Origin of the sequence: Mycobacterium palustre, assembly GCF_002101785.1 — a bacterium.
Taxonomy (GTDB): domain Bacteria; phylum Actinomycetota; class Actinomycetes; order Mycobacteriales; family Mycobacteriaceae; genus Mycobacterium; species Mycobacterium palustre.
This window is the reverse complement of the sequence record NZ_LQPJ01000121.1, coordinates 1-53,752: the sequence shown is the minus strand read 5'-3', so window position 1 is coordinate 53,752 and position 53,752 is coordinate 1. Positions and strand designations below refer to the sequence as shown.

Genomic DNA, 53,752 nt, shown 5'->3' with positions numbered 1-53,752 from the left:
GGCGACAGCACGTTCGTGTTGGCCCCCGGCGAGCCGTTTGCCACCGACATCCGGGTCCCCGGCTTACCGTGCCCCCACCCGTGCGGCATCGACACCACGCCGGGCTTGATCGCGTCGGTGACCTCGACGGGCACCTTGATCTCACCGGCCGCCGATTTCACCGTGACGACGTCGTCGTCGGCGACGCCGCAGCGCGCCGCGTCGTCGGGGTGCATCAGCAGCGTGCAGCGGTCCTTGCCCTTCATCAGCGCGGGCACGTTGTGCAGCCAGGTGTTGTTGGAGCGCAGGTGCCGGCGGCTCACCAACACCAGCGGCTCGGCCGGGCGGTCCAGGCGTGCGGCCAGCCGGGGCAGGTCGTCGAGGAGGTATTGCGGGGCCAGGCGGATCTTCTTGTCCGCGGTGCCGAGGACCTCGGGCAGCCGCGGCACCATCGGGCCGAAGTCGATGCCGTTGGGGTTGGCCTTGAGCATGTCCAGGGTGAGCCCGCCGGGGTTTTCCCCGTAGCGGTCGCCGAAGGGTCCGGTGCGCAGCGTCAGGTCCAGGATCCGCTCCGGGCCGCCCGTGACACCCACGGCGTCGTAGAGCTTGCGGATCTGCGCGCCGTCGAGCCCCTGGGTGAAGGCCAGGTAGTCGAAGAAGCCGTCGTCGATCGCGGCGACGTCGACGTCCTCGGCGGGCGTGCCGGTGCACAGGCCGGTCAGCCGGATCAGGATCTCCCACTCGTGCGGGCGATCGCCCGGGTCGAACACCGGCGCCGAGTAGTTGGCGACGCTGTGGATCGCGAACTGCAGGATCAGGTCGTCGTGGTGGGGCTGCTCGAGCGGGGACAGCCCGGGCAGGATGACATCGGCGTGGCGGGTCGTCTCGTTGAGCCAAAGGTCAACGGAGATCATCGCTTCCAGCATCGGCAGCGCCTCGTCGAGCTTGTCGCCACCGGGTGTGGACAGCACGGGGTTGCCGGCGATGGTGATCAGCGCCTTGAGCTGCCCCTCGCCCGGCGTGGCGATCTCCTCGGCCATGCACGACACCGGCACCTGACCGAGAACCTCCTTGGCGCCGCGCACCCGGGTTCGCCAGCGGCCGAACTCGGGTGCGCCGTCCTCGAGGCCCGGCAGCGGCTGGGTGGTGATCGACCAGGCCGCCGGTTTGGGGAACATCGCGCCGCCCGGCGTGTCGAAGTGGCCGGTCAAGATGTTGATCACGTCGACCAGCCAGCTGGCCAGGCTGCCAAACTCCTGGTTGCACAGGCCAATTCGGCCGTACACGACCGACCTCTCGGTGCCGGCGAGCTCGCGGGCCAGCCCGCGGATGCGGTCCTCGTCGACGCCCGTGACCGCGCTCACCCGGCTCGGCGGCCAGTCCGCGGCGACCCGGCGCATTGCGTCGACCCCATCGACGTGCGGGCCGACATTGACCAGGCCCTCGGCGAACAGCGTGTGGGCCACGGCCAGCAGCAGCGCCGCGTCGGTGCCCGGGACGATGGGGAGCCACTCGTCGGCGTGGGCGGCGGTCTGGGTCCGGACCGGGTCGATCACGATCACCTTGCCGCGGCGGCGAACCCCGTCGATCAGGCCCATCACGTTGGGCGCCGCCAGCAGCGAACCCTGCGACGCGGCCGGATTGGCGCCCATGATCACCAGCAGGTCGGTGCGTTCGATGTCGGGCACCGGGAAGGTCCACCAGCCCCCATACATCAGGTGCGACGACAAATTCTTCGGCCACTGGTCGACCGTGCCGGGCGAATAGGTGATCGGCATCCCCGACATGCCCAGCAGCACACCGGAATAGCGGGCCAGCGAGAACGAGTGCGCCAACGGGTTGCCGGTGTAGGCGGTGACCGCGCCGATCCCGTACTTTTCGATCACCGGGCTCAGCAGCTCGGTGCAGCGGCGAAACGCCGCATCCCAGCTGACCTCCTGCCAGCGCCCGTCGACCTTGACCATGGGGCGGCGGATGCGGTCGGGGTCGTCGTGCAGCGCGCCCAGGGAGACGCCCTTGGGGCAGAGGTGCCCGCGGCTCCACACGTCGTCGCGGTTGCCGCGGATGCCGGCGACGCGCCCGCCCGCCACGCGAATCTCCAAGCCGCACATCGCCTCACACAGGGGGCAGGTGCGCACGTACCTGCCGTCGTCGCCGGTCGCCACCCACCCACTGTATTCCGCTACCGCCGGTAGCGGAAGTGGAATCTTGGACCGGGCGACGCTGGGCCGGGAGGGCGTCGCCGCGCCCGTTCCCTGATAACTCCCTGGCCTTCAGCCCTGAGAGGCATTTGAATCTGGGCAGCGCGCTGTACAACTTCGACCCGCCGGTCATAGCGTCGAAGCGCAAGCACACGAACGCGTTTGGAAGGAACCATCGGGGTCGAGCCATGACCGACCATCAGCAGCCGGCGGACCTCGAGTACCTGCGCTGCGAGGTACTCGACAGGATCGAGGCACAACCGTTCGACGAGTGGTCCCCCGCCCTGTTGCGGGCGCTGATCGCCGTCTTCGACCTCAACGGCGTGACGCCGGCGGTCCCGCACGGTTTCCGGCCCTATCTGGTCAGGTAGGGGCGGAAAGTCCCAGCGCCGCAGCGCTTCCGGCGAGGGGTCGGCGGTGGCGCTCGCCCGAACTAGGCTACGAGAGGTGGAGATGTGGGAGCTGGTCGCCCGCGAGCGGATCCGCGACACCCTGGCCCGCTACAACTGGTCGGGCGACGCCGGCCGGCTCGAGGACCTGGCCGAGACGTTCTGCACGGACGGCGTTCTCGAAATCCGCGACATGGAGCCGCTACTCGGGCGATCCGCGATCGCGAGTTTTCTCGGTGGCATCACGGGCCGCGTCGCTCGCGCCGCCGACGTCAAGCCCATCGTCCGGCACAACGTCGCCAACGTGTGGTTCACCGGGCTGACCCGCGACCGGGCGCAGGTCTCGTCGTACTTCACCGTCATCACCCACATCGGGCTCGACCACGTCGGGCGCTATCGTGACACCCTGGTGCCCGACGGCGACTCGTGGCTGATCAAGCACCGCAAGGTGTCCACCGACTGGGCGGCGCCCGATTCGTCGATGGCCCGGCGGCCGCCCAACGGCTGACCCGCTCTGAAAGAGAGTCGTTCCGTGGTGTTTTCGCGAGTCCGGGAGAGGACGATCATGCGTGCACACGCCCACGAAACCGACCGGGCCGTCGCGTACCTGCTCCTGCGCCTGACCATCGGGGCCAGCCTGTTCGGACACGGCCTGGTCCGGCTACCGAAGCTGGGCGCTTTTCACGCGCAGCTGATGGGCGAGTTCAAGGCGTCGATGCTACCCGCCTTCTTGGTCTCGCCGTGCGGCTACGCTTTGCCGTTCGCGGAGCTGATCACCGGCGCGCTGCTGCTGGCCGGGGCGCTGACCCGGGCGGCCGCCGTGGCCGCCGGCGTGGTGATGATCGTCCTGGTGCTGGGCGCGACGTCGATCGAGCACTTCAACGTGATCGGCGAGCAGCTGCTGCACGCCCTCCTGCTCGCCGCCGTGATCGCGTTCCGAAACGACAACGCCTATTCCGTGGACGGCCTGCTCACCCGCTCGGCGGCGCGCCGATCGTCACGACGCTGAGCCGGCATGGCAGGGTGACAGGCGTGGCAGACACTCACCAACTCGCCGAACAGGACCTGCGTGAAATCGAAACCCCGAAGGGGGCTTTGCGGTACTACGACTGCGGCCCCGACTCCGCCCCGGTGGTGCTGTTCCTGCACGGCTCCGGCCCCGGGGTCAGCGGCTGGCGCAATTTCCGCGGGGTGCTACCCGCGTTCGCCCGAACCTACCGCTGCCTGGTGCTCGAATTCCCCGGCTTCGGTGTCAGCCCCGACTTCGGCGGCCACCCCATGATCGACGCCCACGGGGCGGTGGTGCCGTTCCTGGACGCCCTCGGGGTGGACAAGGTCCACATCGTCGGCAACTCGATGGGCGGCGGTGTGGGCATCAACTTCGCCATCCGCGAGCCGGATCGCATCGGCCGGCTCGTGACGATCGGCGGCATCGGCACCAACATTTTCAGCCCCAGCCCCAGCGAGGGCATTCGGCTGCTGCAGGAGTTCGTCGAGGACCCGACGCGCCAGCGGCTGGTCGACTGGCTCAAATCCATGGTCTACGACCAGGCGATGGTGACCGAGGAGCTGATCGAGGAACGCTGGCGGCTGGCGACCGACCCCGAGGCCCTCGGGGCCGCGCGCCGCATGTACGGGAAGGCGGCGTTCGCCGCGATGACGGCCGCGATGGCCGCCTCCGACCGGCCGATGCCGTGGGCGGTCATGCATAAGGTGGCGGCACCGACGCTGCTCACGTGGGGCCGCGACGACCGCGTGAGCCCGCCCGACATGGCTTTGATCCCGATGCGCACCATCCCGAACGCGGAACTTCACATCTTCCCCAACTCCGGGCACTGGGCCATGATCGAGGCCAAGGAGGCGTTCGAAAGCACGGTCTTGGCGTTCCTGTCCCGCAACTAGCTGACGCACGTAAGGACCACGTAAGGACATCGACATGGGCGAGCGGGTTATCGACCGGGTCTTCATGATGGCCGACCAGCTGCGCGCCCAGGCCGCCGACGCCGAGCGGATCGGCCGGCTCACCGACGACACCGTGAAGCTGATGAAGGGCGCCGGGCTGATCCGGCTGCTGCAGACCAAGCAGTACCGCGGTTTCGAGGCCCACCCCCGCGAGTTTGCCGAGACGGTAATGGCCACGGCGGCACTGGATCCCGCGGCCGGCTGGATCGTCGGCGTGGTCGGCGTGCACCCCTATCAGCTGGCCTATGCCGATCCGAAGGTGCCCGCCGAGATCTGGGCCGACGACGTCGACACCTGGATGGCCTCGCCCTATGCCCCGCAGGGTGTCGCCAAACCCGTCGACGGCGGGTACATCTTCAACGGCCGCTGGCAGTTCAGCTCGGGGACCGACCATTGCGACTGGATCATCCTGGGCGCGATGCTCGGTGACGGCGAGGGCAGACCGCTGATGCCCCCGCAGATGCTGCACATGATCCTGCCGCGCAAGGATTACGAGATCGTCGAGGACTCGTGGAACGTGGTGGGGCTGCGCGGGACCGGCTCCAAGGACGTCATCGTCAAAGACGCGTTCGTCCCGGCCTACCGCACGATGGACGCGGCCAAGGTGATGGATGGCACCGCCCAGCGCGAGGCCGGCATGACCGAGCCGCTGTATCTGATGCCGTGGTCGACGATGTTCCCGCTGGGCATCTCCGCGGCGACCATCGGCATCGCCGAGGGCGCGCTCGCCGCGCACCTGGACTACCAACGCGAGCGCGTCGGCGCCACCGGGACCGCGATCAGGGACGACCCCTACGTCATGCACGCCATCGGCGAGGCGGCCGCCGACATCAACGCCGCCCGCCAGGAATTGTTGGCCAACGCCGACCGCATCTACGACATGGTCGCGGCCGGCAAGGAGGTGTCGTTCGCCGACCGCGCCGCCGGTCGCCGCACCCAGATCCGCGCGGTGTGGCGCGCGGTGGCGGCGGTCGACGAGATCTTCGCCCGCTCGGGCGGCAACGCGGCGCGGATGGACAAGCCGCTGCAGCGGTACTGGCGTGACGTGCACGTCGGCCACCTTCATGCCATCCACGTCCCCGGCACCACGTATCACGCGTCGGCGCTGAGTTCGCTGGGGATCGATCCGCCCGAGGGTCCGCTGCGGGCCCTGATCTAGCGGCGAACTAGGAGCCCCTCGATGAGCGACCTGAAAAGCCTTGGCTACATCACCATTTCGACCGCGGAAATCGAACGCTGGCGGCGATTCGCGTTCGGCGTCCTGGGTTTTGCGGAGGGCAAAGGCCCCGACCCGTCGGCGCTGTACCTGCGGATGGACGAGCGCCCCGCCCGGATCGTCGTCGTCCCCGGCGACGCCGACCGGGTGCTCACCATCGGCTGGGAGGTGCGCGACCGCGCGGCGCTGCAGCGCGTCAAGGCCACCCTCGACGGCGCCGGCGTCGCGTTCAAGCAACTGTCGGCCGGCGAGGCCGAGGAACGCCGCGTCGAAGAGGTGATCGCCTTTGAGGATCCCGCGGGCCACCCGCTCGAGGTGTTTCACGGTCCGGTGCTCGACCACAGCCCGGTGGTCACCCCGTTCGGCGCCAGGTTCGTCACCGGCGACCAGGGGCTCGGCCACGTCGTGGTGCCCGCGATGGACCCCAACGGGCTGTTTGACTTCTACACCGAAGTGCTGGGTTTTCGTTCCCGCGGCGCGTTCCGGGTGCCGCTGCCGAAAGAGTTCGGCCCGGTTCGGGTTCGCTTCCTCGGCATCAACGAGCGACACCACAGCATGGCGATCGTGCCCGCCATGCATCAGCGCGATCCGCGCCTGGTGCACATCATGGTGGAGGTCGACACCCTCGACGCCGTGGGTCAGGCGCTGGATCGCGTGAACGCCGAGGGTTTCCAGCTGTCGTCCACCCTGGGTCGCCACACCAACGACAAGATGGTCTCGTTCTACGTTCGCGCGCCCGGTGACTGGGACATCGAGTTCGGCACCGACGGCATGCGCGTCGACGAAAGGTACTACACCGCTGAGGAAATCACCGCCGACAGCTACTGGGGCCACCAGTGGGTCGGCGAGATGCCCGCGGCGATGCGAATGTGAGTTCCGGGGGCCGCTAGGGACCGTCCCGGACGGCTTCGTCGACGATGCTCAGCTCGCCCTGCCGCACCGCATCCAAGATCGACTCGGTTAGCGACGAGCACGCCTGAAACACCCCGCGTCCCGCCTGGAGCGGCATCTCGCCGGCCTCGGCACGCTCGGCGCACCGGGCCGTCGCGTCGGCGTTCCACTGCACGCTGGTCTGGTTCCAGCTGCTCTTGCGGGCCAGCACCCGCGCGCCGCAGGTCCGGCACGTCACCGGCCGCATCGGCACCTCGTCGAGGCGGTTGTCGGTGCGGACCGAGGGATCGGCGGTCATCACACCGAGCCCGAAACCGCCTCGCGCGCAGCCATGTTCGCCTCGACCTCCCGCATCCACGCCTCGTAGGGCCGGGTGGTGTCCAGCTCGAACTCGAAACGGTCCACCATGTCCGGCTGCACGTCGGCGACGTCGACGTAGAACTGCTGATACCAGCGGCGCAGCTGGTACACGGGGCCGTCCTCCTCGACCAGGAGCGGGTTGTCGATGCGCGCCTTGTGCCGCCAGATCTGCACGTCCTGTTCGAAACCCAACTTGACGAAGTCGCCGAGGGTGATCGCGGTCCGCATGGCCTGATCCTCAGGTTCGGTTTCCGACTTCTTGACGATGATCCCGTATTGCAGCACAAAGGAATTCGCGTCGATCGGATAGTGGCAGTTGATGAGGATGGTTTTGGCGTCGCCCTCGGTGTAGTGGTAGGTCAGGTCGTCGATCATGAAAGACGGGCCGTAGTAGGAAGCCACCGAGGTGGTGCCAAGCATTTGGGAGCCCACCGGGGCGGCGAGGTCGGGGCGGCCCGAACCGTTCATGTACTGCGTCGCCACGTGCCCTTCGAAGATGTTCTTGAAATAGGTGGGCAGCGAGCCGTGGATGTAGAAGAAGTGCGCCATATCCACGACGTTGTCGATGATTTCGCGGCAGTTGCTGTGCACGACGGTGGTGTACCAGTGCCAGTCGGTCCACTCGTCGCTGGTGGCGCCCTCGATGCGCGGGATGGTGATCTCCGGCGGCGGGGGGTTGCGCTCGGGGTCGTTCCAGACGAACAACATTCCGTCCTGCTGCAGCGTCGGCCACGCGTGGGTGCGCGCCGGTTTCGGGGTGCGCCGGCTGTACGGCACCTGCTTGCACCGCCCGTCGCCGCCCCAGCGCCAGTCATGGAAGGGGCAGGCGATCTCGTTGCCCTTGACCTCGCCGTGCGACAGGTCCCCGCCCATGTGGCGGCAGTAGGCGTCGAGCACGTTGACGCTGCCGTCGGCTGAGCGGAACACGACCAGTTTCTGACCGAAGGCGTTGATCGCGTGCGGCTTGCCGTCACCGAAATCCCGGATCAGGCCGAGGCAGTGCCAGCCGCGGGCGAACCGCGTGGGGACGGCCTGTGCTTCGATGAGCCGAACCTCGTCGGCCCCGGACTGCGACGTCATAGGCACCATTGAACCCCCGCGACCCGGTTTTGGGGATAGCCGATTCGGGTGCGTCGGGGACCGCCCGGCCGCGCTCGAGGCCGCAGGCGTTCGACCTGCAGCCAGCTAGGGGCCGGCTCCCCCAGCTGGGCGTCACCGGATCTGAAACCCGCGCCGGCGCGCCCACAGCAGGGCGGCGATCGTCCCGACGATCCAGACCCCGGCGGCGGTCGCCAGGTGGACCAGGCTTTTGGTGTCGCGCCCGAACACCGGCCAGATCAGTTTGGGCAGCTGGGTCCACAGAACGCGGTGCTCCACCCCGTCCATCGGGTCGGCGATGTAGTAGAGCGCGTACGGCAGCGTGAGGGCCAGCACCCACCCGCCGGTGCGGCGGTGATCGGCGCGCTGGCGCCACCGTCGGATCAGCGGCTCGACGCTGACCGGATGCAGCACCGAGATAAGGTTGCCCACGCCCAGCCAGGACACGATCGGCACCGCGACCGTGGGAATCGTGACGGCGAGGCGCCCCGGCGTTTGGAACCACAGCGTCAGGGCCATCGCGGCCACCAGGGTGGGCAGGCCCACGATCGCGAGGAGGGCCAGGTTTTTGATGAGCATCACCCGCCACAAGGGGACGCCGTCGGACAAGGCCTGACGGACGCGGTAGTGATCGGCGCCGAGCAGGTTGGTGGTGGTGACGTCGGCGAGGACCCACGACGAGAAATAGGTACCGACCAAAACGGCCCAGTCGTGGTGGTGGCGTCCGGGTGTCAGCGGCTGCACGAGCAACCACCCCGCGGCGAAGATGACGTTGACCACCACCCCCATCAGCCAGGTGCGCGGCGGGGTGAACGCCCAGCGGATCTCGGCCCCCAGCGCGGGAAACAGGCCACGCTGAAAGTCCTTGGCGGCGCGCTTGGCCGAGGCCGGACGCGGCGCCGAGGCGCGCGCGGCGGCCCGCAGCGCGGCGGCCACGTGCGGGCGCATCGTCGCCGGTAACTGCACCATCTATTTCCCCACCAGAGCGGTCCACCTGTTGCGATGCCTCCTCGTCCGGCGCCGGGGCGCCGGGCGAACGGGGCTAATGCTACTGATGCGGGCGGCGTCGCATCGAAAATCGGGTCGGTGGTGTGCCGCCCGCGGCCGCCCTCCGGCGGCCCGTCCACAACCGCGGGCACAAGGTCGGGCCTAATCACCTGTGCGCGTGAATGTTTCGGTGAAATCGGCGCTCCCGGAGCAGGTGGGATTGCCCGACTGCTCCAGGCGGTCCCGCCCGCTCAGCAGCGTGATCGGATCGTGCGGTGGCTGCGGCAGCGGGTACTGGCCGGTGACCTTGACGAAGACCGGCCCGCCGCACTGGGGCCCGGGCTCGTCGTGTTCGACGTCCAAGGCCCAGGCGCCGCCGCCGAACACCAGCGGTGTGTCAAGGGTTTTGGAGTGAAAGTAGCTCATGCACCGGTCGCCGGTGCGCAGGCAGTCGGTGACGACGGACTGGTCCGCCTGCTGCTGTTGTCCCCGGCCGAACTTCCGCGTGACGTGGTAGCGGCCGTGGAGCGCCTCGGCCGGGGACACCACCCGCGGCGGCAGGGTGCTCGGGTCGGGCAGGCTGTCGATGTCGACATCGCCGGTGCGGGTGAACGTCACGGTTCGTTTCTGGTCGCAGGCGTTGGCCGCGGCCCCGCGGTAATCGCCGGTGAAGGTGCCGTCGGGCCTGCGCTGCAAGGTGAACACCTGCCAAATCTCGGCCGGGGCGTCGCGGCACCTGTCGGAGCCGATGGTCACGGCCACCCAGCGCCCGTCAACCTCGTCGAACACCGTGGTGGAGGCGAGCCGCATCTCGCCGCTGAGCCGCGACGCGGTCGCCCGGCATCCGCCGGGCCCGCACACCGAGCGGACCGCGTAGGTGTCCGTCAGCGCCCCGGCGCCCGAAGCGGGCACGTCGTCGAGGTTGGTGCCCTGGCCGAAGTGCGCGCGATAGACGCCGGTGAAGGGGCCGGAGTTGGGCGCCGCGGCCGCGGGAGTGGCCGGCGCGGCGGTGGAGGTGCGCCCGCCGGTGCGGTCCTCCCGATCGGAAAGGAGCCGGGCCCCCGCGACGACGGCACCCGCGACGACGAGCACCGCGGCGGCCGCCAGGGCGGCGATCCGCCCGCGGGAGCGGCGCCGCGGTGGCGCGAGGGCGGGCATCGTCGCTTGCACCGCGGGATCGGTGTCGGGGAACGGGATCACATCGGCGCGGGTGGACCATGGCCGCAGCTGCTGGGCCAGCCGGTCGGCGAACGCCCGGCAATCGCCGAACCGGTCGGACGGCTCCTTGGCCATGGCGGTGGCAAAGACCGGATCCAGGGCGGCCAGGTCCGCGCGGTGGGCGCCGATCGAGGGCGGCGCGGCGCTGATGTGCTGGCTGATCACCACGGCGGCGTTGGAATCGGCGTACGGCGGCGCCCCGGCCAGCAGGTGAAATGCCGTGCAGGCCAACGCGTATTGGTCGGCGCGGCCGTCGACCCGCTCGCCCTTCAACTGCTCGGGCGCCACGTAGGCCACCGTGCCGACCGTCATGTTGGTGGCGGTCAGCCCGGTCGCGTCGTCGATGTGGCGCGCGAGGCCGAAATCGGCGAGATAGACCCGCCGGGTCTGGTCCTCGGGTTCGGTCAGCAGAATGTTGGCCGGCTTGACGTCGCGGTGCAGCAACCCGCGGTGATGCGCGTAATCCAGCGCCGACGCGACCGCGTTGACGATCGGTACCACCAACTCGGGCGGCATGCCGCCCGGGTAGCTTTCGCGCAGCAGCCGCCCAGCGTCGGTGCCGGCGACGTAGTCCATCGAGATCCAGAACCGGCCGTCCGCTTCGCCGCGGTCGTGGATGGCCACGATGTGCGGATGGGACAGGGTCGCCGCCAGCTCCGCCTCGCGCATGAACCGCGCCCGGAACTCCGGATCGCCGGTCAGGTTTCCCGGCAGGACCTTCAGCGCGTCCTCGCGGGGCAGCCGCGGATGGGCAGCCACGTACACCTGCCCCATCCCGCCCGCGCCCAGCACCCGCAGGATCCGGTAGCCGGCAAACAGCTGACCAACCTCGAGCGGCATGGCCAAATGGTAGATCCACAAGGGGCGGCTGCGACTAGCATTCGCTCCGAATACGCGGGCGACCGTGCCGGCAAAAGCGTCACGGCGGGGCTAGTCGCCCGTGCGGACGATCGTCTGGTCGAAATCCGCGTTGACGGCGCACGGTTCGGACTGCTCCTGGTGACCGCGCCCGATGAGCCGCACGATGGGGTCCTGCGGCGGCGACGGCAGCGGAATTTGGCCGGTGGATCTCATGTGCGCGGTGTCCGTCGACCTCCCGCACGTGATGTTGACGTCGATGTTCCAGGTCCAACTCCCGCCGCCGAAGACCAGGGGCAGGTCGCCCGACGGCTCGTGAAAGTAGCTCATGCAGCGGTCGCCGGAGCGCAGGCATTCGGTGGTCACGGCGGTGTTCAACTGCTGCGGTGGGAGCCCGTTGGCGAAGGTGCGGCCGATGCGGTAGTGACCGCGGAGGGCCTGGGCGGGCGACCCCACCCGCGGCGGCTGGCCGGACGGGTCGGGAACCCGGTCGGCGTCCACGTCGCCGGTGCGGGTGAGGGTCACGGTTCGCTTGTCGGCGCAGCCATTGCCGGCGGTGACGGCGAATTCGCCCGCCAGGGCGCCGTCGGGTCGGCGTCGCAGCGAGAACACCTGCCAGAATTCGGCGTCGGCGTCGCGGCAGCTGTCGGTCCCCAGGGCCACCGCGACCCAGCCGCCGCCGATCTCGTCGAACACCAGGGCCGGCTGCCCGACCGTCGCCCCGCCCAGCCGCGACGCCGTCATCACGCAACCGCTGGGGCGACACGCCGAGCGCAGGCCATAGGTGCTCGTGAGCGGCGGCGTCCCACCGGGTTCCGCGACGTCGTCGAGCCCGATGATCGGGCCGAAGTCGGCACGGTAGGTGCCCCCGAACGGGCCCGCGGCCGGGGCCTGATCGTGCCGGCCCGTGAGCCGCAGCGCGGCAACCACCCCGGCGGCGATCAGCAGCGCGACGCCGAGCAGGGCGCCGGTGAGAATGGCTGCGCGCCGGCCCGGGCGCTTGCGGGCGGATAGCGCCGGCCCCGGCAACGCGGCAACCGTCAGGCCCTGAGGGGACGACGGGGTGCCCAGATGCCGGCTCAATTGCCGGGCGAATTCCCCGCAGCTGCCGTACCGGCCGGACGGCTCCTTGGCCATCGCCATCGCGAACACCGGGTCCAGCCCGGCCAGCTCGGGCCGGCGAGCCCCGATCGAGGGCGGCGCGGCGCTGACGTGTTGGCCGATCACCACCGCCGGGTTGGAACCGCCGTACGGCGGCGCCCCGGCGAGCAGGTGAAAAGCCGTGCAGGCCAACGCGTATTGGTCGGCGCGGCCGTCGACAGCGGCGGCCATCAGCTGCTCGGGCGCGGCGTAGGCCACCGTGCCCACCGCCATCTTGGTCGTGGTGGGGCCCGTCACGTCGTCGACGCGGCGCGCGATCCCGAAATCGGCCAGGTACACGCGCGGCCCCTGCCCGTCGGAATCGGCGACCAGGATGTTGGCCGGCTTGACGTCTCGGTGCAACACCCCGCGGCGATGCGCGTAGTCCAGCGCCGAGGCCACCGCGGTGACGATCGCCATCGCCTCGTCGGCGGGCATCCCGGCCGGAAACCGCTCCCGCAGCAGCCTGGCCACATCCGTGCCGGCCACGTAATCCATCGAGATCCAGAACTGGCCCTCGTGTTCACCGCGGTCGTGAATCGCCACGATGTGCGGATGCGACAACGCCGCCGCCAGCTCGGCCTCGCGGTCGAACCGCTCCCGATACCGCGGGTCGGCGGTCACCTCCGTCGGCAGCACCTTCAGCGCGTCGCGGCGCGGCAACCGGGGGTGGGCCGCCAGGTAGACCCGTCCCATGCCGCCCGAGCCGAGCTCGCAGAGGATCGTGTACCCGGCGAACACCTGACCGGCCTCGAGCGACATGGCCGAATCGTAAGTCCTGGCGGTCCGATTCAGCCGCAATTGAGCAGCAGCATCAGCCCGTAGTCCATGTGGATCTGCTGATGGCAGTGCAGCAGCGACAGCCCGGGCTGGTCGGCGACGAAGTCGACGTCCATGCTTTGGTACCCGCCCAGCATCGCGACATCCTTGCGCACGCCGGCGGTGGGTGTGCCTGCGATATGGGTGATTTCGAAGGTGTGCCGGTGCAGGTGCATCGGGTGCAGGTCGTCGCTGGCGTTGCGGAAGCGCAGCCGGTAGCGCTTGCCGCGCTGGACATCGAGCACGGGCTGGTTGGCGTCCATGGAAAACGGTGTGCCGTTGAAGGTCCACACGTTGAAGCCGTTGTCGGCGGCGTTGCGCTTTTCGATCAGCAGGTCGATGATGCGGTCCGGCGGGGGTACGGGCGCGGGCCGCGCGAACAGCCGGTAGTCCCATTTGAACGGCGGGGGCGGCGCCCATTGTGGGTCGCCGCCGCGCCCCGCGTATTCCACGACGCTGCCCATTCCGTGATCGCGGTCGTCGTCGACGGTATCGCCCAGCACCCAGACGCCGGGATTGGTCATGGCAACGAGCGCCGAAATGCGTTCGCCCGCACCGAGCCACAGCACCGGCACCGGCGCGGGGTTGGGCACCGGGTTGCCGTCGAGCGCGAGGACCGTGAAGGTGTGACCGGGCAGGGCCAGGCTTCGCGTTTCGGTGGCGCTGCCGTTGAGGACGTGCAGCAGCACCCGTTGACCCGTCCGCACGCGGATGGGATCGCCGTGCCCGAGCATGCGCCCGTTGACGGCGAACGCCCCGTAGCTGACTTCGTTGCCGCGCGGGTCGCCGCGGCCAAGTGAGGCCGCCGTCTCCGATTCGCCTTTGTCTTTCAGGTCGGGCTGCTCGTCGCCGGCCAGGAAGTCGGCGGCCATGTCGCCACCGTGGGTGAAGCTGGGCTCGAACTCCTTGAGCGTCAAGAAGATTTCTTGGTCGTAGGCGCCGGGGTTCTGTCTGGGTTCGATGTAGACCGGGCCGACCAGGCCGCTGTACTGGCCGCGGGACAGGTCGGCGCGCGGCACGACATGGCTGTGATAGAAGCGGAAGCCGGCCGGGCCCGGGAGGAACGAGATGCGCCGCATGCCGTGCGCGGGGATGCCGGGCGTGCCCTCCTCGGCCGAGCCGTCGACGTCGACACCCAGGTGCTGGCCGTGCCAGTGCAGCTGCTCGGGGGAATCGGTGTCGTTGAAGACGTCCAACCACGCCCGCTGACCCTCCTTGAAACGCACCAGGGGACCGGGAAATTGGCCGTTGTAGGTGAGCGTCGAGACCACCCGGCCGGGCGCCAACTCCACCCGGCCCGTGCCGATCCGCAAGGTGTAGTCCGGCTTGCCGTGGGGCGGGCCGGGCGGCGCCTCGCGCGAGCAGGCGATGGTCCCGGCACCTGCGGTCGCGGCGATCAGCGCCGCCTTCAGAAGCTCCCGCCGTCCGACCGCCACGGTCATCGCGCTCCGCGCCCGGGGCGCCGCGCGAGGACCGGCAGCAAGAAGTCGATGCGGGCATCCAATTCGCCTGCCACGCGCCGGAATTCGAGATAATTGGCGGCGGCCGACGGGTCGGGCACGCTCCAGTGCGTCGTCGTGGGCACCCCGTGGTCGCGGGCGTACTCGCGGACCTTGTCGCACAACGTGATCACGCAGTCGAAGCGCCTGCGGGCGACCGCGGTGATCGGCTGCGGCCGGATGCCGCGCAGGTCGATGCCGTACGCCTCGCGCATGATGCGAATCGCGTTGGGGTGCAAGCTCGGTTTGGGATGGCTGCCCGCGCTGGCGGTGCGGATGCGGCCCCGGCCCTTCTTTTCGAGCAGCGCCTCGGCCATCGGCGAGCGCGCGCTGTTGCCCGTGCACAAGAACAGCACCGACGCCGACGCCGGCGCGGCGGTAGCGGCGCGAGCGAGGGCCGGATGCAGCGCGGCCGCCGCCTCCCCGAATGCGCCCGCGCACCGGCGCAGGTCGAGCCGGTAGTAGGTGTCGCGGCCGTCGAAGGTGCTTTGCCGCGCGTCGATGAGCCCGGCCGAGCGCAGCAGCCGCAGATGGTAGGAGACCAGGTTTTGCGGTTCGTCAACGGCGGCGGCCAGTTCCCGCACCCGGTGGTCGCCCGCCGCCAGCTCGCTCAGCAGGGCCCAGCGCACCGGGTGCGACGCCATCCGCATCAGCGATGGCACCGCCGCCCGCTTGGTTGTCGCCACCGTCCGGACGATACATCAAATTGATTTGATAGGTTTGGCACCCACCGCAGAGGAGGCCAAGTGTCCGACGGCGACGAGCTGCGCCGCAGCCTGGGGGTTTTCGACGCGGTGGTGATCGGGCTCGGGTCGATGGTCGGCGCCGGGATATTCGCCGCGCTGGGCCCCGCGGCCCGCGCCGCGGGTGCGGGGCTGCTGCCGGGGCTGGCGTTGGCCGCGGTGGTGGCCTACTGCAACGCCACCTCCTCGGCGCGGCTGGCGGCCCTGTACCCCGTGTCGGGCGGGACGTATCTGTACGGCCGCAAACGGCTCGGCGACTTCTGGGGCTACCTCGCCGGATGGGGATTCGTCGTCGGCAAGACCGCCTCGTGCGCGGCGATGGCCCTGACCGTGGGCGCCTACGCGTGGCCGTCCCAGGCGCACGCGGTGGCCGTCGCCGCGGTGGTAACGCTGACCGCCGTCAACTACGTCGGGGTGCAGAAGTCGGCTTGGCTGACCCGCGTCGTCGTCGCGCTGGTGCTGGCCGTGCTCGCCGCGGTGGTCGTCGCCGCGTTCGCCTCCGGGAACGCCGACGTCGATCGGCTGCAGCTGGCCGGCGCCTCGATCGGCGGGGTGGTGCAGGCCGCCGGCCTGTTGTTTTTCGCGTTCGCCGGATACGCGCGGATCGCCACCCTCGGCGAGGAGGCGCGCGACCCGGCGCGAACCATCCCGCGGGCGATCCCGCTGGCGCTGGCGATCGCCCTGGTGTTCTACGCGCTGGTGGGCGTTGCCGCGCTCGCCGCGCTGGGTCCGCAGCGGCTCGCCGCGTCGACGGCCCCGCTGGCCGACGCCGTGCGGGCGGCCGGCGCGGGCTGGCTGGCGCCGGTCGTGCGGGTCGGCGCGGCAATGGCGGCGCTCGGCTCACTGCTCGCCTTGATCCTCGGCGTCTCGCGCACCACGCTGGCGATGGCCCGCGACCGCCATCTCCCCCACGCGCTTTCGGCCGTGCACCCCCGCTTCGAGGTGCCGCACCGGGCCGAGTTGCTGGTCGGCGTCGTCGTGGCCGTGCTGGCCGCCACCGCCGACCTGCGCGGCGCCATCGGCTTTTCCTCGTTCGCCGTGCTGATCTACTACGCCGTGGCCAACGCCGCCGCGCTGACCCTGCGGGCTAACGAGGGCCGGCCGCACCGAGTGATCCCGCTGCTCGGGCTCGCCGGGTGCGTGGGTCTGGCCTTCGCGATGCCGCTGCCGTCGGTGCTGTCGGGCATCGCGGTGCTCGGAGTCGGCGTCGCCGCCTACGCCGCGCGCCGGGCGCTGGGCGGGAGGACGGGACTGGCGCACTGATTCGATAGGTGTTTATATAGAAGAATGTCGAATCAAGCCTGCTGCCCCGCCCTGGGCGCGGCGGCGCTGGGCGAGTCGCAGGCGGCCGAGCTGGCGTCGATGTTCAAGGCACTGGGCGACCCGGTGCGTCTTCGGCTGCTGAGCCTGATCGCCAGCCACCCCGGCGGCGAGGCCTGCGTGTGCGAGATCTCGGCGGCCTTCGACGTGTCGCAGCCGACGATTTCCCACCACCTCAAGCTGCTGCGCTCGGCAGGGCTGCTGGACTGCGAGCGGCGCGGCACCTGGGTGTACTACTGGGCGATTCCCGCTGCGCTGCAGCGGCTTTCGTCCGTCCTGCAGGCCGAAGACCGCGCGGGAGCGCCCAGCGCGGCGTGCGCGACATGACCGCCCGACATGCGGTCGCGGTCCGGCTTTCGACGCTGGACCGCTATCTTCCCGTGTGGATCGCGGCGGCGATGGGCGCGGGTCTGGTGCTCGGCCGGATCGCTCCCGGCCTGGGGTCGGCCCTGAGCGCCGTTGCCGTCGAGGGCATCTCGCTGCCGATCGCGATCGGCCTGTTGGTCATGATGTATCCGGTGCTCGCCAAGGTCCGCTACGACCGGCTCGACGACGTCACCTCCGACCGCAGGCTCATCGCGGCCTCCGTGGTGCTCAATTGGCTGCTCGGGCCCGCGGTGATGTTCGCCCTGGCCTGGCTGCTGCTCCCGGACCTGCCCCAGTACCGCACCGGCCTGATCATCGTCGGCCTGGCCCGCTGCATCGCCATGGTCATCGTCTGGAACGACCTGGCGGGCGGGGACCGCGAAGCCGCGGCCGTGCTCGTCGCGTTGAACTCGCTGTTTCAGGTCGTGATGTTCGCCGCGCTGGGCTGGTTCTACCTCGCGGTGCTGCCCGGCTGGCTCGGCCTGCCGCACATCGGCATCGACGTCTCGGTGTGGCAGATCGCCAAGTCGGTGCTCGTCTTCCTGGGGACTCCCCTGCTGGCCGGATACCTCTCGCGCCGGCTGGGCGAACGGTCGAAAGGCCGCCCGTGGTACGAGACCCGGTTCCTGCCCCGCGTCGGGCCCTGGGCGCTATACGGTCTGCTGTTCACCATCGTCATCCTGTTCGCCTTGCAGGGTGGCCAAATCGCTTCTCGGCCATCAGATGTCGTGCGCATCGCGGTCCCCCTGCTCGCCTACTTCGCGATCATGTGGTCCGGGGGCTACGCCCTCGGCTGCACCCTGCGGCTGGGCTACGCCCGCACCACCACCCTGGCGTTCACCGCCGCCGGCAACAACTTCGAGCTGGCCATCGCGGTGGCGATCAGCACGTACGGCGCCACGTCCGGGCAGGCCCTGGCCGGGGTTGTCGGACCACTGATCGAAGTCCCCGTACTCGTCGCGCTGGTCTACGTCTCGCTGGCGCTGCGCACCCGGCTGTTTCACACGAGCCCGACCCAGGAGCCCACCTTCGATGGCAGACAAACCCAGCGTGCTGTTCGTCTGCGTCCATAACGCCGGACGCTCGCAGATGGCCGCCGCCCTGCTGAACCACCTCGCCGGTGACCGGATCGAGGTGCGCTCCGCGGGCACCGAACCCGCCGACCGGGTCAATCCGGCCGCCGTCGCCGCCATGGCCGAACTCGGGATCGACGTCACCGCCGCCGCACCAAAAGTCCTCACCGGTGACGCGGTGCGGGCCAGCGACGTGGTGATCACCATGGGATGCGGCGAGACCTGCCCCTACTTCCCGGGGGTCTCCTATCGCGACTGGAAGCTGGCCGATCCGGCCGGCCAACCCCTCGAGACCGTCCGCGCCATCCGCGACGACATCGCCGAGCGGGTGCGCGCCCTGATCACCGGACTTGCCCCACAACCGACGGAAGGAAACACCATGTCGCGCGTACAGCTAGCCCTCAACGTCGACGACCTCGGCGCGGCAATCGCGTTCTACTCCAAGCTGTTTGACACCGAGCCGGCCAAGGTCAAACCCGGGTACGCCAACTTCGCGATCGCCGAGCCACCGCTCAAACTGGTGCTGATCGAGAATCCCGGGCAGGGCGGGACCCTCAATCACCTCGGCGTGGAAGTCGCCTCCAGCGGCGCGGTGCGCGCCGAAATCGCCCGCCTCACCGAGCGCGGCCTGTTCACCGAAGAGGAGATGAACACCACCTGCTGCTTCGCGAACCAGGACAAGGTGTGGGTCACCGGCCCCGCCGGCGAACGCTGGGAGGTCTACACGGTCCTCGCCGACTCGGATACCTTCGGGCCCGACAGCGACCCGGCCGACGAGCGCTGCTGCACCGCACAGGACGGGTCGGCATGACTCGATGAGCCGAGAGCCGGTCGTGGGCGGATGTGCCATCGCGCATCTTTCGCCCGGTAAAGGCGCCCGGCCGATTCCCGCGCGGTCTCACCGGAAAGACTGGTCGGGTGGCCGAGCCCGGAACCGAAGCGTTCGAAAAGCTGGTGGCGCTGCTCAACTATCCGGTTTGCTGGTTGGCTCCCCGGCTGGGCCCCCCGACCCAGCTATTGACCGCCGGGGCTTGAGAAGAGGGAGCGTCGACTCCTCCGCTAGCGCCACGTAATAGGCGGCGTCATCGCTTACCTCGACGAGCTCGTCCCGGCGCCGGCCCTGGGCCTCGCCGAAGTCGCGCAGATTGATCACGCGCGCTTTGGGATGCCGACGGTGGACGACTCCCGGCGGTCGTGGCGGTTGTGGGCCATTGCTGTCGCCGTCTTCTAGCCAGCCGAGCGGGAATCCGGTCAGCTCGGCCCATTTCGGCAGGGACTCGGGGTTGATGGGGCCGCGGCCGTTGATCCAGGCGCTCACCGTATTGCGGCTCACTCCAAGGTAATCGGCCATTTCCTGCACCCCGATGTCGGACTCTCGGAGACTCTTGCGGAGCCGGTCGGCGATGTCCCAGGGCGGGACACCGAGACCTTGAATACTTGTGGTCATGCACAGAGCTTTGCACAAGTTACGCACACACGCAACGCTCGTTGCACAGTCTTAACCCGGAACAAGCCGAAAAGCAACACGCCGTTAGGGTCTTGTGCAATGCAAAGCGTTGTGCAATGCTTCGTGTCATGCACAATCAGGAACCCTTCGTCGGGGCAGCTGAAGCATGCCAAATCCTCCGCGTCCACGCCACAACCCTCGGTAGATGGACCAAGAACGGCGTCATAACCCCAGCTCACAAGCTCCCCGGTAAGAACGGCGCCTACCTGTTCAAGCGCGCCGACGTCGAGAAGCTGGCGGCCGAGCGGGCATCCGCATGACCGGCCTCCCGTGCAACACCCCCGCGAAGATGCGGTTCCGGTCCCAGGCCGACGCCGCGCGCTACGAGCGCACCCGCCAGATCCACAACCGGCACAAGGAACGGAACTACCCGTACCTGTGCCAAAGCGGTCAGCACTGGCACCTGTCGCACCCCACCCCCGAGGTGCAGCGAGAGATCGAGGAGCACCGGCCCGGCGCATCGCTCAACCCGGTGGCCAACACGTTCAGCGGCTACCAGGTGCGCCACGTCCTTCTCGACGAGCCCGTCTGGATCGCGCGCGACGTGTGCGAGGCCGTCGGGGTGTCGAAGTACCGCGACGCGGTCGCCCAGCTCGATGCCGATGAAAGGGTGTCCGTGGTCGTGGACACCCCGGGCGGCCCGCAGCGGATGGCCGGCGTCACCGAGGCGGGCATCTGGTCGCTGCTGCTGATCAGCCGCTCGGAGAAGGCCAAGCCGTTCAAGCGGTGGCTCACCCACGAGGTTCTCCCGCAGATCCGGCGCACCGGCCGCTACGACTCGAGCATCGCGTTGCCCGACCGCAAGACCCTCGCCCAATGGGTCGTCGATGCGGAGACCCGCGCGGAGATCGCTGAGTCCAAGGTGCTCGAGCTGACCCCGGCCGCCTCCGCGTGGAACGAGCTGGCGGACTCCGCTGGCGACTACTCCGTGGCCGACGCGGCCAAGGCGCTGAGCCGCGACCCGGGGATTTCCATGGGTGAGCGCAAGCTGTACCGGTTCATGTGCGGGCTGGGATGGGTGTTCCGCCGCGACGGTCGCTGGAAGGCCTACCAGTCCCAGGTGGACAGCGGGCGCCTGACCGAGAAGCTCAATCAGCCGTTCATGCGCAACGGCGAGATGTTCGCGCCCCCGCCGACCGTGCGGATTACGCCGAAGGGCCTCGCTGAGCTGCACAAGCGCCTCGGCGGTGTCGCCGACGGCGGCCAGTTGGCATTGGTGGCGACGTCGTGATCCGCGTCCTCTACAGCGTCCTGATCTTCATGGCCGTCGAATCTGCTTACGCGGTCTGCGCGGCGTTCATCACCCACACCGACCCGTATCCGGCGGCGATCGTGCTCGCCCTCACGGCGGCGGCGTGGCTCGGGGTGCGGCACATGGAGCAGCAGCGTGACGAGCGCCTGGCGCGCGGACGCGAGCAGGTCTGGCGCGACCGGGAAGCGGGCCTGTGATGACCATGGCCGCCACCGCGTACCGCCTCGTCGCTGACGACGACGCCGAAAGCTTCCGGATCCTCGCCGTCGATGCGCAGGGCAATCACATCTGCGGCGCCTATCGGTCGAGGCGATTGAACGACTGGAAGGTTTACGCGACCAAGTTACTCATCGACGGCACGGGCCTGACCCAGCCGCACAAGGTCCATGTCATCAGCCGCGAAGACGCCGTGCGCTGGCTGGAAATGCTCGCGCACTACTACACGCGCGCGCAGGCAGCGTCATGACCGACGTCGCCGCCCGCCGCTACGGCTTCTACAGCACGGCCCCGCGCCGTGACCAGCAGCTTCTCTCGCGCCCCACTGCCCGGGGCCCGCTGGGAGAACGGCCCGCGCGGGGCGAGAACACGGATTCACTCGCACACTCCCGCGCGGGCCGGCCCCACCCGGCAGATGAGGAGCGGCGCCGACTGCTGGCGCTCGACGGCGATGGCTTCCGCCAGTGGGCGCAGACCATCCGCCGCAACCTGCCGCCGACCGTCGCCGAGCTGACCGTCTGGGCCGGCGCCGCCGCGGCCGGGCCGAACCATGGACGGAACCTGCTATGAGCATGACCGTCACCGTCTACACGACCGGGCCGAGTTGCATGGCGTGCCAGCAGACGAAACGTCACCTCGACAAGCGCGGGATCGCCTATACCGAACTTCCGCTTGACGACGATGACAACCGGGCCGCGGCGTTGGAACTGGGTTTCCGGACGGCCCCGGTCGTCGTTGCCCAGCGCGCGGGCGAATGGGACTGGCAGGCATGGGATGGCTATCGGCCGGACCGCATCGACGCGCTGGTGGTGTCGTGATGTTCAACCCCGTCAAGATCGCCGCCCACAACCAGGGTTTCAACGTTCGGACGCTTTTTACTGCTGTCAGCAAAAAGACCGATGGGCGCCCGCAAAGCGACTTCCTGGTCACCCGGTTCGCTGCGTATCTGGTCGCGATGAACGGCGACCCCCGAAAAGCCGAGGTGTCCGCCGCACAGCACTACTTTGCGGTCAAGACTCGGCAGGCTGAACTCAGCGCGCCAACGCTGCCTCCGATGTCGGATGACGAGCTGATGGAAGCCGACGGCACCTACAGCTGGGCTGCGGTCGCGAACATCCTCGGGTGGGGCCGCAATGTGATGCTCCGCGAGCTCCGTCGCCTAGGCGTCATCCAGGGCAATCGGCTGCCCTATCAGCGGTATGCGCACCATTTCAAGGTCGTTCCGGGTACCTATAAGCATCCCAAGAGCGGTGAGCAAGTCCCGTATGCGACAACGACCGTGCGGCCGTCGGGAGTTGACTTCCTTCGCAAGAAGCTAGCGGTCGCTCAGCTCCCGGAGGCGGCCTCATGACCCGCGTCCTGCGCGTCTCGCTGATCGTCGTGGCCATCGCCGCGCTGTACGCGGCGTGCGTGTCGATCATCACCGACACCAGCGCCTATCCCGCCGCGGTGGTGTTCTGGCTGGCGCTCGGCGCGCTGGTCGCGGTGGACCAGCTCGAGCACCTGCGGGATTGCCGGATCGCGGCTGGCCGGCGCGCCGTGTGGGGTCGCCGCGACCGCCGGGGAGGCCGCGATGCGTAGGTGGAACTTCTGCCCGGTCTGCGGCCACCGCGTCTATAAGCACGGCTCGGACGGTTGCGAGCACGTCGACATCGCTGAGGAAGCAGTGGGCGCCGGCCCGCTGAAGGTGATCCGGAGGCCCTGCGATTGCGACGCGCCGATCGACGCGCTGGTGGTGGCCTCGTGACCGCCGCGTCGGCGCGCGTCGTCGACGCGGATGCCGCGTTCACGGCCTGGGCTGACAGCATCAGGCACCTGCCGGGCGCCGATGCGTGGATCGCGCTGACGGCGATGGCGACCGGTCACAGGCTTCTCTCGCGCCTCGGCACGGTCCGGGGCTCGCTGGGAGAGGGGCCGGCGTGGGGCGAGAACAGCGATCTCGCACACTCCCGCGCCGGCCAACCCCGTACCTCCAAAGGGGCAGCGCCCCAACTGGATGGGCCCGCACGCGAGCCAGAGCTTCGGGCTCACAGTTCGCGCGCAATGGGCCACTCACACAGGTTGCCCACGCCGGGGCCTGCTCACAGTTCCGGCGTGGGTGCCTCCAAGCAGGTGGTGTCGTGATGATGTTCGGTCCGGTCAAGTTCATCGGCACGCTCGCGTCGCTGGCGTTCGACATCATGGCTTCGATCAGCGATCCGATCGCCGACAAGCTGTGGAATCAGAAACACGCCGCGACGCTCGAAGAGATCGCCGAGCACCTGGGCGCGATCCGCGCGCTGGCCGAGGACACGCGAAACCTGCTGCAACACAAATCGGGTTCGCCGGTGAATTACGACAATTACGACTGCCAGGTCGCTGGCCGCGTTGCCGGCGAGGCTTTCGTTGAGACTTTCGCCGCGCCGGTGGTTCCTCCTTCCACCCAGGCCGCGCCGGAAGGGGCCCGCGACGGCGGCAACTACGGCGCGGGCCCGCTAAACGTCACGTCGAAATACCTGCGCGCCGCAGCCCGAGGGCTGCGCACTTGGGTGGCCGGCGAACCCTGCGACGCACCCCACTACTGGGCGTCGGTCGCCAACGCCCTCGACAACATCGCGCGGACACAGCAAACGCTCCACGAAGCCACGACCAAGTAAGTCGGCCCGCGCCGGAGGAGAGCCGGCACGGGCCAAACCCCCAGGAAGGACAGGTGATTCCCGTGAGCACCACCAGCCTAAACCAGACCTACCGAATCCGAGAACGCCAAACCCGCCTCGGCCTCGCAGTCGAAGCCATCCGCGCCGGCGAAACCTACCCCTTCGTCCAGGCCCACCAGCACCAGGACCGCTGGCTGGTCATGACAGCGCCGGAGATCGCGCGCGACGCCGACTGTGGTATGCGGTTCGCCCCGACGTTCACCGTCTGGTCGCACGACGACGCCCGCAAGTGGGTCGAGCTCCTCGCGGCCCTGCACACCCGGACGGCGGTCGCGGCATGATCGTCGACTCCTGGGCCGCCAGCCTCTATCGCAGCGTGCGGAACATTCTGCCGTGGCCCCAGTTCCCGGGGCTGTTCATCAAGCCGCCGCTGCGGCTCGAGCCGACGATGACCGACGACGACGTCGACTTCCACGGCGACATGATCTATGTCAGAGGGCTTCTCGACGATCTGGTCGAAGCCTGCCGGCTGCGCGGGCACCGCGTGGGCCCGATTCCTGCCGAGCTGTCTGCCGGGCTCGACGCCGCGCTGATCCTGGTGCACCACGACTTTGTCGAGGGGATCGCGTCATGAAGTGGCTCGGACCGTGGTGGCTATGGATCTTCGCCTTCTGGTTCGTCGTGGGCGCGGCGTTCTTCGTCCTCTCCCAGCCCGCGCTGTTCGAACCGCATTTCGAGATAGGGCAATTCAGATGAGAAATCTTCTGTTCGCGCAGCCCGAAGCTCCGCCACCGCCGGCCGCGATCGAGATTATCGGGGCGCTCGAGCAAGCCCGCCTGCTGCTCGGCGACGGGCCCGGGCTGGCCAAGCACCACGCGATTGACTGGGTCGACGGCTGGCCATGCTACTGCCTGGTCGCGGCCATCACCCACGCGTCGCGCACTAAGCAGATCCGCGACGCCGCCATCCAGGCGGTGATGCGCGCGCTGCCGGGCGCCCTGATCGCCAAAGGGCTGCGGCCGTCATCATGCCGCCGCATCGAGGACTTCAACGATCACCCATCCACCACCGTCGAGGACGCGAAAACCGTTCTGCAGCGCGCGAAATCCTACGCCGGGTCGGTGGCCGCATGACCGGGTTGTCCGAGCGGATGCTCCGCGCCGCCGACACCATCGAAGAACTCAACCGCCGCTACGACTACAGCGACCACACCCCGTGGGAGCCAACCTCTCTACGTAATGAAGCCCAGGTCGTAGCGGACGAAGAACACGAAGGCCAGGGGAGAGCGGCCGGGCATGAGTAAGAAACGAAAAGCTCCGGACTGCGTGCGGCCGAACTGCACCGGCAAGGCCATCAATAGCGGCACCGCACGCGGATTATGCCGCAAGCATCATCGCGAGTTCACGCAACGTCGCCGCGCCACGCTCGGGCCCGACTGGTTCGTCGACACCGCTCCGCTCGCAGAACACATTCACGCGCTGCGCGCCGCCGGCGTCGGATACGCCGATGTCGCCGAGCGGACCGGACTTCACCGCGACACCATTTCCAACATCTGCCGTCGCCGCCAAACGCGCACCACTGCGGAAAATGCGGCGAAAATCCTCGCCGTCCCGGTGCCCGCGATCGTGGAGTCGTCGTGCTGCCGTCTGCCCGCGATCGGCACTCGGCGCCGCATCCAAGCATTATGCGCGATCGGATATTCCAACGCCTACATCGCCCAACGGTTGGGAATGACCGAGACCAATGTGTCGCGGATCCACCGCCGCAGCGGCCACGTCTCAGCGGAGATCGCGCGTCGAGTCGACCTGCTATTCCGCGAGCTGCAACTGACCCCCGGCTCAAATGTGCGGGCCCGCAACCGCGCCCGAAAGAACGGCTGGCCGCCGCCGCTGGCATGGGACGAGGAGACCATCGACGATCCGGCGGCCACGCCCGCGTCGTATAACGCCAACAGCTCGGCACCTTTCATCGAGAAGTACCGCGATGCTCGCGAAATCGGGCGCACCGACCAGGAAATCGCCCAGCAGCTCGGAATCCAACCTAAATCGTTGGCGCGCTACCTTTCCCGCTACGCATACGAGGAGGCGTCGTGACGACCGTCATCCTCGAACGCTGGTTGTCCATCCCGGGTTGGGAAGGCTTCTACGAGGTTTCAGACCTGGGCCGTGTCCGCTCAGTCGACCGCGTGATCGTGCACCCCATATCGGGGCCGTCCGCGCTCAAGGGCCGCATCCTCAAACAGTCCCCAACGAGCGACGGCGGCCACCTCGTCGTCACCTTGGTCGACAGCATCGGCGGCCGGCGCAGAGTCGCGAAAGTCCATCACCTCGTCTTGGAGGCATTCGTCGGGCCTCGGCCCCACGGGATGGAGAGCTGCCATCGAAACGATATCGGGACTGACAACTCGCTGACCAACCTCCGCTGGGACACCAGAAGCTCGAACGTCCGCGACCAGATCCGAAACGGACGCCATCGAAACAACCTGCCGAACGCGCGAAAAAGGCCTGCCGCATGAGCATTCGCCATATAGGAGTCTTCACGCCTCGGGATCCCGGGTTCATCCGGCCCGGCTCAGAGGAGCACTCACGGATGATCTCCCCGTCCAAGGTCGGTGCGATCCTAGGGCTTTCGCGGTGGGAGTCGCCGTATCGGCTTTGGCACAGAATGCGCGGGCTGGTGCCCCCAGAGGCGCCGAAAGACGCCTTCGACCTTGGCCACGATGTGGAACCGTTCGCAGCGAACCGGTGGCGCCGGAAGAACCCCGGGTGGCTGCTGTCACCGGGTGAGGTCCAATTCGTCGTCGACCCAGACCATTTCGGGTTCCCCGCAGTAGTGACCTTGGACCGGCGGGCAGTCCGCGGACGCAGCCGCCGTGTCGTCGAGTTCAAACTCGCCCGCGACCAGCACGACATGGAACGCTGGGGCGACGACTTCACCGGCGACCTGCCGCCCGACTATTTCGCGCAGGTCCTCGCCGCGATGCTGTTCACCGGCTGGACTGACCACGCCGGCCACGTCCTGGCGCTCGGCCCCACCTACCGGGAGCGGCTCTATCAGGTCGAATACGATCTGAAGGCGCAGACCGAGGCCGCGTACTTGATCGAAGAATGCCGCGCGTTCTGGCGATCGCTGCAATCCGACACCCCGCCGCCGCTCGACGACACCGTCGCGACCTACGAGTGCATCAAAGCCCAGCATCCCGAAATCGACGGGACCACAGTCAATCTCGACCCCGACGAAGCCCTCGCCTACGCGGAGGCCCGCGCCGAATTCACGCGCGCAGAGGAGAACCTGCAGCTTGAATGCAACCGCCTCCTCAAGCGCATGGAGAACGCCCGCTACGCCAACCTCGGCGACCCGAAGAACGGCGGCATCCAGGTCGCGCGCCGGCAGCCGGGAAGCAAAGGCGCCGTGGCGTTTTATCCATCAAAGACCATCACCCCTGCCAAGGTTTTGCAGCTCACGGAAGGAGCCCAACCATGAGTGAAACCACCACCGCCGAGCCGATTGTCGGCGAGGAGAACCTTGTCGACGCCGCGGCCCGCGCCGAGCAGGAACGCCAAGGCAAGCAGGTCGCGCCACTCAATCCGGGGGCGTCCGGTTTCGAGGAGTTCCAGCTTGCAGTACGCCGGATGCTTGGGCTCGAGGACGCCAGCGACGGCGAGATGCGCCTGTTCTGGCATCTCTGCCAAAAGTCCGGCCTGGACCCGTTCAACCGCGAAATTTACATGATCGGCCGCAACACCGAGGTCGGCAGCTACGAGCCCGTCAATCCGAACGAGCCCGACGGGCCGAAACGCAAAGTGATGCGCTGGGTAACCAAATACACCGTCCAGGTCGCCATCAACGGATTTCGTAAACGCGCCCGGGAGATTGCCGACAGCAAGGGAATCGAGCTTGCCATGGGTGAGCCGTTGTGGTGCGGCGACGACGGGGTTTGGCGCGAGGTGTGGCCCGAGAAGACTCCGCCCACCGCGTCGAAGTTCACCGTGTACCGCGACGGCAAGCCGTTCACGTTCATAGCGCACTACAGCGAATACGTTCAATACACCGGCGGCGGTGAACCCACATCGATGTGGAAAAAGATGCCGCGCAACCAGATCCGAAAATGCGCCGAGGCCAACGCGATCCAGATGGCGTTCCCCGACGAGCTGGGCGGCCTGGTCCTCGAGGACGCATCGCAGCCTGACCTGATTGTCGACTCCGAGGGCAACATCGAGCGCGGCGCCCCACAGCGGCGGCGACCTACCGGCGGCGGTGTCGATGGGATGCGGGCCGCGAGGGAGCGCCGCGAAATACAACGGCAGCAGCACCCCACCGTCGGCGAGGTGCCAGCGGAGCCCGAGCCTGGCGGCGCCGAAGCGGAGTCGGGCGAGAAGGCCATGGCTCCCCAGACGCGAAAGAAATGGCTGAACCGGATGTTTCAGCTCCTCGGTGACGGTGATTGCACGGACCGCGAAGACCAGCTCATCGTCATCACAAGCACTGCCGCCGCGACTGGGCACCCCGGCTTGGTGCTCGAGCACCGCGACGACCTTCCCGACAGCGCGCTACGTGACGTCGTCACCAAGCTCAACGAGTGGAGCAAGGGCGGCAAGCTCGGGCACGAAATTACTGAAATCCTGAACGCCGCGGCGGTACGTGAAATGGAGGCCGCCGACATGGCCGCCGAAGCCGATCTGGCGCGCCGCGAAGCCGAAGCCTAAGGCGCGGTCGATTAATGGGCGCACATCAGTCAAGAGGAATCCAGCGTTATCCCAGAGCAAGCCGAAATCGCAACACCATGAAAGGAATCCAGCCCGCATGAGCCTCATCATCGACAAGCCCGAGGGCCTGAGGTCGTCTAACGATTTGGACGCCATTCCCACCGATATCCTCGACGCGCCGCCCGCATACCTGTGGTTCGGCACAAGCCCCTGCGCCGTCGAAAACCCGCCCGAGATCGACGAAGTACGCACCTACATCGTCCGTGTCCGCTGCACCGGGAAAACCGAAAAAGAACGCACCGACGGCGAAATGCGCCACGGCCGCCAACTCTCCATCCAAGCCTGCTGGGAATCAGGCAAACAACCACCCAACACCGACGACGACCAGCCAGGCCTGTTCGACGAAGCCGGCAACCCCAACACCGACGACGAAGACCAGGACGACCTCGACGACGAGGGCGACGACTAGCCATGAAGAAAATCACCGAACTCACCCCCGCCCAACGGGAACGCATGGCCAGCTTCGCCCAGGAATGGATCTGTTCAATGACGCTGACGCTCACCGACCTGTTCTGCGGGGCCGGCGGCTCGTCGACAGGAGCCGTCAGCGTCCCCGGCGTGACGGTGCGGATCGCTTCTAACCATTGGGATCTCGCTGTCGAAACGCATAACACAGATCGCCGCGGCCATGGATTTCCCGGACAGCTACCGCATCCTCGGCAACCGTCGCGAGCAGGTCCGCCAGGCCGGAAACGCTGTCACGCCACCGGCATGACCGGCCTCGTCTTGCGCTCCGCGGCCGAAATGCACGAGCTGAAACACGGCCACATCGTCGACATCCTCGAGGTCATCCAGGAAGGAGTGTGATGACCAACTGGGCAGCCGAACTGTTTCCGCAACATGCCCGCCGCTCCGGGGCGGCGGCAGTGCTCGAGGCCGCCGACCATGCGAGAGCCGAGATGCGCCGCGCTGCGACCGCCGAACGTGACACCCAGGTCCTCGACGAGCTCGACCGCATCGACGCCTACGACCAGCAGGAGACCCGTTCCTGATGCCACACTTCCGTGTCGACGACGGATTCGACGGACACCCAAAAACAGTCCGCGCGGGCGACGACGCGCTCGGCATGTGGGTGCGCGCCGGCGCCTGGTGCATGCGCTACCTCACCGACGGATTCGTCCCCGAATGGTGGGTGAAACAGCAGCCAAAAGGCGCCGCGAAAGCGAAGAAACTCATCGACGCCGGCTTCTGGCATCCCGGCGCCGAACGCGACGGAGAACGTGGATACCAGTTTCACGAATTCGTGGGTCCGGGCCGACAGGACAGCCGGGAAAAGATCGAGGCAGACCGCGAGTTAGCGCGGAAACGCAAACAGAAGTCACGCAGTGCGTCACAGGAGGAGTCACGCCGTGACAACCACCGTGACGACCACCGTGACGACCACCGTGACGACCACCGTGAGTCACGCCAGGAGTCACGGCGAAGTCCCGGGTATATACCCAACCCAACCCAACCCAACCCAACAGATAACTCTGGTCACCTCCCCGAATCAGCTACAGAAAGCAACGCGCGCGACAGCATCGCCGCCACCCCCGGCGCAGAACTCGTCCGCCAACTCGTCCCCAACGAACACCCCGACGCCGTCCGAACCATCCTCCGCGTCAAAGCCACCGAACTCATCCGCGGCGGCACACCCCGCGAAACCGTCGCCCACGCCATCGAACTCTGGCTCACCAAACCAGCCCTCGGCCCCAACGCCCTCCCATCACTCGTCTCCGAAGTCCTCAAATCCCGACACCCCACCCACAACGGCGCCGGCAAAGCCACCGAAAAAGCCATCGGCTACCGCCAACTCGGCCAAGAGCTTATTGACGAACTCCACGGAGACCAGCCATGACCACCCTTCCCTCACCAAAAGCCATCGCCGACATCACCGAAGTCCTCCAACTGGCCTCGCTCCTCGACCACCGGGTCCCCAACCCCGACAAAGCCCGAATCATGGCCTGGGCACGACAAATCGACCGACACAACCTCGAACGCGACGACATGCTCGACGCGGTGCAAGCCTTCTACGACCGGCCATCACAGCAGCCCATCAGCGTCGGCGACATCATCGAAACCGCGCGGCGCATCAAACGCGACCGCCTCGACCGCGAAGCCGACCACGACCGCGAAGCGCGCCAACAAACCCTCGACATCAAGGCCGCCGGCGACGTCCAGGCCGTCGCAACGAGCATCGTCATGGGCCCGGTTGCGAACAAGACCGAGCGGCTGATCAAGGCGGAGACCGCGTTGCAATGCGCCGTCGACAAACGCACCGCCCAGGAGGCGATCCGCGAGTTCTTCGCGGCCAAGCGAGAAGCACAAGGGGAACCAGCATGACCGCCCAGCAACCCCGCGGACGAACGAACACCGCCGACCCGGTGTCTCCGGATAGCCCGGAACGGCAGAACGCCACTCAGGGCCAAATCCCGCCCATCGAGATCGACGACTACGAGTACGCGCTCCGGAACATGGTCGGCTGATGGCCTCCATCGCATTACCCGAAAACCCGCGCATCGGCCTCGATGAGGACGGCACCCTCGACGACTTCGCCGCCACCAACGTTGAATCCGTGCATTTCGAGGCCCTCGACGACACCGCGTGGTACGCCTCCATCACCCTCCGCGGCGGACGCGAATGGCAGCTGAACTTCGGCGCCCATAACCCCCGCGCCCGCGGCTACGCCCGAGCCGAGCAGGTCCGCCAGGCCGGAAACGCTGTCACGCCACCGGCAGCGCGACCTCGTCGGCGTGGTTGCGGAGTCACTAGGAGCCACGGCATGAACGCCGAACCGAGGATGGTCCTGAGATGAAACTTGTTGGCTGCGACCGCTGCCCGGCCACCTTCCCCGCCGAACAGCGCTACTCAGCCGTCTGGATATTCGGCGACATCACCGCCGACAACATGCAACACGACGCACCATCGCCCACTGCCGTCATCGAGTTGTGCCCGAACTGCCGCCGCGACCTCGACGCCTTCCTCGCGCGGAAAGCCCCGGATGCCGACGCGGCGAAGCCGAAGCCGCCCCAGTGCGGCCCGGCCCGCGAAATCTGCGGCCGAACCGGAGTCCAACGATTCGTCCAAACCGACACCGGCTGGCGCTGCTCGCCCACGATCGTCTGCGAAGGCGAGTGATGGCGGACTACGGCAAGTTGCTGTCTCGGATATGGAGCGACCCCGAGTTCACCGCGATGCGCGCGCGCTCACAGCAGGTCTATTGCCTATTGATCTCCTACCCGACACGCAACGTGGCCGGTGTGCCCGGCCTACGCGCACGCCAACGCCTACACCCACGACTGCGCCGGCCTGTGGTGGGGCCTGTATTCGGGGCTGCGGGCGCGGAAAATCCCCATCGCTGTCATCACCCCCGGCACCCGCTCGAAATGGGCCACCGGCAGCGGCAGGGCCGACAAGCGCGCGGTGCTCGCCGCCGTCCGGGCCACATGGGCGCCGTGGGCCAAGCTGATCACCAACGACGATGTCGCGGATGCCCTGGTGCTCGCCGAAATCGGCGCCCGCCACCTCGGCGGCCAGCTGCACTTCCCGGCGCGCCGGCGGCACGTCGAAGCCCTAGCCGGGATCAGCTGGCCCTCAATTTCGTGCGCGAAACCGGAAAACACGCAGGTCAACACATGGTCGAATGCCAGAGCTGCACGGCTCCGACGGAGCTGTGGATCTGCCCCAAATGCAGCCAGGAGCTGCGCGCCGCATTGATGGCTCTCGCGGAAGGCCCGAGCGTCGTGACCGTGAGGGGTCGCACGGCGTCCGGCGGCGACTGGCACATCGAACGCCGCACACCCGGCCTGCTGGCCGATCTCAACGACGTCGCGCTGCGCCGCACCCGCATGGGCAGCGGCAGCGGCCATCGAAAGCCCGGCGACGAGATGCCCGCGCTGTATGAGCCCGATACCGAACAGGGAAAGGCCACCCGCCAGGAGCAGGCCCGCCTGCTCCTCGACATCGCGCGCAACACGCTGTCGACGATCGTGCGCGATATCTGCGAGACTCGGGGCGTCGAGCCGCCGCGGGCGACCAGCGTGGACGCGGCGCGGTTCCTCGCCGCCCATGTAGGTGCCCTGGCATGCGACGAGGCCGCCGGACAGTGGAAGTCCGAGATCGACGCGCTGGTGCGCAGGATTGAGCGGACGCTCGAACGGCCGCCGACGCCGCGCTTCTGCGGGCCGTGCACCCATTACGTCGAGCACAACCGCCACTGCGGCAAGCTGCTCTACGCCAAGCGCGAGGCCGTCGAAGTAACCTGCGGCGCCTGCAAAACCACCCACAATATCGAGCGCCTGACGCGCAACCTTGAAAACCGCGCTGCCACAATGCGATTCACCAGCGCCGAGATCCTGATCATCATGCACACGCTGGGCACGCCTATTCCGGAGCGCACGTGGTCACGCTGGCGCAAGGAGGAACGGGTGAAGATCCGCGGATACAAGCGCCCGGATAATCCGGACGGTACGCGCGGGGCCGTGCGCCTGCACCGCCTAAGCGACGACGACGAGCCGGTGTATCGACTGGCCGAGGTGCGCAAGGTGTACGCGGCGGCGATCAAGCACACCGATGCGATCGTGCGTGAGGCGGCGGCTGCGCGATGACACCTAGAGATGGAAATGACACGACCCCAGGACTCGGCACTCAGGCGCATCATCTGCACGTGAAGTGGTCCGACGAGGACCAGCAATACATCGGCACATGCGAGGAATACCCATCCCTGTCCTACTTCGCGGACACGGCCGACGCCGCCGGTGATGGCATATCAGAGCTGGCCTACATCGCACGCGATGACATCAGAGCGGGCCGCGCCGGCGCCGATGAGCACCTGACGCAGGACGTACTTAATCAGGTCCGAGGGAGGAGCAGATGATGGCACCCGTTTTCTACGTGGCGACTGGCTGCTGGGCAGCACTCATGCTATGGGCCATCATCGCGGTCGGCCGCCACGAAGATCAGCGAGAAGAGCAACGGCTAGCCGCGATTTACCGACAGATTCACCAGAACAACCTTGACCGTCTCGCCCGGCTCGCCGAGCTGAGAACCATAGACAGCATGGTTGCGCTTGAAGCATTCCGCGTCAAAGAGGGACTGTCGTCGATCCATGACACGCCGAGGCCCTGACCGGCCAAAATACACGCATGTGGTACTTTGGCCGACGAAAGCGCCGCTGACCAAGCGCGCCCGGAACACGCCGCTACTGCCCTCCATGCAGAGCGGCGTTCGTCATTTCACCACTCCCCTCAGCCCAGGAGAACAGCCGACGCATGCCCAACCAGGACGTGTCCAACCTCATCGCCCGCCGCCTCGGTGAAGGCCTCACGCACCCGGGCGACGGCAAGAGCGGCCCGGTCGTGCTGCCGCTGCCGATGTTCCGCGCCACAACCATCCCGCGCGCCCAGGCCGAGCACTTCGCCGCCCAAGCCGGCCTACCCGGACCCAATGTCGCCCAGCTCACCGGCGAGGCGATCGTGCACAGCGTCGAGCAAGACGGCTGGGCCTTCATCCGTCAGACCGAGCTCGAGCAGCTCCGCGAAGCTGCCGCCGGCAAGCCGCCGCCCAGCGGCCGCATGACGTTGCAATTCAGCTGCAACGTCTGCCACAACCGGCTGTTCCGGCTCAACGTCGACGTCAACAACCCCGCAGTCAACGGGCCGCACCTCCTCGAGCAGCTGAGCAAGCTGACGGCCGGCTGCCCGCATACACCGGAGGCGACAGCGTGAAGCGGCAGACGCGCCGCGTCGCTGCACTGCTCTTGCGCCGCGTCGCCGACGGGCTCGACCGCGACTACCGCGAAGAACGCGCGCGCGAGGCCTTGGCCGAAATCAACCGCAGCATCAAGGCGGCTACTGGGCGATGACGCACATGCAGATCATCATCGGCGGCGAAACGGTCTTCGATGAGGTCATCGAAGGATGGATGGCGCCCCCGAAGCCCGATCAGATCCCCGCTGCGATCCGCGCCCAGCTCAACCCCAACGCCAAGCCGGCGCCGTTCCTCAAGGCCATGATGCTCGCCATGATCGCCAACGCCCTGGCCAACGGCGCGCTCCGCGACCCACGTCTGCAGCCGCTCGACGTCGACCTCAAGACGCGACCGACCGGCTGGACCATCAGCGTCGACATGCCACCGCCCGACGACACCAGCCACGTCTATGTCGGCAGCGCGGCCGGCGAGACCGAAATCGTCAACGCCGAGATCGTGGAGGACGCGCCGTGAGATTGCGCGACATCTGGCGATACTCAAAGCGCGAGTGGCTTCTCTGGTGGGTCGCGCGCGGAGCCTGCATTCTCGGTTGGCACTCGCTGGCATGCATCGGCCGCTGCGAGCTCAGCCGAGGACACTGGACCACACGGTGGTGACCGATCTGTGCCCTACGCAGCACCCCGAGCCTGCTCACGATGCGGCAGCCCCACCCCCAAGGGCCAGCGCTGCCCCTGCCGACCGGCATGGGAAGGCTCAACACACCCTGGCGACGACGCCCGCATGCAGGAGCTCCGGCGCGACAAGCTCACCGCCGACCCTGTTTGCGAATGGACCAGCCCCAACGGCCGCTGCCGACGGCCGGCCGACCAAGTGGACCACATCGTGCCCCTGGCTGAGGGTGGTGCCCGCTATGACTGGGACAACCTGCAGTCCCTGTGCACGCCCCATCACAAGCAGAAGACGACCCAAGACGCCCTGCGCGGTAAGAAGAGAGCGAGGTGACGAAGTGCTTACCACCCCGACCATCCGGACCCTCGCGCCCTTGGCCCTTGGGATGCGCGGCCGCCCGCGTGAAACCGCTCTGACCTGCGGAAACTCGGCGGCAGGGGGGGTGGGTCGCGATCGTGACCACCGCTCCCCGGCTGACCGCGCCCGTGGTCAAAAATTTTTCTGCACAACGTTGTCATTTGGGGGGGTCAGGAGGGTCCCCCTCCGGACCATCCAGGATGGTCGGAGGGCGACCCTCCGGGCCGGGGCGCGCTGATGCCGTACGTCGTCATCGACCAGGCGGTAGCTGTCTGATGCCTGCTCAGCAGCCGCGGACGTTGCTTCTGCTCAACGGCCGCGGTGACGGTAAGGACAGCGCGGGGCGCCCGGTTCCGACGCCGCCGGCGTTCAAGCGGCAGGCGCCGAACCCGCCGACGTGGCTGACCCGGGAAGCGAAAGCTGAGTGGCGGCGCGTGGCGCCTGGGCTTGTGCAGCTGGACCTGGTAAAGGCCCAAGATCGCGCCACGCTCGCGGCCTACTGCGAGGTTTGGTCGCGGCTGGTGGCCGCGAACCGGGAGATCCGCAAGAACGGCCTGGTGGTGCGGAACACCTCGGTGAAGAAGGACGGCACCGAGTCGGTGTGGTTCACGAAGAACCCGGCGGTGGCGATCGTCGAGCAGGCGGAGACGCGGCTGCGGCAGTACGCGAACGACTTCGGGTTGACGCCGGCTGGTGAGCGCAATGTCAGCAGGAGAGACGACGACCGCGACCCGGACGAAGCGAACCCGTTCGCCGGCCCAGCCGCCGATGAAGACTCGGGCTAGTCGCGCTCCCGCTTTTCCAGCCGCTCTAACCGCTCGCGAAGCTCCGCGACTTCTTCGTCGGTGCGGGTGGATTTCTCGCGCACTGCTTCGAGCGCAGTTTCGAGCTGCTTTTGGCGGACGTCCGTGCGCCGGTTGAATTCCATCTGCATCGCGAATGCTGATGCTACGACCTGAAACGCGTTCCGGATCTCAGGATCGACGTTGGATAGGTCGACGTTGACGACCTTGGAATGTCCGCGGACGAGGGCGCGGGAGGATCGCCGCTGCTGTTGCCGGGCGAGCCGAAGGTGTTCCTCCGGCTCCACGATGCGGTAGCCGACGTTCTTAACTGCCTCAACGGCGTGCTTGTCCTCTAGTTCCAGTTCTTTCGCGGCGCGGCGCATTGCGACTTGGATTGTGTGGCGGTCTTTGGAAGGGTCGAGTTGCAAGGCTTCGGCCATAGTGTCGTAGGAAAGCACGTCGCCAATGCTGCGCTCGTTTAACAGCTCGTATAAGGTCCGCCAGCGGGCGACCTCGCCAGCTGGTTCGAACGGGCTCATGCGGCGGATGCTTTCGAGGCACGCTCGACGGTCGCGGTAAAGCGGCCGAATCGCGGACGCCAGTCGCAAAGGCCGATGAGCGAGCCCGCGTTGTCGGCGATGGTGGCCAGATCATCGAACCCCAACACGGAAGGGTCCGATGGTATACGCAACGGCATACAAAGCATAGATGGCACGACTTACATCAGCATCGCCGTGGGCACTAGCTGATCTCGATGCGCTGAAGATCAGCCCCGAAGTCGCCTGGTACCTGGAGAACCGCGGCTACGACATCCCGGACTGCCCGCCGCTGATCAAGACTCCGGAGCCGCGCGATGTGCCCGGTGCGCGGTTCAGCCCGGAGGCTGTCGACCACGTGCTGGCGTCGTTTCGCCAACTGCGGCACACGAAGGGCCGGCTGGCTGGTCAGCGGTTCGAGCCGGATGTCTGGCAGGTCGCCTACATGCTGGCCCCGGTGTTCGGATGGCTTCACCGCTCGCCGGACTCGGGTCGCTGGGTGCGGATCATCAACACCGCCTACTTCGACATGCCCAGGAAGAACGGCAAAAGTACGACCGTAGGCGGCATCGGGATCCACCTGACCGGGGCCGACGGCGAGATGGGCGCCCAGGTTCTGGCCGCGGCGACCACGCGGGACCAAGCCGGTTTCGTTTTTGAGCCGATCCGACAGTTGGTGAACAAGTCACCCGGACTGCGCCGCCATCTGCGGCCGCTCAAGCATCGGATCACCCACCCGGCGACAGGCAGCTATTTCCAGCCGATCGCCAACGCTGGCGACGCCCAGCACGGCGCCGACATCCACGGGGCGATCGTCGACGAGCTGCACCTACACAAGAGGATGGCGCTGATCGAAGCGCTAGAAACCGGCACAGGTTCCCGCGAGCAGCCGCTAATCGTGTTCATCACAACGGCCGACGCCGGCAAGCGGCACACACCGTACGACGAGAAGCGCAGCCGGATCGAGAAGCTCGCCAAGCGCGTCCTGAAGGATCCGAGCACTTACGGCGTGGTGTTCGCCGCCGAGGAAACCGACGACCCGTTCTCCGACGAGACCATCAAGAAGGCGAACCCGGGTGTGGGAATATCGCCGACCTGGCGGTACATGCGGGCCGCCGCGGAGAAGGCAAAGGAGAGCCCTGCTGAGCTGGCCCGCTACAAGCGGCTGCACCTGGGGATCCGCACCAAGCAGGAGACGCGCTACCTCGACGTCGGCGAGTGGGATGTCAACGCCAGCATGGTCGATGTCGAACGCCTCAAGGGCCGCTCGTGCTTCGGCGGCCTGGACCTCGGTTCGACGTCGGACCTCTGCGCGCTGGCGTGGGTGTTCCCAACCGACACCGGCGAGTTCGACGTCCTGATGCGCCACTGGGCGCCCGAAGACTCGATCGAGGATCTGGACAACCGCACGGCCAACGCCGCGTCGGTCTGGGTCAAGCAGGGCTGGCTGACGACCACACCGGGCAACGTCACCGACTACGACTTCATCAAGGCGCAGATCAACCGCGACCGCGAGGAGTTCCTGGTCCAGGAGATCGCCTACGACCGGTGGAATGCCCAGCAGCTCGTCAACGACCTGCTCAACGACGGCGCGCCCATGATCACCATGGGCCAGGGCTTCGCGAGCATGTCGGCGCCAACAAAGGATTTGCAGCGGCTCATCAAGCTCGGCGCAAAGGTCGACGACGACGGGCTGCCGGTACGGCCGGTGATCCGCCACGGCGGCAACCCGCTGCTGCGGTGGGAGGTCGACAACTTCGCGGTCGCGATGGATCCGGCCGGGAACGTCAAGCCGGACAAGACCAACGCCGGCGACAAGATCGACGGCGTGGTGGCGCTGATCATGGCGCTCGCCCGCGCGATCGCGAATCAACCGGAACAGGTCGAGGTCTGGGGCTTCATGAGCTAGCCGCCCCGCGCTGTTCCATGACAACCTTCAGGAGACTCGTGACAGCACTGCATGCGCTAGTCGCGGCCGCGGTGGCCGGCGCACTGATCATCACCGGTATCGGGCTGCTCGTCGGCCTGGCGTGGGCGCTGATCAGTGCGGGTGTGTGGATCACCGCGCTCGTCGTGCTGCTGTACGACCCCGCAGCTAGCGGCCCGCGTAAAGGCGCGCGGCGTGACGGTTTCCAGGTGGGTCCGTGAACCTGCTGGAGCGCATGCTTGGTCGCGGACGCCGGGACATCTCGACGATCGACGACTACATCAGCCTCTGGAACCAGTTCACTTACAACGGTGTTGGCTACGGGCTCGGTTATGCGGGCACCAACGGCATCATCCAGACGCTCGGCGGCCAAGAAACAGAGCTGGCGCCCAACAACTTCGTGGGGCTGGGAGCGGCGGCCTACCAGGCGAACGGCGTGGTGTTTGCGTGCATGCTGGTGCGCCAGCTCGTATTCTCGACGATCCGGTTCCAGTGGCAGCAGATCCGCCAGGGAAAGCCGTCGGAGCTGTTCGGAACCCCGGATCTCGCGATCCTGGAAACCCCGTGGACGGGCGGTACCACGCAGGATCTGTTGTCGCGCACCATTAATGACGCCGACCTGGCCGGAAACTCCTACTGGTACAAAGACACGCCGCTGGCCCGGCTCGGCACGAATGATCCGAACACCGAGCTGGTGCGGATGCGCCCGGACTGGGTTGACATCGTGGTCGAGCCGCGCATGGTCCGCGGGGGCGGCAACGAGGTGGGCGGCGGCCAACTGGGTTGGCGCAAACTGGGTTACGTCTACACCGAGCGTGGCACCGGCGACGGCGAGCCGGTCGGATTCCTGGCCGACGAGGTCGCGCACTTCCACCCGATTGTCGACCCGTTCGCGAACTTCCGTGGCATGTCCTGGCTGACGCCGATCCTGCGGGAGATTCAGGCCGACCAGGCGATGACGCGGCACCAGCGCAAGTTCTTCGACAACGGCGCAAGCCCGAACATGGTCATCAAGCACGTGGCTGGCGCGACCGAAGAAAAGGTCAAACACTGGCTGGAGGAATTCAAAGAAGAGTACACCGGCGTCGAAAATGCCTACAAGGCACTGAATCTCTACCCCGGTGCCGACGTAACCGTGGTCGGGTCTAACCTACGTCAGATTGATTTCAAGCAAGTCCGCGGCGGTGGCGAGACACGCATCGCCGCAGCGGCCGGTGTTCCGCCCGTAATCGTAGGTCTCTCAGAAGGTTTGGCCGCAGCGACCTACAGTAACTATGGTCAGGCCCGCCGCCGGTTCGCCGACGGCACCGCACATCCATTGTGGCAGAACATGTCTGGGTCGATGGCACAGATAGTCAAACCCCCGCGGCCGGACGTGCGCCTCTGGTACGACACCACCGACGTGCCGTTCCTGCGGGAGGATGAGAGCGACGCCGCCGAGATCCAGAGCACCAGGGCGGCCACCATCAACACGCTGATCACGGCGGGCTACATACCCGACTCGGTCGTGGCCGCTGTCGAGGCCAATGACTTCGGATTGCTTAAGCATTCCGGCATGTACAGCGTTCAGCTGCAACAACCAACCGGTCAAGCCCCCGATCTGAAACCGGTCTTGGTGACCGATTCCCAACAGGGAGGTTCCACTAATGGCGCTACGCCAACTCAATAGGCGCGAGGAGCGCCGCGAGACGCGGCCGCCGGCGCAAAGCGTGCGCGAAGCGCCCTTTCGTCTTGTCCGCGACGCCGCCGACAGCGGTGAGCCCAACGATGGGCTGACACTTGATGGCTATGGCGCCGTCTTCAACCGGATAACCGTCATCGACAGCTGGGAGGGCCGGTTCCGGGAGCAGATCGCGCCGGGTTCGATGAAGAAGTCGTTCCGCGAGTCGCCGCCGAAGGTGCAGTTCGATCACGGTCGGCACCCACTGATCGGGTCAATCCCGATCGCGTCGCTGCGGTCGATCGCCGAAGAAACCGATCCGGTGCTCGCGCCGGAAGGCGGCGCGCACATCGTGGCCCGGATTTTTGACAACTGGCTGATGCTGCCGGTCCGTGACGCTATCGCCGCAGATCCTCCCGCGATCAACGGGATGTCATTCCGCTTCGAGGTGGTCCGCGAGGCGTGGGAGACCGCCGATGGCAAGCCGATTCGTGATGACATGCAGCTGATGCAGATCCTTGACGAGGCCTGGTTTGGCGAGTGGCCCGAGGAGCAGCTGCCCCTCCGGACGCTCAAGGAGCTGCGAGTTCCCGAGATGGGCCCTGTCGTGTGGCCGGCTTACCCAGACACATCGGTCGGTGTGCGGTCGAAGGTCATCGACCTCGGCCGACTGAAGGACCCCAGCCAGCGGGAATTGTTGGCCCGCGCGGTGTTCATGGCCGATCGCGCCGAAGCCGAAGCCGGCGCCCGCGCTGCTGAGCCGGCCGAAGACGCCGATGATGACCCTTCGGTGTTGATCGGCGGCCTGGACGCGACGCTGGATCAGGCGAGCGCGCTGATCGCCGGAGTGGACCTGACGACACTTCCCGAGCCTGTGGCGCAGGCCTGCGCGCTGATCGTGGCCGCCGAAACTCAGGTCGACAACCTGATGGACCTGATGGGCGTCTACGACCCAGACGATGACGACGACAGCGCCGGAGACTCCGCAGATGGCGACTCCGGCCGCTCCAAAGACGTGGACAGAAAGCAACTCGCCGACCGGCTCGTGGCCGGTGCGGCGCCTCAGCGCCCGTCCCAGATCGACGCGCCGCGAGCCACCGGCCGCAGGCCAGCCGGCGAGCACCCGTCGAAACTTGACGCGCCGCGATCCACAGCCGCCCCGGCTGCCGGTGAGCACCCGTCGAAATCGCGCGAGAGGTACCGCCAGATGGTCCTCGCAGAAGTGCGCGGAATCCTCCACCAGGCACATGACTACACCGAAAGGAAATCCAATGCCTGACACCGAAACCCGCGACGGGGAAGAGCAGCGCCGCGACGGCGATCTGACGATGACGTACTCCCAGGCCGTCGCGCGCATCCAGGACATCGAAGCCCGGATGTCGGAACTGGCCGAGCTCCGGTCGCTGACCCCCGAGCAGGACGCCGAGTTCGCCGAGCTGCGTGACGAGGTGGTGGCGCTCAACGAGCACCGCAAGCGCCTCGAGCGTGCCGACGATCTCGCGAAGGTCAAGTCCGTCAAGGGCCAGGTCGACGCTGCCGTGCGCCACTACCAGGGCAGCGTCCTGCGCACCGAGCGCGGCAGCGCCGGCTCCTCGCAGGCGGCAAGCGGCGACTACGACCGCGACGCCATCCTCGAGCCCGACAGCATCGAGGACCGGCGGTTCCGCAACCCCTGGAATCTCTCGGAGATGCGTACCTGGGGCCGCGAACCCGGTGCGGTCGCCGACGAGTACCGGGCCCGCGCCCTGGCCGCGATCGAGAAGATGCCGTGCGCCAGCGACAAGGTCCGCTCCGCGGCGACCGACATCATCGAGAACTTCGACTCGAAGGACTCGAAGCTGGCGCGGCACGCCCTGGCCACCTCGAGCCCGGCGTACCTGCGGGCGTGGTCGAAGATGGCCACCAACAAGGCGCACACCTTGTCGCAGGAGGAGCAGCGCGCCCTGGCCGCGGTAGAGGAGTACCGCGCCATGTCGCTGACCGACAACGCCGGCGGCTACCTGGTGCCCTTCCAGCTCGACCCGACGGTGATCGTCACCAGCTCGGGCGTGCTGAGCGAGATCCGTTCGGCCGCACGCGTGGTCGTCGCGACCGGCGATGTGTGGCACGGGGTGTCGTCGCAGAACGTCACCTGGTCGTTCGACCCCGAGGGCAGCGAGGTCTCTGACGACTCGCCGAGCTTCGCGCAGCCGTCGATCCCGAACTACATGGCCCGCGGGTTCATTCCGATCTCCATCGAGGCCATGGCCGACGAGCAGAACGTGGCACAGAACGTCGCCATGCTACTGGCCGGCGGCAAGCAAGATCTCGAAGGCACGAAGCTGATCCTCGGTTCGGGCAGCGCTGAGCCAACCGGTCTGATCACCGCCCTGGCGGCGGCCGGCGGGTCGGTCGTGGTGAACTCGGCCACCACCGACACGTTCGCCCTGGCCGACGTGTACGCCCTGCACGGCGCTCTGCCGGCTCGCTACCGCGCCAACGCCTCGTGGATCGCGAACAACCTGATCTACCACAAGATCCGGCAGTTCGACACCGCCGGCGGCGCGGCCCTGTGGGCGCACCTGGGCGAGGGTCGGCCACGCGCCCTGTTGGAGCGCGACGTTCTCGAGGCCGAGGCGATGGACGGGACCATCACGGCGTCGGCAGAGAACTACGCGCTGGCGATCGGTGACTTCCAGAACTTTGTGATCACCGACCGTCTCGGGATGGCCATCGAGTTCATTCCGCACCTCGTGGGCTCCAGTCGCCGGCCGACGGGTCAGCGTGGGTGGTTCGCCTACTACAGGGTTGGTTCGGATGTGGTCAACCCCAATGCCTTTAGGCTTTTGAACATCACATAGTCCGAACCTACTCTGTAACAACACATCTCGCCGCTGATCACGGCGAGTAGGGTGGCCCTGGTTTCCAGAGGCCAGGGCCACCCGCTTCTCTGGAAACGCAAGTCAGGCGGCCGAAACCATCGCTCGCCCAACGAAACCCCCAGACATTCTTGAGGAGATGGTCGTCTAATGGCCGAGATATACCGCGCGAAAGAGCCGTTCACATTCACGGGCCACAGTGGGCTGCCCCGAACCTTCACGCCGCACGGCGACAATTCCCTGATCGCCGACGACGACCCCGATTTCAAGGGCCGCGAGCACCTGTTCGAGCCGGCCGTGGCCGCCGCGAACCGTGCCGCGGAGACCGCGAGCGCCGCGCCCGGCGAGCGCCGCGCCCGGCCCCGGCTGCGCTCCGACGCCAGCGAGAAGCCGGCGCGCACCGAGCATCCTGCACAGCCCGAATCGCCTGCCAGCGAATAGGTTCCGCACAACCAGCTGCCCACGAGGAGGGCCACGACATGCAGACTCTTTACGACAATGCCCTAGTCCAGCAGGCTCTGGCCGTTGCGACGGTGCAGACCGGGACCACCAAGGGAACCGCAGTGGACACCGCAGCGTTCAACAACCGGTTCCGCGACGTGTTGTTCGCGATCGCCGCGGGCGCTCTGACGGACGGCAGCTACGCGTTCACGGTGCAGGAGTCGGACACGACAACCGACGGCGATTTCGCTGCGGTGGATTCGAGCCGGGTTCTCGGTTCGGTGCCGACGTTCGACTCGGCCAGCGACGACAACGCGTTGAGATCGTTCGGCGTGCTGCCGACGAAGCGCTACGTGCGGCTGGTCTGCACCGCGACCGGGGCCACCAGCGGCGGCGTGCTGGTGGCGACGGCGGTGCTGGGTAACGGCAGCCTGCACCCCGTGGCGCGTTCCTGATGGCCAACGGCGCGTAGTCAGGTAGAGGCTTCGGGTGTCGCAACCCACTTTCGACCCGGGCCAGCCCACCGAGGAGCTGACTCCGGCAGATGTCGAGCAGTACACCGGCGGCCGCCTGCTGGCGGACGACGACGAGACGGCCAGGCTGTTGCGCGGTGCCCTCGCGGCAGTGCGGCGCTATTGCGGGTGGCGCGTCACGCCGGTTGGTGTAGACACCGTCACCCTGGACGGGCCTGGCCGGCGGCTTCTGTCGCTGCCGACCCTGCAACTCGTTGAGCTGCAGTCGGTCACCGAGGACGGCGTCGAGCTCGACGTGTCCACGCTGGAATGGTCGAAAGCCGGGCTGGTGCGCAAGAAGTCGGGCGCCCGTTGGTCGCACCACTACGGGTCGATCGAGGTGCGCATGGAGCACGGCTACGCCGACGCGTGGGACTGGCAGTCGGCGGTGCTCGAGCTGATCGACCGCGAGGCCGCGGCTGTCGGCGCGGTGGCCGGCAATAGCGGGCCCATGATCGAGAAGAAGGTAGACGACGTCGTTTACCGGTGGATGAACACGATCGGCGACCCCGCCAACCAGGCGGCGTTCGACATGCTCAACCACGAAATCATCGACCCGTACCGGATCGAGCAAGTCCGGTGAGTTTCGGCAACCAAGCGGTGACGTTCGTGACGATCAACGAATCGTCCACCGACGTCAACGCGTTGGGTATCGGAAGGAAGAGCACCCCGAATGTGGTGGTGCGCGGCTGCCGGCACCGGCCGCTGAAGTCCGAAGAGACGCCCGAGTATCTCGAAGTGGACACCGGGACGCAGATTTGGAAGACCACCGCGCCACCGGCGGCGGCTGCCGCGGCTGCGGCGTCAACCGGCCGGATCATCGTCGACGGCCAGCCCTACGACATCATCGGCGGCGCAATGCCTTTCACCGACGCCAACGGACGCCTGTTCAAGGTGACCATCTTGTCGACCTCGCTAGATCCACGGGTCTGATGTCGAAGTACGGGTTCGAGGAAGCCGCCGGCGTCTCTGACGCCGAGATCGAAGCGGCGATCGCCAGCGACGCCAAGATCGACGCGGAGCTGAACAAGTTCATGGCCGACGAGGTAGTGCCGTATTGGCGAAGCCAGACCCCGATCCTCAAGAGTGAGCCGGGCGATGGGAAGCGTCGGGCCGGCGCGGCCCGCGCCTCGGTCCAGGTGACAAAGCGGGCCCGCGGCGGCAAAGGCCAAGTGGGCATGAAGATTTGGTACGCCGGGATGCTCGAGCACGGAACGGGCGGCTCCACGCCGACGCCGCAGTTCGCTCCCGGTGCCAAAACGGCCGCGCATTTCGGGGGCACCCTCGACGAAGCCGCCCACGGCGGCAACGGCGCGGGCGGTAAAGACAGGCGGCGCCGACGTCGCAAACGCGGCCGTAGGTGAAACACCCTTCGAGAAACAGGAGACAACACGACGATGAACCACACCCGGCGGCTTATCACAGCACTCGCCGCAGCGCTCGCGTTACTGCTCGCACCCACAGTGGTTGCCCCCGCGAATCACATTCCGGCCGCGCATGCCACCGCCGGGGCCTGGACGCTGACCAACGCCGCGCGCACCAACCTGCTCAACGGCACCTACGGCAACCTCACCGCCAGTAACGGCGCCACGATCAAGCTGCTCACAAGCTCGTCGAACATCGGAGCCTCGTCCACCACCTGCGCTGGCGTGACCGGTGAAGTCGCCAACGGCAACGGCTACACCACCGGCGGAGTCACCGGCACGCTGGTGGCCTCAGGCACCACGACGGTGACGCTGTCACTGAGCGCGAACGTGACTTTCCAGGCCTCGGGCGGCTCGATCGTGTTCCGCTACTACCTGATCTGCTACAACAGCCAGGTCCTGGCGTACGCGCTGGGTGATAACACCCCAGCCGACATCACGATCACCAACGGCAACACCGAGACGCTGAGCAACAGCCAGCCCGTGTGGACTGTGGCGTAACCGCCTAACCCCCGAGGGAGACGGTTTCGATGACCGTCGCGTATAGCTCGCAGGGGGCCGTCAACTCTGTCGGCCCGGGTGCGAGCCTGACGATCACCAACGCCGCCAACCCCGGTGACACCGTGGTCGTGTGGGTGCAGACCACCGACGCCTCACCCACCGCCGTCTACGACCCGACCGGCGCCAACCTGCCGATGACCCGGGTGGGCACGCCGCTGCTGTGGCTGACGTTCGGCTTCAACTTCTACCTCGTGCCGTTCGTGCTCCAAGACGCGCCCGGTGGCCCGGTCAACATCGTCATCACGCCGTCCGCGAGCGCCTACATCAAGGCCAAGGCCTTCAACTACTCCGGGGTCGCCAGGGTCGGCACTGTGCTGACCACCGCCACCTCCACGACTGCGGGGTCCTTCACCGCGATGAGCCTGACGGTACCGGCCGCCGCCGGGGCGCTGGTATCGCAATGCTTCGCAGTGTTCGCCACCCCCACCTTGTCGGCCTACAACCAAACGCAGCGCTGGCTCGATGACGGCGGCGGGGCCTGGAACGACAAGATGCTCGTCGGTGACGCCCCCGGGGATACCTCGGTGCTGTTCACCGCAGCCAACTCATCGTCGTACTGGGGAGCTGCCGGCATCGTTCTCTACGGCGCCGATCCTCCACCGACGGCCACGATCGCCATCACCGGCGGCACACCGTCCCTCGACCAGCAGGTCTCCCCGCCGGGCGCCACGACCCACATCACCGGCGGCACCCCTACGGTGACGCAAGCCGACCCGAACGCCCCTGCCAGCGCGCAGATCGTGATCACCGGCGCTACACCCGAGGTGAGCCAAAAAGGGCCACCCGATTCGGCCACGATCACCATCACCGGCGGCACGCCGGAGGTATCGCAGCTCTCGCCCGTCTCGGTACCGCCCACCGCGACGCTCATCGTCGGAGGCTCCATACCGAGCCGGGCGCAGTCCTACGGCCCACTGGCCCGCGTCATCAACAACCTGACACTCGGGCAGTCGTCGACCATCCAGGTCATCGGCGATTCCACCGCCCTGGGCTACCAGGACGCGTACCAGTCAAGCCTGTTCGGCTGGCCCGGACGCATGGCGTTGGCGCTGGGCATTTACTACGACGTCAACGTCGTGGTGTCGCCGTTCGACCAGTTCGGGCTGGGCTATGACCCCGCGGTCACGGTGCACACCAGCAGCCGCGGGGCGCAGGCCCCTACGCTGACGGTGATGTTGGGCGCGGCCAACGGTGCTCGGCTGGTCAACTACCGAGGCAACACCACCCTGTTGCCTCCGTCGAATCCCGACGTGGTGATCATCAACGACGGCTTCAATGAACAGGACACCGCCTCGATCACGTCGGGTTATCTGAGCACGATCGCCTTCGTGCAGACCCAGTGCCCCGGATCGCCGATAATCGTCACCACGGAAAACGCCACGACCGCTACCAGCGAGGGCGGCAGCCTACCGGCGTTCTCCACATTGTTCGCCGCCATGGTCGACACCTTCATCCCCGGAGCTACGTTGCCGCTGTCGCCGCCGCTGCAGTATTCGACGGCGGTGGCCGGGGTCTGGGTTCTTGACACCAAGCAAGCCGGCCAGACCGCGGCGACGCTCAGCGCCGATGGGCTGCACCCGGTGGCGGCCGGCTACGCCGAGCAGGCTCAGTTCATGCTCAAGTGGCTCGTGCTGTCCATTCCGCAGATCGCCGCGGACGCAGGGCTGAGCGAACCGGGCGACGCGCCCACCCAGATCACCGGCGGCACACTCGAATTGGCCCAGGAACCGGCCGGTAGCGACTCGCCGCCAAGCGCCGACGTCGTGATCGCCGGCGGCACACCGTCGCTGGATCAGAAACTCAGCCCACCCAGCGCCCCCATCGGCATCACCGGGGGCACGCCGGCCGAGTCGCAAAGGTCCAACACAGACAGCCCGGGCAGCGCGGCCCTCATAGTCAGAGGCGGCACGCCCGTCGTCGGCGCGGGGAGCACAACCCTCGGACTGCACGAGCAGCAGCCCGTCAGCTCAGAACAGTTCTTCGTCGCCTGGCTGAGACCGTTGGGCCGCACCACGATCCGCGTCAACGACGACACCCCGCTTCCGGTGCGCCGCGTACAACAGATCTGGGGCGTGGACGATCTCAACCTCTTCTGGACAACGGCCCGCGTGAAGGTGCACACCATGTGCAACTACTCGGCAGACGGCGACAACTGGGAGATCGACGCCGAGGCGGAGGCGCAGCGCACCCACGACCGGATCCTCTACCTCGCGAGCCACGACGTGAGCATCCAGCTCCCCGACGGCCGCATCGCAAGCCCGAGCTATCTGGAGGTCATCCAGGTCCCGCTCTGGATCGACTACGAAAACGACCAGATCCTCGACAAAGAGGCCGAATACGAGATCGGTCTCGACTTCACCAGCGCGGCACCCTAAGCCGCATCCCTGAGCAGCCCGCGCCCGCCCGGCGATTGCCCGGCGGGTTTTGTTTGCGCCGGAATTGCGTTCCGGTCCACCACGATTCCGAAAGGAAAGCCACTCATGGTCAATCGACCCTCCACGGGAACGACCTGGGACGCCGGCGGCTACGGAGACGTTGACAACCGGTTCCTGGAAGGCCGCTCCAAGCTTGTCGCGGTCGGGATCCGCGACGCGCGCGGCGCCGCCACTGACCTGTCGCCACACAACCCTGACGGCAGCGTGCGCTGGTCCCCGTTCGCCCAGGACAACCAGATACGCGGCGACCTGTGGGCCAAGAAGCGCATCAACGGCGTCTGGCAGAACAACCCCGACGACAACGAGGGTTTCGAGTTCGTCGGTGCATTCAAGGACGGCAGCGGCCCGTCGAGCAAGCCGAAGATCGACAACGATGACTTCAACATCATCCAGTCGATGTACCCGTTCGACTCGACGATCGTGTCGCAGACGCTGCCGTTCACGTTCACCCCGGTGGAGACGGCCAAGCCGCTGGTGCGCCGGCTGGAAAACAACCTGCCGCTCAACGCCGAGGATGGCACGAACCTCGTCGAGCTGCCGGGCGCGTTGGGCGCCGGGTGGGGCTCGCCGGTCGATTCGGAAAACATCGACCGCCAGGTGCTTCTCATCCGGGCCCGCAGCGTCGCCGGCAAGAAGCTCTACACCGTCGACGGCTACAACCTGGTGCGCCTCAACGACGTCGGCGAGGCCAAGCTGGGCGACAAGAAGAACTCGGCCGCACGTGACCTGACGTTCCAGCCGTTGCCCGACGGGCTGTTCATGGCGATGATCGACGGGGCCTACCGGCCGATCATGAAGTGGACCTGGTCGGGCGGCGACGGGTGGACGTCGCTGGGTGGCGCGCCGATCCTCGACAGCTCGGCCCCGGTGGCGACGGCCACGACGGCCGGCAAGGCCACGCTGGCGTTCCCCGACCCGACGGGCGGCGACGCACCGTTCGTCATCACCGCGGAGTTCTCGGTCGACGCCGGAGTCACCTGGTCCGCCGCGACGCTCGACGGCCCCGGTGCGGTCACCTCCTCGGCTGGCACCACCACGGTGAAGATCAAGTCGCTGGCCGCGGGCAGCACGCTGCTGCGCGCCGTGGTCACCGGCGACAACGGCGCGGTGTCGCGGACCGCGGCGTCGAACGCCATCACCGTCAGCTGAAAGACCCCCGCCGGGTAGGTGTTTGGGCGCCGTCGCGCCCTGGGCTGGCGCCTACCCGGCGGGCCACCAAACCCCCTAGAGCCCAACCCTTTCAGCCCATCAACAGCCCGAGAGGAACTTTCAGCCCATGCCCGACAAACAGCCGGTCGAGATCACCGACGAGGTCAAGCACGCCCACGTCGTCAACGCCGCCGACGCCCGAGCCCAGGCCAGCGAAGGCCAATACAGCTTCCTGCGTAGCGAGTTCCGCCGCGCCAAGCCCACGGCCGAACATCCCGAGGGCGAGGTTTTCGAGATCCCGCACAAGGACCTGCTGGACAACGATCAGCAGGAACGGTGGGAAGACCTGCAGGATGACCTCCTGCACAAATACCAGCGAGAGCCAGACGTCTACACGCCCGATGGCAAGACGCTGATCGCCAAGGGCGCGCTGGTGGTACCACACAGGGACAAAGACGGAAATCGCTTGCCGCCGTGGCCGTATCGGCTGGCCATCGTGCTGTGGGGCGAGGACGGCGCCAAACGCGCCAAAGAGGGCGGAATTCTGCTCAGCGAGATCGAGGTCATCTGGGCCAAACAGGACCAGGAGATGAAGGAGCGCTTGGCCAGCGACCCCAAAAGTGCTGGCAGCGGTTCTGGCGTGGCGACAGCATCCCACTGAGATCGAATGCGATCTGGCCGATCGCGGCCACGACATCTTCGACTGGCACGCCGGGCGGATGTCGAGCCGCCGCCTACTGGTCCTGCTCAAAGAGGCGCCCGAGCGCGGACCCTACAAGACAGCGCTGCGTGGCGGCCGGTGGCCGGAGCTCGAAACGATGATCGCCGAGCTGCACAAGGAGTTCGCAGCGTTCCGCGCCAGCCATTACGTCGGCACCGAACACGAGTACACCCCGAAGATGTTCGTCGACCCCTCGGAGCGCGCGCAGATTCTGCGCGACGAGGCCGAGGCCGAGGCGTTCATCGAGGAAGCCCAAGAAGACATGTTCGACCAGCTCGGTTGGTCGTGAGCGACAAACGAAAGGTGGTGAGCCGTGCCGATTTTGCTTGACATCGCGGCTCGCCCCGACGAGGCGTCGTTCAAACGGGCCGCCGAAGGATTCGTCCGGCAGGCCGGTGTCGCGGGCCGGGAGGCCTCGTCTGCCTTCAACAAGAGCTTCGCGGCCGGGTCCAAGGACGTGCAGGCCGCTGTCTCGGAGTACCAGCGGGCCTACGACAAGATCGCCGACGCGAGCGGCAAGGCCAACGCCGCGGAGACCGAACGCCAGCGGCTGCGCGAGCGCGCCAAAGCCCAGGCCCGCGACGTCGAGGCCGCCGAGAAGCGGGTCGCTGACGCGATCGAGAAGGGCGGCAAGGAAAGTGCGGCCGCGCTCAACGCACAGCGGGAGCTGCTGCGGGTCAAAGACCAGCTGGCCGCGACGAACACCAAACTAGTTCGCACCGCCGAAACGGTCGCCAAAAATGAGCGTGACCAGGCCCGCTACACCCGGGAGGCCGTGACCGCCTACCGCGAGCTCGAGGAAGCCAAACGCCGTGCCGCCCAGTCTGGTTCGGGTTTCGCCCAGTCGTTCGGCCGCGGAACCTCCGAGCTGACGCGAGGGCTGACCAGCAACATGGGCGGTATCGTCGGCCAGTTCAGCAGCCTCGGCGGCGGCGCGGGCAAGGCATTCGTGGCCGGGGCGGTCGCCGCGATCGTGGGCGGCGAGCTGGTCAAGGCCGCCACCACGGTGGCTCAGACCGCGGTCGCCGCGATGAAGTCGGTGTTCGAGTCCGGCCTGGACTTCGAGCGCACCTTCAACAAGCTGCAGGGCGTCACCCGCGCCCGCCCCGGCGAGATGACCCAACTGCGGGCCCAGGCGGCAGCCCTCGGCAACGACCTGACGTTGCCCGGGGTGTCGGCCAAGGATGCGCTCGACGCGATGCTCGAGCTGTCCAAGGGCGGCCTCGGACTCGAAGACGTGCAGAAGTCGGTGCGCGGCACGCTGCTGCTGTCCACGGCGGCCGGCATCACCCCGGCGGAGGCGGCCCAGTCTCAGGCGTCGGTACTGCAGGCGTTCAACCTCGACCCGTCGGCGGCCGGGCACGTGGCCGACCTGTTGACCGCCGTGCAGCAGGCCGCACCCGGCGAAATTCCCGACTTCGCTTTGGGTTTGCAGCAGGCCGCCACCGTGGCGCACGGCTTCAAAATGTCGGTCGAGGACACCCTGGCGACCCTCGGGGTGTTCCACAAGGCCGGCATCGTCGGCTCCGACGCGGGCACGTCGTTGAAGACGCTGCTCACCCATATCGCCAATCCCAGCGGCGAATCCCAGGCGGCCATCGGGGAGCTCGGGCTGAACCTCACCGACAAGAACGGCAACTTCATCGGGATGCGGGCACTGTTCCAGCAGCTGCACGACGCCGCCGCGCGGATGCGGCCTGATCAGTTCCAGCAGAACGTCGCCCAGCTCTTCGGAACCGACGCGATCCGCGGCGCCATGATCGGCAGCGACACCGGCCCGCAGATGTTCGATCAGGTGATGGCCGAATTCACCCACGGCGGCCAGGCACAGGAGATGGGCGCGGCCATGATGAAGGGCTGGCCGGGCCTGGTCGAGAAAATCCACAACGGCATCGACTCCATCAAAGGCTCGCTGTTCGACCTGTTCAACACCGAGGGCGCGCAGAAGTTCGGCGACGAGATCGTCAACGAAATCAGCAAGATCGGCAAATGGGTCGACACCCACAAGGCCGAAATCGCCAGCTTCTTCGGCAACATGGCGTCGGCCGCGGTCCGCGCCCTCGACGGGATCGCCGCCTTCACCTCCGGTGGCATCCGCTTGCTGGCCATGTTCGAGCAAGTCGCCGGGCGGGCGGCCGGCACCTGGATTCACGTGCTGTCCAACGCGACCGGGTTCGTCGGCGGCATCCTCAAGCACATCCCCGGCATGGGCGGCCTGGGCAAGGACCTCGAGGACGTCGCCCGGGCGGGCAACAAACTTGGAGACACCTCATTCCACATGGGCGACACCCTCAACCATGTCGCCGAAGGTATCGACAGGCTCCGCAGCCCGCTCGGCAGCCTGGCCAACAACATCGACAAGTACACCCAAAGCGCCGCGGACGCCTTCACCGTCACCGACAAGCTGGGCGACTCGGCGTCGAAGCTGCAAGTCGTCGGCAGCGACCTCGTCATCGCGATCAAGGACAACACCCCCGAGGTCGAAGCCGGGCTCCAGGGTCTGCACGCCCACCTGGAGAAGATGGCTAACGACCCAACGCATCTGCGGGTCGTGCCCGACACGCAGGAGGCGGCGAACAACCTCACCGCGTTCCGCAACCAGCAGTCGGAGACGCCGATCGCCTTGCCGATCCAGGTGAACGTCAACGCGGCGACCGCGTCGATGGAAGCCTTCTACAACCAGTTCTTCCGCAACCCGCCGCCCATCCAGGTCCAGGCTGCGCCGCCGCCAGGCAGCAACGCCCTGGCGCCGCAATTCTTTGTGCCGCCGCCCCCACCGGCGCCACCGCCGCCACCCCGGGCGACCGGCGGCATCTTCAGCGGCCTAAGGTCGTTCGCCTACGGCAAGCTGCCGGGCCACGCCATGGTGCAGCCTCCGTCGGGCAAGGGCGGCCTGGTGCAGTGGGCCGAGGACTCCACTGGCGGCGAGGCGTTCATCCCGCTGCGCGGTGGCCAGCGCTCGATCGACATCTGGGCCCAAACCGGGCGCCTCCTGGGGGTTTTCGCAGGCGGCGGATTCAACAACGCCGACGGCGGAGGCGGCCTGGCACGCCTCTATCAGACCGCGGCGGCACTCGCCGGCGGCCCCTACGTGTGGGGAGCCACCGACTGCTCCGGCGCGGTCTCCGAGCTCGTGAACGCCGCCCTGGGCACCAGCGGCCGCATGGACACCAGCTCGGCGCGCCAGTGGCTCGCCGAGCGCGGCTTCATCATGGGCCAAGGCCCTCCGGGGACGTTCCGGGTCGGCTGGCACAACGGCGGCCCGGGCGGCGGCCACATGGCCGCAACCCTCCCGGACGGCACGCATTTCGAGTCGGGCGGCTCGCACGGCAACATCATGCTCGGCGGCGGCGCGGCCGGCGCGGAGGATCCGCAGTTCGACCAGCACGCCTATCTGCCGATGCAGGCCCTCTATCCGGATGGCCGCGGCGGCGGCGGGGGCGGTGCCGGGTTCAGCATGGCCGGGTTCGGATCTGGCGGCGGCGGAGGCGCTGGCGGTGGGGGCGGTTTCGGCGGCGCGGGCGGCTTCGGCG

At 67.7% G+C, this 53,752-nt stretch carries 71 protein-coding genes and 2 pseudogenes (1 of these 73 cut by a window edge); 62 read left to right on the top strand and 11 right to left on the bottom strand.

Translation table 11 applies throughout. The annotated features are described in order from the left end of the window. A protein-coding gene (locus AWC19_RS19745; protein WP_085079686.1) for a molybdopterin-dependent oxidoreductase crosses the window boundary here: on the bottom strand, positions 1-2,144 show its 5' portion. 109 nt of this gene lie to the left of the window's left edge; the window shows 2,144 of its 2,253 coding nt (coding positions 1-2,144); it begins with the start codon at positions 2,142-2,144; its stop codon lies off the left edge, out of view. A gap of 224 nt (positions 2,145-2,368) precedes the next feature. Here AWC19_RS19745 and AWC19_RS29330 point away from each other — a divergent pair, with 224 nt between their 5' ends. The 6 genes from AWC19_RS29330 to bphC all read left to right on the top strand — a co-directional run bounded on the left by AWC19_RS29330 (position 2,369) and on the right by bphC (position 6,620). After that, a complete protein-coding gene (locus AWC19_RS29330) occupies positions 2,369-2,551 on the top strand; it encodes a hypothetical protein (RefSeq protein WP_142281314.1) in 183 nt (60 codons plus the stop codon). 76 nt (positions 2,552-2,627) lie between these two features. Further along, positions 2,628-3,077, top strand: coding sequence for a nuclear transport factor 2 family protein (locus AWC19_RS19735; protein ID WP_085079684.1), 450 nt, complete (start codon positions 2,628-2,630; stop codon positions 3,075-3,077). A gap of 57 nt (positions 3,078-3,134) precedes the next feature. Then, on the top strand, positions 3,135-3,578 hold the full coding sequence (locus AWC19_RS19730; protein ID WP_085079683.1) for a DoxX family membrane protein: 444 nt from the start codon (positions 3,135-3,137) through the stop codon (positions 3,576-3,578). Between the two features lie 14 nt (positions 3,579-3,592). Beyond that, positions 3,593-4,471, top strand: coding sequence for an alpha/beta fold hydrolase (locus AWC19_RS19725; RefSeq protein ID WP_372508683.1), 879 nt, complete (start codon positions 3,593-3,595; stop codon positions 4,469-4,471). A 34-nt stretch (positions 4,472-4,505) separates the two neighbouring features. After that, entirely contained in the window at positions 4,506-5,690 is a 1,185-nt protein-coding gene (locus tag AWC19_RS19720) for an acyl-CoA dehydrogenase family protein (protein WP_085079681.1), read from the top strand. A 21-nt stretch (positions 5,691-5,711) separates the two neighbouring features. Next, positions 5,712-6,620: a biphenyl-2,3-diol 1,2-dioxygenase gene (gene bphC, locus AWC19_RS19715; protein ID WP_085079680.1), complete on the top strand. Its 909-nt coding sequence runs from the start codon at positions 5,712-5,714 to the stop codon at positions 6,618-6,620. Between the two features lie 13 nt (positions 6,621-6,633). Here the strand turns inward: bphC and AWC19_RS19710 are convergent, their stop codons facing one another. The 7 genes from AWC19_RS19710 to AWC19_RS31245 all read right to left on the bottom strand — a co-directional run bounded on the left by AWC19_RS19710 (position 6,634) and on the right by AWC19_RS31245 (position 15,303). Further along, positions 6,634-6,936, bottom strand: coding sequence for a ferredoxin (locus AWC19_RS19710; protein WP_085079679.1), 303 nt, complete (start codon positions 6,934-6,936; stop codon positions 6,634-6,636). Then, positions 6,936-8,078 (bottom strand): 3-ketosteroid-9-alpha-monooxygenase, oxygenase component, encoded by a 1,143-nt coding sequence (locus AWC19_RS19705; RefSeq protein WP_085079678.1) that lies wholly within the window; start codon positions 8,076-8,078, stop codon positions 6,936-6,938. The genes AWC19_RS19710 and AWC19_RS19705 overlap by 1 nt, the downstream gene beginning before the upstream one ends. Positions 8,079-8,210: 132 nt before the next feature. After that, on the bottom strand, positions 8,211-9,065 hold the full coding sequence (locus AWC19_RS19700) for a hypothetical protein (protein WP_245849161.1): 855 nt from the start codon (positions 9,063-9,065) through the stop codon (positions 8,211-8,213). Positions 9,066-9,245: 180 nt separating this feature from the next. Continuing rightward, on the bottom strand, positions 9,246-11,141 hold the full coding sequence (locus tag AWC19_RS30770) for a serine/threonine-protein kinase (RefSeq protein WP_085079755.1): 1,896 nt from the start codon (positions 11,139-11,141) through the stop codon (positions 9,246-9,248). A gap of 90 nt (positions 11,142-11,231) precedes the next feature. After that, positions 11,232-13,061, bottom strand: coding sequence for a serine/threonine-protein kinase (locus tag AWC19_RS31645; RefSeq protein WP_085079677.1), 1,830 nt, complete (start codon positions 13,059-13,061; stop codon positions 11,232-11,234). Between the two features lie 29 nt (positions 13,062-13,090). After that, positions 13,091-14,560, bottom strand: coding sequence for a multicopper oxidase family protein (locus tag AWC19_RS19685; RefSeq protein ID WP_085079676.1), 1,470 nt, complete (start codon positions 14,558-14,560; stop codon positions 13,091-13,093). After that, complete coding sequence (locus AWC19_RS31245; protein WP_281255293.1) at positions 14,557-15,303, bottom strand: arsenate reductase/protein-tyrosine-phosphatase family protein; 747 nt, start codon at positions 15,301-15,303, stop codon at positions 14,557-14,559. The genes AWC19_RS19685 and AWC19_RS31245 overlap by 4 nt, the downstream gene beginning before the upstream one ends. A 60-nt stretch (positions 15,304-15,363) precedes the next feature. On the opposite strand from AWC19_RS31245, the gene AWC19_RS19675 reads away from it, so the two are divergent. The 4 genes and pseudogenes from AWC19_RS19675 (at position 15,364) to AWC19_RS19655 (ending at position 18,930) form a co-directional block, all read left to right on the top strand. Next, entirely contained in the window at positions 15,364-16,623 is a 1,260-nt protein-coding gene (locus tag AWC19_RS19675; protein ID WP_085079675.1) for an APC family permease, read from the top strand. A 24-nt stretch (positions 16,624-16,647) separates the two neighbouring features. Further along, a complete protein-coding gene (locus tag AWC19_RS19670) occupies positions 16,648-17,007 on the top strand; it encodes an ArsR/SmtB family transcription factor (RefSeq protein WP_085079674.1) in 360 nt (119 codons plus the stop codon). Then, positions 17,004-18,471: pseudogene (gene arsB / locus AWC19_RS19665) on the top strand (ACR3 family arsenite efflux transporter); the annotation flags it as partial. The gene AWC19_RS19670 and the pseudogene arsB, both read left to right, overlap by 4 nt. Before the next feature lie 27 nt (positions 18,472-18,498). Further along, on the top strand, positions 18,499-18,930 hold the full coding sequence (locus tag AWC19_RS19655) for an ArsI/CadI family heavy metal resistance metalloenzyme (RefSeq protein WP_085079752.1): 432 nt from the start codon (positions 18,499-18,501) through the stop codon (positions 18,928-18,930). 153 nt (positions 18,931-19,083) lie between these two features. On the opposite strand, the gene AWC19_RS19650 is transcribed toward AWC19_RS19655, so the two are convergent. Beyond that, on the bottom strand, positions 19,084-19,566 hold the full coding sequence (locus AWC19_RS19650; RefSeq protein ID WP_085079673.1) for a helix-turn-helix domain-containing protein: 483 nt from the start codon (positions 19,564-19,566) through the stop codon (positions 19,084-19,086). Between the two features lie 128 nt (positions 19,567-19,694). On the opposite strand from AWC19_RS19650, the gene AWC19_RS19645 reads away from it, so the two are divergent. The 36 genes and pseudogenes from AWC19_RS19645 to AWC19_RS19490 all read left to right on the top strand — a co-directional run bounded on the left by AWC19_RS19645 (position 19,695) and on the right by AWC19_RS19490 (position 35,995). After that, a complete protein-coding gene (locus tag AWC19_RS19645; RefSeq protein WP_158090918.1) occupies positions 19,695-19,886 on the top strand; it encodes a helix-turn-helix domain-containing protein in 192 nt (63 codons plus the stop codon). Next, positions 19,883-20,857, top strand: a complete 975-nt coding sequence (locus AWC19_RS19640) for a phage antirepressor KilAC domain-containing protein (protein ID WP_085079671.1) — start codon at positions 19,883-19,885, stop codon at positions 20,855-20,857. The genes AWC19_RS19645 and AWC19_RS19640 overlap by 4 nt, the downstream gene beginning before the upstream one ends. Further along, positions 20,854-21,075, top strand: a complete 222-nt coding sequence (locus AWC19_RS19635) for a hypothetical protein (RefSeq protein ID WP_085079670.1) — start codon at positions 20,854-20,856, stop codon at positions 21,073-21,075. The genes AWC19_RS19640 and AWC19_RS19635 overlap by 4 nt, the downstream gene beginning before the upstream one ends. Beyond that, the gene (locus tag AWC19_RS19630; protein ID WP_085079669.1) at positions 21,075-21,344 is read left to right on the top strand and encodes a hypothetical protein; all 270 of its coding nucleotides are present in this window, start codon (positions 21,075-21,077) and stop codon (positions 21,342-21,344) included. The genes AWC19_RS19635 and AWC19_RS19630 overlap by 1 nt, the downstream gene beginning before the upstream one ends. Next, a complete protein-coding gene (locus AWC19_RS19625) occupies positions 21,341-21,664 on the top strand; it encodes a hypothetical protein (protein ID WP_085079668.1) in 324 nt (107 codons plus the stop codon). The genes AWC19_RS19630 and AWC19_RS19625 overlap by 4 nt, the downstream gene beginning before the upstream one ends. After that, the gene (locus AWC19_RS19620; protein WP_308207193.1) at positions 21,661-21,912 is read left to right on the top strand and encodes a glutaredoxin family protein; all 252 of its coding nucleotides are present in this window, start codon (positions 21,661-21,663) and stop codon (positions 21,910-21,912) included. The genes AWC19_RS19625 and AWC19_RS19620 overlap by 4 nt, the downstream gene beginning before the upstream one ends. Then, positions 21,912-22,445 (top strand): phage antirepressor KilAC domain-containing protein, encoded by a 534-nt coding sequence (locus tag AWC19_RS19615; RefSeq protein ID WP_158090917.1) that lies wholly within the window; start codon positions 21,912-21,914, stop codon positions 22,443-22,445. The genes AWC19_RS19620 and AWC19_RS19615 overlap by 1 nt, the downstream gene beginning before the upstream one ends. After that, the gene (locus tag AWC19_RS19610; RefSeq protein ID WP_085079665.1) at positions 22,442-22,675 is read left to right on the top strand and encodes a hypothetical protein; all 234 of its coding nucleotides are present in this window, start codon (positions 22,442-22,444) and stop codon (positions 22,673-22,675) included. Before AWC19_RS19615 ends, AWC19_RS19610 begins: the two co-directional genes overlap by 4 nt. Further along, positions 22,668-22,841, top strand: coding sequence for a hypothetical protein (locus AWC19_RS29725; protein ID WP_158090916.1), 174 nt, complete (start codon positions 22,668-22,670; stop codon positions 22,839-22,841). Before AWC19_RS19610 ends, AWC19_RS29725 begins: the two co-directional genes overlap by 8 nt. A 379-nt stretch (positions 22,842-23,220) precedes the next feature. After that, positions 23,221-23,730, top strand: a complete 510-nt coding sequence (locus tag AWC19_RS19600; protein ID WP_142281313.1) for a hypothetical protein — start codon at positions 23,221-23,223, stop codon at positions 23,728-23,730. 62 nt (positions 23,731-23,792) lie between these two features. Then, the gene (locus AWC19_RS19595) at positions 23,793-24,071 is read left to right on the top strand and encodes a hypothetical protein (protein WP_142281312.1); all 279 of its coding nucleotides are present in this window, start codon (positions 23,793-23,795) and stop codon (positions 24,069-24,071) included. Continuing rightward, positions 24,068-24,364: a hypothetical protein gene (locus tag AWC19_RS19590; RefSeq protein WP_085079661.1), complete on the top strand. Its 297-nt coding sequence runs from the start codon at positions 24,068-24,070 to the stop codon at positions 24,362-24,364. The genes AWC19_RS19595 and AWC19_RS19590 overlap by 4 nt, the downstream gene beginning before the upstream one ends. Further along, entirely contained in the window at positions 24,361-24,486 is a 126-nt protein-coding gene (locus AWC19_RS31240; RefSeq protein ID WP_264072350.1) for a hypothetical protein, read from the top strand. The genes AWC19_RS19590 and AWC19_RS31240 overlap by 4 nt, the downstream gene beginning before the upstream one ends. Continuing rightward, positions 24,483-24,863 carry a DUF6197 family protein gene (locus tag AWC19_RS19585; RefSeq protein WP_085079660.1) on the top strand — a complete coding sequence of 127 codons (381 nt, stop codon included), beginning with the start codon at positions 24,483-24,485 and terminating at the stop codon, positions 24,861-24,863. The genes AWC19_RS31240 and AWC19_RS19585 overlap by 4 nt, the downstream gene beginning before the upstream one ends. Beyond that, positions 24,860-25,033: a hypothetical protein gene (locus AWC19_RS29720; protein ID WP_158090915.1), complete on the top strand. Its 174-nt coding sequence runs from the start codon at positions 24,860-24,862 to the stop codon at positions 25,031-25,033. Before AWC19_RS19585 ends, AWC19_RS29720 begins: the two co-directional genes overlap by 4 nt. Beyond that, positions 25,026-25,823 carry a helix-turn-helix domain-containing protein gene (locus tag AWC19_RS19580; RefSeq protein ID WP_142281311.1) on the top strand — a complete coding sequence of 266 codons (798 nt, stop codon included), beginning with the start codon at positions 25,026-25,028 and terminating at the stop codon, positions 25,821-25,823. The genes AWC19_RS29720 and AWC19_RS19580 overlap by 8 nt, the downstream gene beginning before the upstream one ends. Continuing rightward, entirely contained in the window at positions 25,820-26,245 is a 426-nt protein-coding gene (locus AWC19_RS19575) for an NUMOD4 motif-containing HNH endonuclease (protein ID WP_085079658.1), read from the top strand. Before AWC19_RS19580 ends, AWC19_RS19575 begins: the two co-directional genes overlap by 4 nt. Next, the gene (locus AWC19_RS19570; RefSeq protein WP_085079657.1) at positions 26,242-27,213 is read left to right on the top strand and encodes a YqaJ viral recombinase family protein; all 972 of its coding nucleotides are present in this window, start codon (positions 26,242-26,244) and stop codon (positions 27,211-27,213) included. Before AWC19_RS19575 ends, AWC19_RS19570 begins: the two co-directional genes overlap by 4 nt. Continuing rightward, positions 27,210-28,436 (top strand): recombinase RecT, encoded by a 1,227-nt coding sequence (locus tag AWC19_RS19565; RefSeq protein ID WP_085079656.1) that lies wholly within the window; start codon positions 27,210-27,212, stop codon positions 28,434-28,436. The genes AWC19_RS19570 and AWC19_RS19565 overlap by 4 nt, the downstream gene beginning before the upstream one ends. A 97-nt stretch (positions 28,437-28,533) precedes the next feature. Next, entirely contained in the window at positions 28,534-28,905 is a 372-nt protein-coding gene (locus AWC19_RS19560) for a hypothetical protein (protein ID WP_085079655.1), read from the top strand. 77 nt (positions 28,906-28,982) lie between these two features. Further along, positions 28,983-29,114, top strand: a pseudogene (locus AWC19_RS30120) (DNA cytosine methyltransferase); the annotation flags it as partial. A gap of 188 nt (positions 29,115-29,302) precedes the next feature. Next, a complete protein-coding gene (locus tag AWC19_RS19550) occupies positions 29,303-29,488 on the top strand; it encodes a hypothetical protein (RefSeq protein WP_085079653.1) in 186 nt (61 codons plus the stop codon). Then, the gene (locus AWC19_RS19545) at positions 29,488-30,333 is read left to right on the top strand and encodes a hypothetical protein (RefSeq protein WP_085079652.1); all 846 of its coding nucleotides are present in this window, start codon (positions 29,488-29,490) and stop codon (positions 30,331-30,333) included. The genes AWC19_RS19550 and AWC19_RS19545 overlap by 1 nt, the downstream gene beginning before the upstream one ends. After that, the gene (locus AWC19_RS19540; protein ID WP_085079651.1) at positions 30,330-30,818 is read left to right on the top strand and encodes a hypothetical protein; all 489 of its coding nucleotides are present in this window, start codon (positions 30,330-30,332) and stop codon (positions 30,816-30,818) included. The genes AWC19_RS19545 and AWC19_RS19540 overlap by 4 nt, the downstream gene beginning before the upstream one ends. Next, positions 30,815-30,961, top strand: coding sequence for a hypothetical protein (locus AWC19_RS29715; protein WP_158090914.1), 147 nt, complete (start codon positions 30,815-30,817; stop codon positions 30,959-30,961). The genes AWC19_RS19540 and AWC19_RS29715 overlap by 4 nt, the downstream gene beginning before the upstream one ends. Then, positions 30,961-31,290 carry a hypothetical protein gene (locus tag AWC19_RS30115; RefSeq protein ID WP_211284961.1) on the top strand — a complete coding sequence of 110 codons (330 nt, stop codon included), beginning with the start codon at positions 30,961-30,963 and terminating at the stop codon, positions 31,288-31,290. Before AWC19_RS29715 ends, AWC19_RS30115 begins: the two co-directional genes overlap by 1 nt. Then, positions 31,287-31,613, top strand: a complete 327-nt coding sequence (locus AWC19_RS19530; protein ID WP_085079650.1) for a hypothetical protein — start codon at positions 31,287-31,289, stop codon at positions 31,611-31,613. The genes AWC19_RS30115 and AWC19_RS19530 overlap by 4 nt, the downstream gene beginning before the upstream one ends. Before the next feature lie 120 nt (positions 31,614-31,733). Further along, on the top strand, positions 31,734-32,192 hold the full coding sequence (locus AWC19_RS19525; protein WP_085079649.1) for a hypothetical protein: 459 nt from the start codon (positions 31,734-31,736) through the stop codon (positions 32,190-32,192). Beyond that, the gene (locus AWC19_RS19520) at positions 32,111-33,082 is read left to right on the top strand and encodes a hypothetical protein (RefSeq protein ID WP_158090913.1); all 972 of its coding nucleotides are present in this window, start codon (positions 32,111-32,113) and stop codon (positions 33,080-33,082) included. The genes AWC19_RS19525 and AWC19_RS19520 overlap by 82 nt, the downstream gene beginning before the upstream one ends. Before the next feature lie 59 nt (positions 33,083-33,141). Continuing rightward, positions 33,142-33,351, top strand: coding sequence for a hypothetical protein (locus AWC19_RS19515; RefSeq protein WP_085079647.1), 210 nt, complete (start codon positions 33,142-33,144; stop codon positions 33,349-33,351). Continuing rightward, the gene (locus tag AWC19_RS19510) at positions 33,348-33,602 is read left to right on the top strand and encodes a hypothetical protein (protein ID WP_085079646.1); all 255 of its coding nucleotides are present in this window, start codon (positions 33,348-33,350) and stop codon (positions 33,600-33,602) included. Before AWC19_RS19515 ends, AWC19_RS19510 begins: the two co-directional genes overlap by 4 nt. Positions 33,603-33,745: 143 nt before the next feature. Further along, positions 33,746-34,201 carry a hypothetical protein gene (locus tag AWC19_RS19505; protein ID WP_085079645.1) on the top strand — a complete coding sequence of 152 codons (456 nt, stop codon included), beginning with the start codon at positions 33,746-33,748 and terminating at the stop codon, positions 34,199-34,201. Continuing rightward, complete coding sequence (locus AWC19_RS29710; RefSeq protein WP_158090912.1) at positions 34,198-34,338, top strand: hypothetical protein; 141 nt, start codon at positions 34,198-34,200, stop codon at positions 34,336-34,338. Before AWC19_RS19505 ends, AWC19_RS29710 begins: the two co-directional genes overlap by 4 nt. Then, entirely contained in the window at positions 34,335-34,697 is a 363-nt protein-coding gene (locus AWC19_RS19500) for a hypothetical protein (protein ID WP_085079644.1), read from the top strand. Before AWC19_RS29710 ends, AWC19_RS19500 begins: the two co-directional genes overlap by 4 nt. A 267-nt stretch (positions 34,698-34,964) precedes the next feature. Next, complete coding sequence (locus AWC19_RS19495; protein ID WP_085079643.1) at positions 34,965-35,186, top strand: HNH endonuclease signature motif containing protein; 222 nt, start codon at positions 34,965-34,967, stop codon at positions 35,184-35,186. A 299-nt stretch (positions 35,187-35,485) separates the two neighbouring features. Further along, the gene (locus AWC19_RS19490) at positions 35,486-35,995 is read left to right on the top strand and encodes a phage terminase small subunit P27 family (protein WP_085079642.1); all 510 of its coding nucleotides are present in this window, start codon (positions 35,486-35,488) and stop codon (positions 35,993-35,995) included. Here the strand turns inward: AWC19_RS19490 and AWC19_RS19485 are convergent. Both AWC19_RS19485 and AWC19_RS31235 read right to left on the bottom strand, forming a co-directional pair. Further along, positions 35,992-36,534 (bottom strand): hypothetical protein, encoded by a 543-nt coding sequence (locus AWC19_RS19485; RefSeq protein WP_085079641.1) that lies wholly within the window; start codon positions 36,532-36,534, stop codon positions 35,992-35,994. The genes AWC19_RS19490 and AWC19_RS19485 overlap by 4 nt on opposite strands. Next, the gene (locus AWC19_RS31235) at positions 36,531-36,659 is read right to left on the bottom strand and encodes a hypothetical protein (RefSeq protein WP_264072351.1); all 129 of its coding nucleotides are present in this window, start codon (positions 36,657-36,659) and stop codon (positions 36,531-36,533) included. Before AWC19_RS31235 ends, AWC19_RS19485 begins: the two co-directional genes overlap by 4 nt. A gap of 44 nt (positions 36,660-36,703) precedes the next feature. On the opposite strand from AWC19_RS31235, the gene AWC19_RS19480 reads away from it, so the two are divergent. The 16 genes from AWC19_RS19480 to AWC19_RS19410 form a co-directional block, all read left to right on the top strand. Continuing rightward, entirely contained in the window at positions 36,704-38,440 is a 1,737-nt protein-coding gene (locus AWC19_RS19480; RefSeq protein WP_085079640.1) for a terminase large subunit, read from the top strand. Positions 38,441-38,478: 38 nt separating this feature from the next. Then, positions 38,479-38,679: a hypothetical protein gene (locus tag AWC19_RS29325; RefSeq protein ID WP_211284960.1), complete on the top strand. Its 201-nt coding sequence runs from the start codon at positions 38,479-38,481 to the stop codon at positions 38,677-38,679. Beyond that, positions 38,676-40,127, top strand: a complete 1,452-nt coding sequence (locus AWC19_RS19475) for a phage portal protein (protein WP_142281308.1) — start codon at positions 38,676-38,678, stop codon at positions 40,125-40,127. The genes AWC19_RS29325 and AWC19_RS19475 overlap by 4 nt, the downstream gene beginning before the upstream one ends. Then, a complete protein-coding gene (locus AWC19_RS19470; RefSeq protein WP_085079639.1) occupies positions 40,105-41,397 on the top strand; it encodes an HK97 family phage prohead protease in 1,293 nt (430 codons plus the stop codon). The genes AWC19_RS19475 and AWC19_RS19470 overlap by 23 nt, the downstream gene beginning before the upstream one ends. Further along, on the top strand, positions 41,390-42,958 hold the full coding sequence (locus tag AWC19_RS19465) for a phage major capsid protein (protein WP_085079638.1): 1,569 nt from the start codon (positions 41,390-41,392) through the stop codon (positions 42,956-42,958). Before AWC19_RS19470 ends, AWC19_RS19465 begins: the two co-directional genes overlap by 8 nt. A gap of 168 nt (positions 42,959-43,126) precedes the next feature. Next, positions 43,127-43,417, top strand: a complete 291-nt coding sequence (locus AWC19_RS19460; RefSeq protein ID WP_085079637.1) for a hypothetical protein — start codon at positions 43,127-43,129, stop codon at positions 43,415-43,417. Positions 43,418-43,455: 38 nt separating this feature from the next. Then, complete coding sequence (locus AWC19_RS19455; protein ID WP_142281307.1) at positions 43,456-43,872, top strand: hypothetical protein; 417 nt, start codon at positions 43,456-43,458, stop codon at positions 43,870-43,872. Positions 43,873-43,906: 34 nt separating this feature from the next. Beyond that, a complete protein-coding gene (locus tag AWC19_RS19450) occupies positions 43,907-44,512 on the top strand; it encodes a hypothetical protein (RefSeq protein ID WP_142281306.1) in 606 nt (201 codons plus the stop codon). Then, complete coding sequence (locus AWC19_RS19445) at positions 44,509-44,862, top strand: hypothetical protein (protein WP_085079635.1); 354 nt, start codon at positions 44,509-44,511, stop codon at positions 44,860-44,862. Before AWC19_RS19450 ends, AWC19_RS19445 begins: the two co-directional genes overlap by 4 nt. Continuing rightward, on the top strand, positions 44,862-45,293 hold the full coding sequence (locus AWC19_RS19440; RefSeq protein ID WP_245849159.1) for a hypothetical protein: 432 nt from the start codon (positions 44,862-44,864) through the stop codon (positions 45,291-45,293). Before AWC19_RS19445 ends, AWC19_RS19440 begins: the two co-directional genes overlap by 1 nt. Before the next feature lie 33 nt (positions 45,294-45,326). Further along, on the top strand, positions 45,327-45,854 hold the full coding sequence (locus AWC19_RS19435; RefSeq protein WP_245849157.1) for a hypothetical protein: 528 nt from the start codon (positions 45,327-45,329) through the stop codon (positions 45,852-45,854). Between the two features lie 29 nt (positions 45,855-45,883). Further along, complete coding sequence (locus tag AWC19_RS19430) at positions 45,884-48,289, top strand: SGNH/GDSL hydrolase family protein (RefSeq protein ID WP_085079634.1); 2,406 nt, start codon at positions 45,884-45,886, stop codon at positions 48,287-48,289. A 105-nt stretch (positions 48,290-48,394) separates the two neighbouring features. After that, positions 48,395-49,498, top strand: a complete 1,104-nt coding sequence (locus AWC19_RS19425; RefSeq protein WP_085079633.1) for a hypothetical protein — start codon at positions 48,395-48,397, stop codon at positions 49,496-49,498. Positions 49,499-49,625: 127 nt separating this feature from the next. Then, positions 49,626-50,159 (top strand): hypothetical protein, encoded by a 534-nt coding sequence (locus tag AWC19_RS19420; protein ID WP_085079632.1) that lies wholly within the window; start codon positions 49,626-49,628, stop codon positions 50,157-50,159. After that, a complete protein-coding gene (locus AWC19_RS30750; protein WP_245849151.1) occupies positions 50,119-50,508 on the top strand; it encodes a hypothetical protein in 390 nt (129 codons plus the stop codon). Before AWC19_RS19420 ends, AWC19_RS30750 begins: the two co-directional genes overlap by 41 nt. A gap of 24 nt (positions 50,509-50,532) precedes the next feature. Continuing rightward, positions 50,533-53,752 (top strand): phage tail tape measure protein (locus AWC19_RS19410; protein ID WP_085079631.1); only part of this gene is annotated, 3,220 nt, incomplete at its 3' end.

Coding starts and splice junctions, on each gene's coding strand:
- AWC19_RS31240 (WP_264072350.1), top strand. CDS start 24,361: ATGAAGTGGCTCGGACCGTGGTGGCTATGGATCTTCGCCTTCTGGTTC.
- AWC19_RS19545 (WP_085079652.1), top strand. CDS start 29,488: ATGCCACACTTCCGTGTCGACGACGGATTCGACGGACACCCAAAAACA.
- AWC19_RS19655 (WP_085079752.1), top strand. CDS start 18,499: ATGTCGCGCGTACAGCTAGCCCTCAACGTCGACGACCTCGGCGCGGCA.
- AWC19_RS19495 (WP_085079643.1), top strand. CDS start 34,965: ATGCAGGAGCTCCGGCGCGACAAGCTCACCGCCGACCCTGTTTGCGAA.
- AWC19_RS19440 (WP_245849159.1), top strand. CDS start 44,862: ATGTCGAAGTACGGGTTCGAGGAAGCCGCCGGCGTCTCTGACGCCGAG.
- AWC19_RS19490 (WP_085079642.1), top strand. CDS start 35,486: ATGCCTGCTCAGCAGCCGCGGACGTTGCTTCTGCTCAACGGCCGCGGT.
- AWC19_RS19435 (WP_245849157.1), top strand. CDS start 45,327: ATGAACCACACCCGGCGGCTTATCACAGCACTCGCCGCAGCGCTCGCG.
- AWC19_RS19540 (WP_085079651.1), top strand. CDS start 30,330: ATGACCACCCTTCCCTCACCAAAAGCCATCGCCGACATCACCGAAGTC.
- AWC19_RS19615 (WP_158090917.1), top strand. CDS start 21,912: ATGTTCAACCCCGTCAAGATCGCCGCCCACAACCAGGGTTTCAACGTT.
- AWC19_RS19500 (WP_085079644.1), top strand. CDS start 34,335: ATGACGCACATGCAGATCATCATCGGCGGCGAAACGGTCTTCGATGAG.
- AWC19_RS19700 (WP_245849161.1), bottom strand. CDS start 9,065: ATGGTGCAGTTACCGGCGACGATGCGCCCGCACGTGGCCGCCGCGCTG.
- AWC19_RS19730 (WP_085079683.1), top strand. CDS start 3,135: ATGCGTGCACACGCCCACGAAACCGACCGGGCCGTCGCGTACCTGCTC.
- AWC19_RS30770 (WP_085079755.1), bottom strand. CDS start 11,141: ATGCCGCTCGAGGTTGGTCAGCTGTTTGCCGGCTACCGGATCCTGCGG.
- AWC19_RS19430 (WP_085079634.1), top strand. CDS start 45,884: ATGACCGTCGCGTATAGCTCGCAGGGGGCCGTCAACTCTGTCGGCCCG.
- AWC19_RS19625 (WP_085079668.1), top strand. CDS start 21,341: ATGACCGACGTCGCCGCCCGCCGCTACGGCTTCTACAGCACGGCCCCG.
- AWC19_RS19580 (WP_142281311.1), top strand. CDS start 25,026: ATGAGTAAGAAACGAAAAGCTCCGGACTGCGTGCGGCCGAACTGCACC.
- AWC19_RS19470 (WP_085079639.1), top strand. CDS start 40,105: ATGGCGCTACGCCAACTCAATAGGCGCGAGGAGCGCCGCGAGACGCGG.
- AWC19_RS19485 (WP_085079641.1), bottom strand. CDS start 36,534: ATGAGCCCGTTCGAACCAGCTGGCGAGGTCGCCCGCTGGCGGACCTTA.
- AWC19_RS19530 (WP_085079650.1), top strand. CDS start 31,287: ATGAAACTTGTTGGCTGCGACCGCTGCCCGGCCACCTTCCCCGCCGAA.
- AWC19_RS19465 (WP_085079638.1), top strand. CDS start 41,390: ATGCCTGACACCGAAACCCGCGACGGGGAAGAGCAGCGCCGCGACGGC.
- AWC19_RS29330 (WP_142281314.1), top strand. CDS start 2,369: ATGACCGACCATCAGCAGCCGGCGGACCTCGAGTACCTGCGCTGCGAG.
- AWC19_RS19510 (WP_085079646.1), top strand. CDS start 33,348: ATGATGGCACCCGTTTTCTACGTGGCGACTGGCTGCTGGGCAGCACTC.
- AWC19_RS19565 (WP_085079656.1), top strand. CDS start 27,210: ATGAGTGAAACCACCACCGCCGAGCCGATTGTCGGCGAGGAGAACCTT.
- AWC19_RS19630 (WP_085079669.1), top strand. CDS start 21,075: ATGACCATGGCCGCCACCGCGTACCGCCTCGTCGCTGACGACGACGCC.
- AWC19_RS29725 (WP_158090916.1), top strand. CDS start 22,668: ATGCGTAGGTGGAACTTCTGCCCGGTCTGCGGCCACCGCGTCTATAAG.
- bphC (WP_085079680.1), top strand. CDS start 5,712: ATGAGCGACCTGAAAAGCCTTGGCTACATCACCATTTCGACCGCGGAA.
- AWC19_RS29720 (WP_158090915.1), top strand. CDS start 24,860: ATGACCGGGTTGTCCGAGCGGATGCTCCGCGCCGCCGACACCATCGAA.
- AWC19_RS19570 (WP_085079657.1), top strand. CDS start 26,242: ATGAGCATTCGCCATATAGGAGTCTTCACGCCTCGGGATCCCGGGTTC.
- AWC19_RS19420 (WP_085079632.1), top strand. CDS start 49,626: ATGCCCGACAAACAGCCGGTCGAGATCACCGACGAGGTCAAGCACGCC.
- AWC19_RS19520 (WP_158090913.1), top strand. CDS start 32,111: ATGGTCGAATGCCAGAGCTGCACGGCTCCGACGGAGCTGTGGATCTGC.
- AWC19_RS19600 (WP_142281313.1), top strand. CDS start 23,221: ATGTTCGGTCCGGTCAAGTTCATCGGCACGCTCGCGTCGCTGGCGTTC.
- AWC19_RS19670 (WP_085079674.1), top strand. CDS start 16,648: ATGTCGAATCAAGCCTGCTGCCCCGCCCTGGGCGCGGCGGCGCTGGGC.
- AWC19_RS19705 (WP_085079678.1), bottom strand. CDS start 8,078: ATGACGTCGCAGTCCGGGGCCGACGAGGTTCGGCTCATCGAAGCACAG.
- AWC19_RS19710 (WP_085079679.1), bottom strand. CDS start 6,936: ATGACCGCCGATCCCTCGGTCCGCACCGACAACCGCCTCGACGAGGTG.
- AWC19_RS19645 (WP_158090918.1), top strand. CDS start 19,695: ATGCACAATCAGGAACCCTTCGTCGGGGCAGCTGAAGCATGCCAAATC.
- AWC19_RS19610 (WP_085079665.1), top strand. CDS start 22,442: ATGACCCGCGTCCTGCGCGTCTCGCTGATCGTCGTGGCCATCGCCGCG.
- AWC19_RS19455 (WP_142281307.1), top strand. CDS start 43,456: ATGCAGACTCTTTACGACAATGCCCTAGTCCAGCAGGCTCTGGCCGTT.
- AWC19_RS19590 (WP_085079661.1), top strand. CDS start 24,068: ATGATCGTCGACTCCTGGGCCGCCAGCCTCTATCGCAGCGTGCGGAAC.
- AWC19_RS19685 (WP_085079676.1), bottom strand. CDS start 14,560: ATGACCGTGGCGGTCGGACGGCGGGAGCTTCTGAAGGCGGCGCTGATC.
- AWC19_RS19640 (WP_085079671.1), top strand. CDS start 19,883: ATGACCGGCCTCCCGTGCAACACCCCCGCGAAGATGCGGTTCCGGTCC.
- AWC19_RS31645 (WP_085079677.1), bottom strand. CDS start 13,061: ATGTCGCTCGAGGCCGGTCAGGTGTTCGCCGGGTACACGATCCTCTGC.
- AWC19_RS19480 (WP_085079640.1), top strand. CDS start 36,704: ATGGCACGACTTACATCAGCATCGCCGTGGGCACTAGCTGATCTCGAT.
- AWC19_RS19505 (WP_085079645.1), top strand. CDS start 33,746: ATGCCCAACCAGGACGTGTCCAACCTCATCGCCCGCCGCCTCGGTGAA.
- AWC19_RS19650 (WP_085079673.1), bottom strand. CDS start 19,566: ATGACCACAAGTATTCAAGGTCTCGGTGTCCCGCCCTGGGACATCGCC.
- AWC19_RS19620 (WP_308207193.1), top strand. CDS start 21,661: ATGAGCATGACCGTCACCGTCTACACGACCGGGCCGAGTTGCATGGCG.
- AWC19_RS19585 (WP_085079660.1), top strand. CDS start 24,483: ATGAGAAATCTTCTGTTCGCGCAGCCCGAAGCTCCGCCACCGCCGGCC.
- AWC19_RS19425 (WP_085079633.1), top strand. CDS start 48,395: ATGGTCAATCGACCCTCCACGGGAACGACCTGGGACGCCGGCGGCTAC.
- AWC19_RS19720 (WP_085079681.1), top strand. CDS start 4,506: ATGGGCGAGCGGGTTATCGACCGGGTCTTCATGATGGCCGACCAGCTG.
- AWC19_RS19460 (WP_085079637.1), top strand. CDS start 43,127: ATGGCCGAGATATACCGCGCGAAAGAGCCGTTCACATTCACGGGCCAC.
- AWC19_RS19560 (WP_085079655.1), top strand. CDS start 28,534: ATGAGCCTCATCATCGACAAGCCCGAGGGCCTGAGGTCGTCTAACGAT.
- AWC19_RS29715 (WP_158090914.1), top strand. CDS start 30,815: ATGACCGCCCAGCAACCCCGCGGACGAACGAACACCGCCGACCCGGTG.
- AWC19_RS19550 (WP_085079653.1), top strand. CDS start 29,303: ATGACCAACTGGGCAGCCGAACTGTTTCCGCAACATGCCCGCCGCTCC.
- AWC19_RS30115 (WP_211284961.1), top strand. CDS start 30,961: ATGGCCTCCATCGCATTACCCGAAAACCCGCGCATCGGCCTCGATGAG.